This is a genomic window from Paenibacillus sp. GbtcB18 (assembly GCF_019091125.1).
In the GTDB taxonomy this organism is placed as follows: Bacteria; Bacillota; Bacilli; order Paenibacillales; family NBRC-103111; genus Paenibacillus_F; species Paenibacillus_F chitinolyticus.
Genome location: NZ_JAGXJX010000013.1, coordinates 52,933 through 110,603, shown reverse-complemented (window position 1 = coordinate 110,603; position 57,671 = coordinate 52,933). Strand labels below are relative to the sequence as shown.

General features: G+C 53.3%; 52 protein-coding genes, 1 other RNA gene and 1 riboswitch (2 of these 54 only partly in view). Of the genes, 19 read left to right on the top strand and 34 right to left on the bottom strand.

The window, feature by feature from the left end; all coding sequences use genetic code 11:
* The 15 genes from KVT34_RS27035 to rpoE all read right to left on the bottom strand — a co-directional run.
* Nucleotides 1–87: the 5' end (the start) of a DUF2508 family protein gene (locus KVT34_RS27035; protein WP_217562873.1), read on the bottom strand. It extends 189 nt beyond the left edge of the window; only the first 87 of its 276 coding nucleotides appear in the window; it begins with the start codon at nucleotides 85–87; its stop codon lies off the left edge, out of view.
* Between the two features lie 165 nt (nucleotides 88–252).
* Entirely contained in the window at nucleotides 253–849 is a 597-nt protein-coding gene (recR, locus tag KVT34_RS27030) for a recombination mediator RecR (RefSeq protein WP_042235221.1), read from the bottom strand.
* A 62-nt stretch (nucleotides 850–911) separates the two neighbouring features.
* A complete protein-coding gene (locus KVT34_RS27025) occupies nucleotides 912–1,223 on the bottom strand; it encodes a YbaB/EbfC family nucleoid-associated protein (RefSeq protein ID WP_009671602.1) in 312 nt (103 codons plus the stop codon).
* 35 nt (nucleotides 1,224–1,258) lie between these two features.
* Complete coding sequence (gene dnaX, locus KVT34_RS27020; protein ID WP_217562872.1) at nucleotides 1,259–2,998, bottom strand: DNA polymerase III subunit gamma/tau; 1,740 nt, start codon at nucleotides 2,996–2,998, stop codon at nucleotides 1,259–1,261.
* 111 nt (nucleotides 2,999–3,109) lie between these two features.
* Nucleotides 3,110–4,567, bottom strand: a complete 1,458-nt coding sequence (locus KVT34_RS27015) for an ATP-binding protein (RefSeq protein ID WP_217562871.1) — start codon at nucleotides 4,565–4,567, stop codon at nucleotides 3,110–3,112.
* Nucleotides 4,568–4,756: 189 nt separating this feature from the next.
* Nucleotides 4,757–5,021: signal recognition particle sRNA large type (gene ffs, locus KVT34_RS27010), an RNA gene on the bottom strand.
* Between the two features lie 94 nt (nucleotides 5,022–5,115).
* Nucleotides 5,116–5,517, bottom strand: a complete 402-nt coding sequence (locus KVT34_RS27005) for a hypothetical protein (RefSeq protein WP_217562870.1) — start codon at nucleotides 5,515–5,517, stop codon at nucleotides 5,116–5,118.
* A 101-nt stretch (nucleotides 5,518–5,618) separates the two neighbouring features.
* Entirely contained in the window at nucleotides 5,619–5,816 is a 198-nt protein-coding gene (rpmE, locus tag KVT34_RS27000; RefSeq protein WP_016423669.1) for a 50S ribosomal protein L31, read from the bottom strand.
* Between the two features lie 104 nt (nucleotides 5,817–5,920).
* Nucleotides 5,921–7,183 carry a radical SAM family protein gene (locus tag KVT34_RS26995; protein WP_217562869.1) on the bottom strand — a complete coding sequence of 421 codons (1,263 nt, stop codon included), beginning with the start codon at nucleotides 7,181–7,183 and terminating at the stop codon, nucleotides 5,921–5,923.
* 54 nt (nucleotides 7,184–7,237) lie between these two features.
* Nucleotides 7,238–8,530: a transcription termination factor Rho gene (gene rho / locus KVT34_RS26990; protein ID WP_009671576.1), complete on the bottom strand. Its 1,293-nt coding sequence runs from the start codon at nucleotides 8,528–8,530 to the stop codon at nucleotides 7,238–7,240.
* Between the two features lie 93 nt (nucleotides 8,531–8,623).
* Complete coding sequence (locus KVT34_RS26985) at nucleotides 8,624–9,883, bottom strand: UDP-N-acetylglucosamine 1-carboxyvinyltransferase (RefSeq protein WP_042235207.1); 1,260 nt, start codon at nucleotides 9,881–9,883, stop codon at nucleotides 8,624–8,626.
* A gap of 319 nt (nucleotides 9,884–10,202) precedes the next feature.
* On the bottom strand, nucleotides 10,203–11,057 hold the full coding sequence (gene fba, locus KVT34_RS26980) for a class II fructose-1,6-bisphosphate aldolase (protein ID WP_009671622.1): 855 nt from the start codon (nucleotides 11,055–11,057) through the stop codon (nucleotides 10,203–10,205).
* 156 nt (nucleotides 11,058–11,213) lie between these two features.
* Nucleotides 11,214–11,594, bottom strand: a complete 381-nt coding sequence (locus tag KVT34_RS26975; protein WP_009671611.1) for a response regulator — start codon at nucleotides 11,592–11,594, stop codon at nucleotides 11,214–11,216.
* Nucleotides 11,595–11,754: 160 nt separating this feature from the next.
* Nucleotides 11,755–13,371: a CTP synthase gene (locus KVT34_RS26970; RefSeq protein ID WP_009671614.1), complete on the bottom strand. Its 1,617-nt coding sequence runs from the start codon at nucleotides 13,369–13,371 to the stop codon at nucleotides 11,755–11,757.
* A 299-nt stretch (nucleotides 13,372–13,670) separates the two neighbouring features.
* A complete protein-coding gene (rpoE, locus tag KVT34_RS26965) occupies nucleotides 13,671–14,255 on the bottom strand; it encodes a DNA-directed RNA polymerase subunit delta (RefSeq protein WP_217562868.1) in 585 nt (194 codons plus the stop codon).
* Nucleotides 14,256–14,625: 370 nt separating this feature from the next.
* Here rpoE and KVT34_RS26960 point away from each other — a divergent pair, with 370 nt between their 5' ends.
* Nucleotides 14,626–15,804 carry a S8 family peptidase gene (locus KVT34_RS26960; protein ID WP_217562867.1) on the top strand — a complete coding sequence of 393 codons (1,179 nt, stop codon included), beginning with the start codon at nucleotides 14,626–14,628 and terminating at the stop codon, nucleotides 15,802–15,804.
* A gap of 168 nt (nucleotides 15,805–15,972) precedes the next feature.
* Here KVT34_RS26960 and argS read toward each other — a convergent pair whose 3' ends face one another.
* The 4 genes from argS to speE all read right to left on the bottom strand — a co-directional run bounded on the left by argS (nucleotide 15,973) and on the right by speE (nucleotide 20,063).
* Entirely contained in the window at nucleotides 15,973–17,646 is a 1,674-nt protein-coding gene (gene argS, locus KVT34_RS26955) for an arginine--tRNA ligase (RefSeq protein WP_217562866.1), read from the bottom strand.
* Nucleotides 17,643–18,059: a YwiB family protein gene (locus KVT34_RS26950; RefSeq protein ID WP_217562865.1), complete on the bottom strand. Its 417-nt coding sequence runs from the start codon at nucleotides 18,057–18,059 to the stop codon at nucleotides 17,643–17,645. The genes argS and KVT34_RS26950 overlap by 4 nt, the downstream gene beginning before the upstream one ends.
* Before the next feature lie 272 nt (nucleotides 18,060–18,331).
* Nucleotides 18,332–19,201 carry an agmatinase gene (gene speB, locus KVT34_RS26945; protein ID WP_103997960.1) on the bottom strand — a complete coding sequence of 290 codons (870 nt, stop codon included), beginning with the start codon at nucleotides 19,199–19,201 and terminating at the stop codon, nucleotides 18,332–18,334.
* A 34-nt stretch (nucleotides 19,202–19,235) separates the two neighbouring features.
* The gene (gene speE, locus KVT34_RS26940; RefSeq protein WP_217562864.1) at nucleotides 19,236–20,063 is read right to left on the bottom strand and encodes a polyamine aminopropyltransferase; all 828 of its coding nucleotides are present in this window, start codon (nucleotides 20,061–20,063) and stop codon (nucleotides 19,236–19,238) included.
* 375 nt (nucleotides 20,064–20,438) lie between these two features.
* On the opposite strand from speE, the gene KVT34_RS26935 reads away from it, so the two are divergent.
* Nucleotides 20,439–22,517: a transglycosylase domain-containing protein gene (locus tag KVT34_RS26935; protein WP_217562863.1), complete on the top strand. Its 2,079-nt coding sequence runs from the start codon at nucleotides 20,439–20,441 to the stop codon at nucleotides 22,515–22,517.
* A gap of 479 nt (nucleotides 22,518–22,996) precedes the next feature.
* On the opposite strand, the gene KVT34_RS26930 is transcribed toward KVT34_RS26935, so the two are convergent.
* Nucleotides 22,997–23,503, bottom strand: coding sequence for a YwhD family protein (locus KVT34_RS26930; RefSeq protein ID WP_217562862.1), 507 nt, complete (start codon nucleotides 23,501–23,503; stop codon nucleotides 22,997–22,999).
* 118 nt (nucleotides 23,504–23,621) lie between these two features.
* On the opposite strand from KVT34_RS26930, the gene KVT34_RS26925 reads away from it, so the two are divergent.
* The 6 genes from KVT34_RS26925 to KVT34_RS26900 all read left to right on the top strand — a co-directional run bounded on the left by KVT34_RS26925 (nucleotide 23,622) and on the right by KVT34_RS26900 (nucleotide 29,871).
* Nucleotides 23,622–25,649 (top strand): M1 family metallopeptidase, encoded by a 2,028-nt coding sequence (locus KVT34_RS26925; RefSeq protein ID WP_254635177.1) that lies wholly within the window; start codon nucleotides 23,622–23,624, stop codon nucleotides 25,647–25,649.
* A 9-nt stretch (nucleotides 25,650–25,658) separates the two neighbouring features.
* On the top strand, nucleotides 25,659–26,480 hold the full coding sequence (locus KVT34_RS26920) for a hypothetical protein (protein ID WP_217562860.1): 822 nt from the start codon (nucleotides 25,659–25,661) through the stop codon (nucleotides 26,478–26,480).
* A gap of 204 nt (nucleotides 26,481–26,684) precedes the next feature.
* Nucleotides 26,685–27,275, top strand: a complete 591-nt coding sequence (locus tag KVT34_RS26915) for a SurA N-terminal domain-containing protein (protein ID WP_009671606.1) — start codon at nucleotides 26,685–26,687, stop codon at nucleotides 27,273–27,275.
* Nucleotides 27,276–27,453: 178 nt separating this feature from the next.
* Nucleotides 27,454–27,598: riboswitch (cyclic di-AMP (ydaO/yuaA leader) on the top strand.
* 3 nt (nucleotides 27,599–27,601) lie between these two features.
* A complete protein-coding gene (locus KVT34_RS26910) occupies nucleotides 27,602–28,066 on the top strand; it encodes a C40 family peptidase (protein ID WP_009671580.1) in 465 nt (154 codons plus the stop codon).
* Nucleotides 28,067–28,216: 150 nt separating this feature from the next.
* Nucleotides 28,217–29,608 (top strand): cryptochrome/photolyase family protein, encoded by a 1,392-nt coding sequence (locus tag KVT34_RS26905; RefSeq protein ID WP_217562859.1) that lies wholly within the window; start codon nucleotides 28,217–28,219, stop codon nucleotides 29,606–29,608.
* 41 nt (nucleotides 29,609–29,649) lie between these two features.
* Nucleotides 29,650–29,871 carry a DUF1540 domain-containing protein gene (locus KVT34_RS26900; RefSeq protein ID WP_009671636.1) on the top strand — a complete coding sequence of 74 codons (222 nt, stop codon included), beginning with the start codon at nucleotides 29,650–29,652 and terminating at the stop codon, nucleotides 29,869–29,871.
* A gap of 212 nt (nucleotides 29,872–30,083) precedes the next feature.
* Here KVT34_RS26900 and KVT34_RS26895 read toward each other — a convergent pair whose 3' ends face one another.
* Nucleotides 30,084–30,533, bottom strand: a complete 450-nt coding sequence (locus KVT34_RS26895) for an SRPBCC domain-containing protein (RefSeq protein ID WP_217562858.1) — start codon at nucleotides 30,531–30,533, stop codon at nucleotides 30,084–30,086.
* A gap of 145 nt (nucleotides 30,534–30,678) precedes the next feature.
* Between KVT34_RS26895 and KVT34_RS26890 the strand changes: the two genes are divergently transcribed.
* Nucleotides 30,679–31,491, top strand: a complete 813-nt coding sequence (locus KVT34_RS26890; RefSeq protein ID WP_217562857.1) for a helix-turn-helix domain-containing protein — start codon at nucleotides 30,679–30,681, stop codon at nucleotides 31,489–31,491.
* A gap of 94 nt (nucleotides 31,492–31,585) precedes the next feature.
* On the opposite strand, the gene KVT34_RS26885 is transcribed toward KVT34_RS26890, so the two are convergent.
* The 4 genes from KVT34_RS26885 to KVT34_RS26870 form a co-directional block, all read right to left on the bottom strand.
* Nucleotides 31,586–32,851, bottom strand: coding sequence for an MFS transporter (locus KVT34_RS26885; RefSeq protein ID WP_217562856.1), 1,266 nt, complete (start codon nucleotides 32,849–32,851; stop codon nucleotides 31,586–31,588).
* A complete protein-coding gene (locus KVT34_RS26880) occupies nucleotides 32,844–33,461 on the bottom strand; it encodes an ArsR/SmtB family transcription factor (protein ID WP_217562855.1) in 618 nt (205 codons plus the stop codon). Before KVT34_RS26880 ends, KVT34_RS26885 begins: the two co-directional genes overlap by 8 nt.
* A 182-nt stretch (nucleotides 33,462–33,643) precedes the next feature.
* Nucleotides 33,644–34,192: an NADPH-dependent FMN reductase gene (locus KVT34_RS26875; protein ID WP_042235176.1), complete on the bottom strand. Its 549-nt coding sequence runs from the start codon at nucleotides 34,190–34,192 to the stop codon at nucleotides 33,644–33,646.
* 69 nt (nucleotides 34,193–34,261) lie between these two features.
* Nucleotides 34,262–34,693, bottom strand: a complete 432-nt coding sequence (locus tag KVT34_RS26870) for a MarR family winged helix-turn-helix transcriptional regulator (RefSeq protein ID WP_217562854.1) — start codon at nucleotides 34,691–34,693, stop codon at nucleotides 34,262–34,264.
* Nucleotides 34,694–34,930: 237 nt separating this feature from the next.
* On the opposite strand from KVT34_RS26870, the gene KVT34_RS26865 reads away from it, so the two are divergent.
* Nucleotides 34,931–35,452 (top strand): GNAT family N-acetyltransferase, encoded by a 522-nt coding sequence (locus KVT34_RS26865; protein ID WP_217562853.1) that lies wholly within the window; start codon nucleotides 34,931–34,933, stop codon nucleotides 35,450–35,452.
* 206 nt (nucleotides 35,453–35,658) lie between these two features.
* Here the strand turns inward: KVT34_RS26865 and KVT34_RS26860 are convergent, their stop codons facing one another.
* Complete coding sequence (locus tag KVT34_RS26860) at nucleotides 35,659–36,186, bottom strand: GrpB family protein (RefSeq protein WP_217562852.1); 528 nt, start codon at nucleotides 36,184–36,186, stop codon at nucleotides 35,659–35,661.
* 194 nt (nucleotides 36,187–36,380) lie between these two features.
* Between KVT34_RS26860 and KVT34_RS26855 the strand changes: the two genes are divergently transcribed.
* Complete coding sequence (locus KVT34_RS26855) at nucleotides 36,381–37,001, top strand: TetR/AcrR family transcriptional regulator (protein ID WP_217562851.1); 621 nt, start codon at nucleotides 36,381–36,383, stop codon at nucleotides 36,999–37,001.
* Between the two features lie 138 nt (nucleotides 37,002–37,139).
* Nucleotides 37,140–37,574, top strand: coding sequence for a DoxX family protein (locus KVT34_RS26850; RefSeq protein ID WP_217562850.1), 435 nt, complete (start codon nucleotides 37,140–37,142; stop codon nucleotides 37,572–37,574).
* 332 nt (nucleotides 37,575–37,906) lie between these two features.
* Here KVT34_RS26850 and KVT34_RS26845 read toward each other — a convergent pair whose 3' ends face one another.
* Both KVT34_RS26845 and KVT34_RS26840 read right to left on the bottom strand, forming a co-directional pair.
* Entirely contained in the window at nucleotides 37,907–38,743 is an 837-nt protein-coding gene (locus KVT34_RS26845) for a sulfurtransferase (RefSeq protein WP_217562881.1), read from the bottom strand.
* A 126-nt stretch (nucleotides 38,744–38,869) separates the two neighbouring features.
* Complete coding sequence (locus KVT34_RS26840) at nucleotides 38,870–39,340, bottom strand: GNAT family N-acetyltransferase (protein ID WP_217562849.1); 471 nt, start codon at nucleotides 39,338–39,340, stop codon at nucleotides 38,870–38,872.
* A gap of 245 nt (nucleotides 39,341–39,585) precedes the next feature.
* Between KVT34_RS26840 and KVT34_RS26835 the strand changes: the two genes are divergently transcribed.
* Nucleotides 39,586–40,029: a MarR family winged helix-turn-helix transcriptional regulator gene (locus tag KVT34_RS26835; protein ID WP_042235156.1), complete on the top strand. Its 444-nt coding sequence runs from the start codon at nucleotides 39,586–39,588 to the stop codon at nucleotides 40,027–40,029.
* 267 nt (nucleotides 40,030–40,296) lie between these two features.
* Nucleotides 40,297–40,788, top strand: a complete 492-nt coding sequence (locus tag KVT34_RS26830; protein ID WP_217562848.1) for a GNAT family N-acetyltransferase — start codon at nucleotides 40,297–40,299, stop codon at nucleotides 40,786–40,788.
* A gap of 232 nt (nucleotides 40,789–41,020) precedes the next feature.
* On the opposite strand, the gene KVT34_RS26825 is transcribed toward KVT34_RS26830, so the two are convergent.
* The 3 genes from KVT34_RS26825 to KVT34_RS26815 form a co-directional block, all read right to left on the bottom strand.
* Nucleotides 41,021–42,406 carry a molybdopterin-dependent oxidoreductase gene (locus KVT34_RS26825; RefSeq protein WP_217562847.1) on the bottom strand — a complete coding sequence of 462 codons (1,386 nt, stop codon included), beginning with the start codon at nucleotides 42,404–42,406 and terminating at the stop codon, nucleotides 41,021–41,023.
* Nucleotides 42,407–42,556: 150 nt separating this feature from the next.
* Nucleotides 42,557–42,856, bottom strand: coding sequence for a 4a-hydroxytetrahydrobiopterin dehydratase (locus KVT34_RS26820; RefSeq protein ID WP_217562846.1), 300 nt, complete (start codon nucleotides 42,854–42,856; stop codon nucleotides 42,557–42,559).
* A 20-nt stretch (nucleotides 42,857–42,876) separates the two neighbouring features.
* On the bottom strand, nucleotides 42,877–44,025 hold the full coding sequence (locus tag KVT34_RS26815) for a sensor histidine kinase (RefSeq protein WP_217562845.1): 1,149 nt from the start codon (nucleotides 44,023–44,025) through the stop codon (nucleotides 42,877–42,879).
* A 1,260-nt stretch (nucleotides 44,026–45,285) separates the two neighbouring features.
* Here KVT34_RS26815 and KVT34_RS26810 point away from each other — a divergent pair.
* Nucleotides 45,286–45,441 carry a hypothetical protein gene (locus KVT34_RS26810; protein ID WP_217562844.1) on the top strand — a complete coding sequence of 52 codons (156 nt, stop codon included), beginning with the start codon at nucleotides 45,286–45,288 and terminating at the stop codon, nucleotides 45,439–45,441.
* Nucleotides 45,442–45,785: 344 nt separating this feature from the next.
* Here the strand turns inward: KVT34_RS26810 and recQ are convergent, their stop codons facing one another.
* Together recQ and KVT34_RS26800 are read right to left on the bottom strand one after the other, a co-directional pair.
* Entirely contained in the window at nucleotides 45,786–47,585 is a 1,800-nt protein-coding gene (recQ, locus tag KVT34_RS26805) for a DNA helicase RecQ (protein WP_217562843.1), read from the bottom strand.
* A gap of 74 nt (nucleotides 47,586–47,659) precedes the next feature.
* Nucleotides 47,660–47,959, bottom strand: coding sequence for a hypothetical protein (locus tag KVT34_RS26800; protein WP_217562842.1), 300 nt, complete (start codon nucleotides 47,957–47,959; stop codon nucleotides 47,660–47,662).
* Nucleotides 47,960–48,381: 422 nt separating this feature from the next.
* On the opposite strand from KVT34_RS26800, the gene KVT34_RS26795 reads away from it, so the two are divergent.
* From KVT34_RS26795 to KVT34_RS26785, 4 genes are all read left to right on the top strand, one after another.
* Nucleotides 48,382–49,971 carry an SWIM zinc finger family protein gene (locus KVT34_RS26795; protein WP_217562841.1) on the top strand — a complete coding sequence of 530 codons (1,590 nt, stop codon included), beginning with the start codon at nucleotides 48,382–48,384 and terminating at the stop codon, nucleotides 49,969–49,971.
* Nucleotides 49,968–52,850, top strand: coding sequence for a DEAD/DEAH box helicase (locus KVT34_RS26790; protein ID WP_217562840.1), 2,883 nt, complete (start codon nucleotides 49,968–49,970; stop codon nucleotides 52,848–52,850). Before KVT34_RS26795 ends, KVT34_RS26790 begins: the two co-directional genes overlap by 4 nt.
* 112 nt (nucleotides 52,851–52,962) lie before the next feature.
* Nucleotides 52,963–53,043 carry a putative holin-like toxin gene (locus KVT34_RS32785; RefSeq protein ID WP_219819079.1) on the top strand — a complete coding sequence of 27 codons (81 nt, stop codon included), beginning with the start codon at nucleotides 52,963–52,965 and terminating at the stop codon, nucleotides 53,041–53,043.
* A 428-nt stretch (nucleotides 53,044–53,471) separates the two neighbouring features.
* Nucleotides 53,472–56,351 carry an ATP-binding protein gene (locus KVT34_RS26785; protein ID WP_217562839.1) on the top strand — a complete coding sequence of 960 codons (2,880 nt, stop codon included), beginning with the start codon at nucleotides 53,472–53,474 and terminating at the stop codon, nucleotides 56,349–56,351.
* Nucleotides 56,352–56,708: 357 nt separating this feature from the next.
* Here the strand turns inward: KVT34_RS26785 and KVT34_RS26780 are convergent, their stop codons facing one another.
* Nucleotides 56,709–57,671, bottom strand: partial view of a methyl-accepting chemotaxis protein gene (locus KVT34_RS26780; RefSeq protein WP_217562838.1) — the final stretch only. 1,203 nt of this gene lie beyond the right edge of the window; 963 of the gene's 2,166 nt are visible here — the last part of the coding sequence; the start codon falls outside the window, past its right edge; the stop codon is at nucleotides 56,709–56,711.

Sequence of the window (57,671 nt, the reverse complement as noted above, 5' to 3'; positions counted from 1 at the left end):
CTCGGCCAGCAGCTCCTGCTTGTCCTGTTCGGCTGTTTTTCGGATCCCCCGCTGAAACGAGAGTGCACTTTTCCTCAGGTCATTCATGCCTTTCCCCCTTGTACTCATAATCATGAGCCGTCGCCTTTACTATCCTATGGAGAAAAGGGACCTGATTAGAACCTGTCCGAAAACAAAAAAACCGCCTTCAAAAGAAGGGCGGCCAACTATTTTTTAAAACAAGAATGCAGTGCACACTAAGAAGAGAGCCGCCTAAATCTCCCTGCGGCCTTCAAGCGCCTTAGTAAGCGTCACTTCATCCGCATACTCTAAATCTCCCCCGACAGGAAGACCATGCGCGATACGGGTCACCTTGAGGCCGAAGCCTTTAACCAGCCTGGAAAGATACATGGCTGTAGCTTCTCCTTCTATGTTCGGGTTGGTTGCCAGAATCATCTCTTTGACCTGCTCGTCTCCGAGCCGCTTCAACAGTTCGGCAATATGAATCTGATCCGGTCCAATGCCCTCCATGGGAGAAATGGCTCCGTGCAGAACATGATAATAGCCGTCGAATTCTCTCGTCCGCTCCATCGCAACCAGATCCTTCGGCTCCTGAACCACACAGATAACGGATGCATCACGACTCTTATCCTGACAGATGCGGCACGGATCGATATCCGTGATATTGCAGCAGACGGAACAGTAGTGCAGATTGCGTTTGACGTTCACGAGCGCCTTGGCAAAATCAAGCACGTCTTCTTCCTTCATGCGGAGAACGTGAAAAGCCAGACGTCCGGCTGTTTTGGGGCCGACGCCGGGCAAGCGTGTAAATGCGTCGATTAGTTTGGAAATCGGTTCTGGATAATGCAACGCCAGGTTTCTCCTTTTTGTAAATAAAGATGGAAAAAAGGCTTCTTACGAAGCCCTTTACCTTAAAACAGACCGGGAATATTCATACCGCCCGTAAATTTACCCATATCTTTGCCAGCCAGTTCTTCCGCTTTGTTAAGCGCATCGTTTACGGCTGTCAGAACAAGGTCCTGCAGCATTTCGACATCGTCCGGATCGACCGCTTCCGGTTTAATGGCGATTGCCGTCACTTTCTTATGCCCGTTCGCAGTGACCGTAACTACGCCGCCACCGGCCGTTCCTTCGACGGTTTTACTTCCGAGTTCTTCTTGAACTTTCAGCATCTGTTCCTGCATTTTCTTCACTTGTTTCATCATTTGGTTCATGTTATTCATATTCCCAACTCCTTCGTCTTAATGGGGCTGATCCCTTATTCATCCTTGATGCTCACCAGGTCTTCGCCGAACAGCTTGATCGCTTCGTCCACCCACGGTTCCTTATCCGGTTCCGAGTCTTCGGCTTGCAGCGTCATTTCTTCCCTGGCAGGCTCGGAGGCGCCTTCGCGAGCTTCCTTCCATTCTTTCTGCATGACGGTCGCCAGCTTAAGCGTTTCTCCGAGCGCTTCGGAAATCACCTGTTCAATCAGCTGCTTATTGGCCGGTTTCTCTGTCGTGTCACGGTGCATGGCGCTTTTGAAAGCCACCAGAACCGTGTCTCCGTGAATGGCGACGGGCTCTCCGTCCACCAGCCAGGCATGAACGGTGATCTTCCGCTCTTTGACCATAGCCAGAATCTGCGTCCACTTGCCGAGCAGGGCCCGGGTATGGTGGCTTTCGACTGCGGCCGTGAAATCGTCCAGCCGGACCGAAGCCTTGCGCACCGCAGCGTTAGACGAACGCGGCGCTACCGGAGACCGGGCCGGCTGCTGCGCTCCCGCAGCGGGGACTCCCCCTTGCATCAGCTTGGCAAGCTGCTCTTCCAGCTGCTGGATTCTGCGGGTAAGCTGGGACAGCGCTTCCGGCTGAGGCTCAGCCGCCGAGCGCGAAGCCGGCGGAGCCTCAGCCGGGCGGCTCCCCCCTCCCGAAGCGATGGCTCCGCATGCTTTCATAACCGCGACTTCCAAGATCGTCTGCGGCTGCACGGAATATTTCATCTCGCTTTGGTACTGATTCAGCACTTCGATGATCGTGATAAGCTGATCGGTCCCGAAACGGGACGCAACCTGATCCAGCCTGGCGACATCGAAAACGCGTTCCGTCAGCACGGACGAATCCGGAACGAGACGGATCATCAGAAGATCGCGGAAATAATGGATCAGGTTCTCCATACATTTATCCGCGCTCTTGCCTTCCTGCATAAACTGATCAATCAGTTCGAGCGCGGCGCCGATGTCCTGCTCCTTCATGCTTCCGACCAGTTTCTCAAACTGATCCGATGCCAGACCGCCCGTCATGGCGATCACATCGCTTGCGGCAATGGTTCCCACGGCAAAAGAAGATGCTTGGTCCAGCAGGCTTAAGGCATCCCGCATCCCGCCTTCCGACAGGCGCGCAATATAGTGAAGAGCCTCTTCTTCGATAGCGATGTTCTCTTCACGGCACACGTAGGCAAGCCGCCCGACCTGTTCTTCCATCGACACGCGGCGGAAATCAAACCGCTGGCAGCGGGAGATGATAGTAGCGGGAAGCTTGTGAGGTTCCGTCGTAGCCAAAATAAAGATAACGTGAGCCGGCGGCTCCTCCAACGTCTTGAGGAGGGCGTTGAAAGCTTCCGTGGTCAGCATATGGACTTCGTCGATGATATATACTTTGTACCGAACTTCCGTCGGTGCATATTTCACTTTGTCCCGAATGTCGCGAATCTCTTCCACACCGCGATTCGATGCGGCGTCGATTTCGACGACGTCCATGACTGAGCCCTGGGAGATCCGGATGCAGGCTTCACATTCATTGCACGGTTCTTCGGCAGGCCCGTGCACACAGTTAACGGCTTTGGCCAAAATTTTGGCCGCGCTCGTCTTCCCTGTACCGCGGGGACCGCTGAATAAATAAGCATGGGTAAAACGTTGTTCACGCAGAGAATTCTGCAGCGTCTGTACGATCGGCTTCTGGCCGACTAACTCCCGGAACGCTTGGGATCGCCAAGTCCGGTATAAAGCAATATGTGTCATAGGTTTACTCTCCAATAATTCGTTCTGAATTATTGAACCCATTATACTATAACCCGGGCGGGAATAAAACTCGGAAACCCGGGCGGGAATAAAACTCGGAAAGCGCGGGGATCAGGTACAGGGGATGCTGACAGTGAAGGTCGTTCCGTAGCCTTTGGACGATACGCGTATATGACCGCCCATATCGTGGATAATCCGTTGGCAGACCGACAGTCCGAGTCCCGTTCCTTCCTCTTTGGTCGTAAAGAACGGATCGAATATTTTATCGATGACATAAACCGGGATTCCCGGGCCTGTATCGTGCACTTCGATATTCACGAATCTGCCGTCGGGATCGAGTCTTTCCACTATGGTCAGGGTGCCTCCATCCGTCAGCGCCTCAATGCCGTTTTTGCATATATTCAGAAAAACCTGCTTTAAAAGCTCCTGATCGGCGATAACGGGCGGCAGTCCGCTGGATTCTTCGTAGTTCATGTGCACTTTATGCAAAATCGCCTCGTTGTTGATGATCGGCAGTATTCCTTTGATTACCGTGGAAACGTCGATTTTCTGCAGCAGAACGTTCTTGGGCTTGCCGAGGAGAAGAAATTCGTTAACCAGTTCGTTTACCCGGTTGATCTCATCCAACATGACATCGATATAACCCTGCTCTTTGGCCATATCCTTGGATTCAAACGTCTTCTTAAGCACCTGCAAAAATCCCTTAATCGACGTTAACGGATTTCTGATTTCGTGTGCCGTCCCCGCAGCAATCTGTCCGATCATGGCCAGGCGGTCGCTGCGCTGAACCTGGGCCTCGAGAGACCGCAGGTTGGTCACATCTTTAAAAATAATGTAAGCGCCAACGATTTGATCTTCATTGTCCCTCAGTAAGTTGGAATCCAGCAGCAGTTCGTACCGTTCTTGATTGTTCATCCAAGATACCGCATGATTCCTTACGATTCTGCCGTCCAGAAGAGTTCTCTCAACAAGCCGGTGTTCCGGAGGGATCGAAGCAAAGATGTCTTCTATTCTTTTAAACAGGATGGATTCTTTATGAAAACCCAGCACCCGGCAGGCCATATCGCTGATATCCACGAGCCGGAATTCGGTATCTATGAGCAGAACGCCCAAATTGACATCCCTCAAAAAGGTACCCGAGAAACGCTGGAGCAAATTTTGTTCCGAGATTTCCTCCAGGTCGTCGAGCAGAAAAAGGTAATGAGGCTCACTGTTCACTTCCGCAAACAGCATGCTGCATTTCTGCAGCTGAATAAACCCCTGGCTGTCTTTTACGATCGCGATAGGATATTTGGCGTCCGTCTTGTCGCTCTTATCGCTGTCCGTATCAAAATGCCGGCTATAAAAACAGTCAACCGGTTCAGGAAGTTGGATGACCTCCGAAAAAGGCGCCATTTTCATATCCTCCGCGGTATATCCGGTACGTTTCAAAAATGGCTCGTTTGCGTACACCATCTCATTGTGGGCATTGGCTACAATCAAACAGCCCTTGAACATTTCTTCCAATCTTACTCCCAGCTCAGCTGCGGAAATGAACACCCCTATATGATGAAGGCTGGCATCCAACATTTGTCCTTCCCCCTCTTTATAACAGCTTTAAGCCGAAAGACTGCGAATGTTTACCTATTCTCTCATTTTTAGCATTTTCCTTCTATTGGAAAACAAAAATCGACGAACTGTCATTTTTATGTAGAAAAAGAGAACGCAAAAAAAGCCTTCCGTTGCCGGAAGGCTCGTTTTTTGTAATCTTATATAAGGCCGTGCACCTGTTATTGATAAAGCGATACGAACGTACCTTTATCGTTAGCTCAAGTTAGGCAACCCCTCGGCACATGGGCGGTCCTGCTTACGGCTGCTTCCTTCCGGACCTGACCGGGTTCACTGGTGCTCATTGCGAAGGACCCGACTCTCAACACCACGTGTAAAGGCCAGACCTCACATCGACAGTACCTCTAACAGGGATTCAACCCCGCTACAGCGGATTGCGGGCAACAGGGCACCGCTACCTCCCCGTCTAGCACGGCAAAAATAAGTATAGCCCATTGTGAAGCAAAGTGCAACTCCGGGGAGAAACTTACCAAAAGACAGCGATATGATCCTGGAATAAAAGCGTTTTTCTACCGTTTAACGGTAACAACAAAGCGGTATCTCGGCAAATGCGTGTGCAGATCCTGCTCGGCCTGTGCTCGGATCGCGGCCGCTTTCTCCGGCGATGTCCCCGGCGGGACGGAAAGCTTCACGTAACCGATCGGACCGTTAAACTGAAGTTGAGTGTCCACAACGCCTTTCAGCCGTCCCAACACCGACAGCGCGATGTCAGAGTCGACCTGATAAGTGTGGTAGCCCGGGTTTAACGCCAGATTCGGATTTGCGCTGGTCGTGCCCAAATATCCGTCACTGGAGTAATTGTACGCTTTCGGACCGGCGGGCTGACCCGGACTGCATCCGGTTATGGCTGCGGCCGTCACAAGAGCGGCCAATAAACCTCCTGCGGACCGCTTGACAATAACGTTTCCCAAAGCAAAAACCCCCCTTGGTATCCTGCTTCGTGCAAGGCACGCTATTAGGATGACCCGGGGGGGGTTGTGTTATGCAATCCGAATTGAGGAAAAACCTCGAATTAGATACCGTATTTCTTCTTGAACTTGTCCACACGACCGCCGGCATCGATAAACTTCTGTTTGCCGGTGAAGAACGGATGGCAGTTGGAGCAAATCTCTACGCGAAGGTTCTCTCTAACAGAACCGCTCTCGAAAGTATTGCCGCATGCGCAAGTTACCGTTGTTTCGTGATAGTTGGGATGGATCCCTTGTTTCATTCCCATTCACCTCTTTCCGCCCTGGATCTATTCGTCGAACCAGAGTTATGATGACACATAAATTCATTATAGCATGAGTGTATCTTTTATTGCAATGGGGTTGTTCAAGCCCGCTGGGCACGGTCGAAGAAAGCCGGTATATGCGTGTACGAACCGATTACCACATCGGGCAGCTCCTCACGGTAAATTTCCAGCATCTGCTTCATACCCAGAATGTCCCCTTGTGCTTTCGGAATCAGATTCAGATAGCTCTCGGGATCGATATTGAGATTCCTCATCTGGATCAGACGCAGTCCGGTCCGGCGCACAAATTCGATCATCGCTTCCACTTCTTCTTCGCGGTCGGTTACACCCGGGAAAATCAGATAGTTGATCGAGGTGATTACACCTTTGCTTGAAGCGTATTTCAGCGATTTCTCGACGTTGGCGAGCGTGTATCCCCGCGGCTTGTAATACGCGTTATAGTGATCATCAAGAGCGGAGATGGTGCTGACCCGCATGAGGTCAAGTCCCGCGTCTACAATTCCGCGGATATGGTCGTTTAAACCGGCGTTGGTATTGATATTGATATAGCCCATATCGGTACGGCTGCGCACTTCACGCATCGCCTCGATAATTAGTTTGGCCTGAGTGGACGGCTCACCTTCGCAGCCTTGACCGAAGGAAATAATGCTGTCCGGCGTTTTAAGATGCTCCAGCATGACTTCGGCGAGCTCTTTAGCCTGCGGCTTGAAGTTCATCCGTGTCTGCGGAGCGGGAAAACCGCTGTCGTCGGGTTGCTCCGAGATGCAGCCGAAGCAGCCCGCGTTGCAGGAGAAAGAAACCGGCACCGCGCCTTCCCAGCGGTTCAGGAAGGTATTGGACGCGGTCAGGCATTCGTATTCCAGCGCGCATTTGGACAGATGCTCGTACAGACGGTTCTCCGGATACCGTGCGCGCAGCTTTTCAACGCTGACCTCCAGCTCGTCCGGATCGCAGTTGCGCGGGTTCCACGGTTCCGGATCGTCGCACTGCTCCGCGGCGACGTAGAAGGCCCCGTCTTTCCACACGACAGCCGTATAACCGAATAGAGGAAACTTCTCCTCTTTATCGGTTTTCACGTAACCAGGCAGCATAAGACGTGTAAAACCCTGGGGCAGAAGCGCGCCAACGGCCGCATAATCACCGGGCAGCACTTCCATTTCGCCCGTTTCCGTGTTGATCCCGACCGCTCTCGTATGAGGCAGACTTACCAAAGTCGCCCCCTCCGGCAGCGGGATCAGCTCTTCTTCCAATAGTTCCACAATCTGATCGGCACTCCGTCCGAGCGCTTCGTAATCGGGATGATCGAATACATTGCCGGACGGGTCCGCATAAACCACATTCATTGTCAGGTACTCCTTTGAATGGGAGATGGAAGCGAATTTTTCGGCAACCTATACTTAGGAAGCGGAATTTTTCATTTTCCCTTTACCCAGCGTAACGTTCCCGTTGTTGGTCTCCAGGGAATCCAGAAATTCCTGATTCGTCTTCGTCTCTCCCAGTTTCTTGATGAAAGCTTCCGTATATTCGTAAGTATCGTTCATGCTCTTGCGCAATCCCCATACCTTCTCGAGTTCTTCCTTGGTAAGCAGGCTTTCTTCGCGGCGCGTGCCCGAACGGCGGATATCGATAGCCGGGAATGTACGGCGTTCCGCAAGTTTACGGTCCAAATGAAGCTCCATGTTCCCCGTGCCTTTAAATTCTTCATAAATGACGTCATCCATACGTGATCCCGTTTCGACGAGCGCGGTGGCCAGAATGGTCAGACTGCCGCCTTCTTCGATATTCCGGGCGGCACCGAAGAAACGCTTCGGACGATGGAACGCGCCTGGATCGATCCCCCCCGACAATGTGCGGCCGGACGGCGGAACAACGAGGTTGTAAGCCCGAGCCAAGCGGGTAATGCTGTCCAAAAGAATGACGACATCCTTCTTATGTTCCACAAGACGCTGCGCCCGTTCCAGAACAAGCTCCGCTACCTTGATGTGATTTTCCGGCAGCTCATCGAAAGTGGAAGCGACAACTTCCCCTTTAACGGAACGCTGCATATCGGTCACTTCTTCCGGACGTTCGTCGATCAGAAGAACGAATAGCTCAATCTCCGGATAATTCGTGGAAATGCTGTTCGCGATTTCTTTGAGAAGCAGGGTTTTTCCCGCTTTCGGAGGCGCAACGATCAAACCGCGCTGTCCGAGACCGACGGGTGCCATAAGGTCCATGATTCTCGTCGAGAGCTTCTCCGGAGACGTTTCGAGAACAACCTTCGTCTGCGGGTACAGCGGCGTGAGAGCCGGGAAGTGCAGACGTTCGGACGCCGTGTCGGGGCTTTCGCCATTGACGGCTTCCACATGCAGAAGCCCGAAATAACGCTCGTTCTCTTTCGGCGGACGGCATTTGCCGGAAACAAGATCTCCTGAGCGGAGGTCGAATTTACGGATCTGGGAGGCAGAAATGTAGATGTCCTCCGTACTCGGAAGGTAGTTAATCGGACGCAGGAAACCAAAGCCCTCCTGCAGAACCTCCAGAACTCCTTCCATAAACATGAGGCCGCTTTCCGCCGCCTGGGCCCGCAGAATGGAAAAGATGAGCTCTTTTTTCTTAAGCTGCCCATAGTATGGGATCTGATATTTTTTGGCGAGCTTATAAAGCTCCGTAAGCTTGAGTGCCTCCAACTGCGCGAGGTGCATATCCATTCTATTCAACCACCAAACTAGTAAGTTATTAATTCCACAAAACTAAAAAGCTAGTACCCAGTGTTGCCCTAAGGCCGCTTTCTTATTCCGGGCCTATTCTTCGCCGTTCTCGCGCCATACTTCCGCGCCAAGTAGAGTCAGGTTGGCAACAAGATTGTCATAACCGCGGTCAATATATTCCACGCCGGTTACCTCCGTAACATCGGACGGCACGGTAAGACCCGCAATAACCAAAGCTGCGCCTGCCCGCAGGTCGCTTGCTTTCACTTTCGCCGCACTTAGCGTGCCACCCTCTATGATGGCTGTCCGGCCCTCCACTTTGATCTTGGCTCCCATGCGGACCAGTTCAGGCACATGCTTGAACCGGTTGCTGTACACAAGGTCCGTCAGCATGCTCACACCGGTGGTCTGCGTAAGCAGACTCGTCATCGGAGATTGAAGGTCCGTCGCAAAGCCGGGATAAACCAGCGCTTTTACATCTATACTGTCGTAAAGAGCACGACCCACCACGCGGATCGACTCATCCATCTCGTGAATTTCAACGCCCATTTCCTGCAGTTTGGCCGTCATGGCTTCCATGTGCTTCGGAATTATGTTATCTACCGTTACGTCTCCCCGCGTTGCGGCTGCGGCAATCATGTAAGTCCCCGCCTGGATACGGTCAGGGATAATGGAGTGACGGCAGCCGTGCATCTCGTCTACCCCTTCGATGCGGATCGTTTCCGTACCGGCTCCTTTGATTTTCGCTCCCATGGAGTTGAGGAGTGTTGCTACATCTATAATTTCAGGCTCTTTGGCCGCATTTTCAATCAAAGTGAAGCCTTTGGCACGGGAGGCGGCAAGCATGATGTTGATGGTTGCGCCTACACTGACCATATCCAAATAAATTTTGGCTCCGCGGAGCTGTTTGGCCCGAATATGCAGCGAGCCGTTCTCATTCGAAATTTCAGCGCCCAGCGCCTCGAACCCTTTGATATGCAAATCAATCGGACGCGGCTCGAAATTGCAGCCGCCCGGCAGACCGATTATGGCCTCGCCGAATCTTCCCAGCATGGCTCCCATAAGATAGTAGGAGGCTCTAAGCTTCTTTACGTTGCCGTTGGGCATCGGCTTGCTCTTCATGGCGCTCGGATCGATAATCATCTGCTCGTTGTTCCATTCGATGGAAGCTCCGAGTTCGCTAAGAATTTCTGTATAGATAGCCACATCGCTGAGGTGCGGCAAATTGTCCAAGGTAACCGTCGATTCGGCGAGTATCGCGGCGGGTATTAAAGCAACGGCACTGTTCTTGGCCCCGCTGATTGTTACTGTCCCTTTGAGCGGACGTCCGCCTGCGATCATTAATTTTTCCATAATGCGTTATCTTCCCCCTGCTTCCGGTAGATAGCTTAGCTGCTTAACTACAATTTGTAAAAATATCAAAAGTGACCTGCTGCAACAACTAGAAGCAGCTCGTGTTTGGCTGCATACAAAATAGAAGGCCGCCCGCTAAATCGGGGGCTGGCTCCTGGATAGAAAACAAGTGTACATATCTAAATAAAACGCAGTTTACGCGCGTTGTCAACTTTTAAGGGAGTATGGGTCATCTGGGATGGATACGGAACCTAAAATAGAAGAGAGAAATGCATCCGTTAAGATGCATTTCCCGTCTCTGTCTCTATCTGAATCGGTATTAAGCTTGGTTCGCGCTGCCGAACAGTTGAATTTTGGATTTCACGACTTCAACCATCGCTTTGCGTGCTGGGGTGAGGTATTTGCGAGGATCGTATACTTTAGCGTCGGCTCCGAGAACTTCACGGATAGCGGCTGTAGCGGCCACTTGGTTCTCCGTGTTCACGTTAACTTTGCCTGCGCCTGCTGCGATCGCTTTCTTGATCATTTCGTCCGGAACACCGGATCCGCCGTGAAGAACGACAGGAATCGGGATCGCCTGCGAAACTTTCTCGATGATGTCAAAGTGAATGTTCGGCTCGCCTGCATACATGCCGTGTGCAGTTCCGACCGCGATTGCCACACAATCGACTCCGGTTTCTTCGTAGTAGCGGATCGCTTCTTCCGGCTTAGCCAGGTTAGCATCAGCTTCGTCTACGGAGATATCATCTTCAACGCCGCCGATCGTTCCAAGCTCGCCTTCAACGGAAACGCCCATTGCGTGCGCGGCTTTTACGACTTCTTTGGTCAGGCGTACGTTCTCTTCATAAGAGTAGTGGGAACCGTCGAACATAACGGAGCTGAAGCCGGCACGGATACATTTCATAGCCACTTCAAAAGAGCTGCCGTGGTCGAGGTGAAGGGCAATCGGAAGGCCGGACTGCTTCGCAGCCGCTTCCGCGATCGCTACCGTATACTCGATCCCCATATACTTGAGCGCGCCTTCGCTGACACCGAAAATGAACGGAGAGTTCAGCTCCATAGCCGCTTCCGTGATCGCTTGGGCAAACTCCAGGTTGTTCATGTTGAACTGGCCTACCGCAAACTTGTTTGCTTTAGCCTTAGGTAAAAATTCATTCATTGAAACCAATGGCATGATTTCTTCCTCCTACTGTGTGTGTTGGCTTGATCGTTTTTAAGATGCGCTGCCGCTCTTTTTGTCATACGGTGTTATTATAGCACACTCCCTGACAAAACGTAACCGAGCCTGCCGGGTGACGTGAAAGTTTTCACAAAAAAAGGACCCTTGCAATCAGGATCCCAGCGGGGTAGTTTCTATCAACTGCGTATGAACAGCCAGTCGCAATTCGTCGATATCGAACGGTTTTGTAAAGTGCATGATGGCCCCGAGTTCCGTGGCTTCTTTGATCATATCCAGCTCTCCGTAGGCGGTCATCATGATGACCTTGATGGAGGGATCGATACTTTTGACGTGCTTCAGAATATCTAAACCGTCCATGCCTGGAATTTTCATATCCAGAAGGACCAGATCGGGAGAATGCGTTTTAACAATCTCCAAGGCGGTTTTGCCGTTAGGCGCTTGATAGGTCTCGTAACCCTCGTTACTGAACACTTCCATAAGAAGCATCCGGATTCCATTCTGATCGTCCACGATTAGGATTTTTTTACTCACGGGAAAGCCTCCTTCCACAAGCTTAAGGCTGAGTTCCGAATATGAACTTTGCAGCCGTGCGAGCTCGAACTCCCCCCTACTTCGCTATTGACTTGCCGATTTCCTCCCTGCCATCCGTAAGAATGAACAAATAAGTAAAAAAAAAGAAAAATCCCGGCTATTACGCCCGGGATTCTTGCTTATAGGTAAAGGCTGCTTTCACGAACTCACGGAAGAGCGGCTGCGGACGGTTCGGACGGGACGTGAATTCCGGATGGAATTGAACGGCCAGGAACCAAGGGTGGTCCGGAAGCTCGACGATTTCGACCAGACGGCCGTCCGGGGAAGTACCGGAGATGCGCAGTCCTGCGGATTCGATCATTTCGCGGTATTCGTTGTTAAACTCGTACCGGTGACGGTGACGCTCGTACACCAGCTCATCGTTGTAGCACTGCATGGCCAGGGAACCTTCCGCCAGTTTGCAAGGATAGAGTCCCAGACGCATCGTTCCGCCCAGATTCTCGATATCCTTCTGCTCAGGCAGCAGGTCGATCACCGGGTAAGGCGTGACCGGGTTGATCTCGGAGCTGTTGGCTCCTTCCAGGTTGGCAAGCGCGCGTGCATACTCGATCACCGCAACTTGCATGCCGAGGCAGATGCCGAAGAACGGAATCTTCTTCTCGCGCGCATGACGGATGGCGATAACCTTGCCCTCGATACCGCGGTCTCCGAAACCGCCCGGAACGAGGATGCCGTCCACGCCGCCGAGAAGCTCGTCCACGTTGTGGTCGTACACTTCTTCCGCGTTGACCCAGCGGATCTTCACTTCGGCTCCGTTGTCGATGCCGGCATGACCCAAAGATTCCACGATGCTGAGGTAAGCGTCATGCAGGGCGACATACTTGCCCACGATGGCGATCTCGGTCGTTTCTTTCAAACCTTTGACGCGCTGGACGAGCTGTTCCCACTCGGTCATGTCCGGCTGCGCCGAGCCGCCGAGCTTCAGGTGGTTGACGACGATATCGTCAAGCCCCTGCTCTCTGAGCATCATCGGTACTTCGTACAAGGTCTCGGCGTCCAGGCATTCCACGACCGCCTCCGGGTCCGTGTCGCAGAATTGGGCGATCTTGCGCTTCATGTCTTCCGTAAGTGCATGCTCCGTACGGCAGACGATCACGTGCGGCTGGATACCGAGGCTGCGCAGTTCTTTTACGCTGTGCTGGGTCGGTTTCGTTTTGACTTCGCCCGCGGCTTTGATGTAAGGAATCAGGGTAACGTGAATGTACATCACGTTCTCGCGGCCGATGTCGCTCTTGATCTGCCGGATCGCTTCGAGGAACGGAAGGCTCTCGATATCGCCCACGGTTCCGCCGATTTCGGTGATCACGACATCCGAACCCGCTTCGCGGCCGGCACGGAACACGCGATCCTTGATTTCATTTGTAATGTGAGGAATAACTTGTACCGTTCCGCCCAGGTATTCGCCTCTGCGCTCTTTGGTAATAACGGAAGAATACACTTTACCCGTCGTTACGTTGGAGTTCTTAGAGAGATTGATGTCAATAAACCGTTCGTAGTGACCCAGGTCGAGGTCAGTCTCGGCGCCGTCGTCCGTTACGAAAACTTCCCCGTGCTGGTAAGGGCTCATCGTCCCCGGATCGATGTTAATGTAGGGGTCAAACTTCTGGATGGTCACTTTCAGACCCCGGTTTTTGAGCAAGCGGCCCAGAGAAGCCGCCGTGATGCCTTTACCGAGCGAGGAAACGACACCCCCGGTTACAAAAATATACTTAGTCATCTGAGAACTCCTTTCGAGCATATCTAAATTCTTGGGTGCAAAAGGTTCGCCGTACAAAAGTGGGGGACCGAACGCCTGAGTGCCTGCCGCATATGCGGCAGTCCAAGAAAACGGCCGGTCCCTTCTAGGCTTCCACCAAAACCTCCGGGACATCAAATAATGTCCCTGAAAAAACAAAAAAAGTGACACCCGTGGTATACGGGGCACTTTTTATATGGCGTAAATTTGGTCGTTCTTTTTAAAGCCCATGCAATAGTTTACTAAGAACGACATCCTCTGTCAAGAACCGCCGCGATGAATTATTTATCCTTCTCGTCGTCGGCCTCGAAATCTTCATCATCGTCGGAATCATCGTCGGATTCTTCATCCACTTCTTCGTCGAGTTCGGCGTCTTCCAGTTCTTCGTCCAGCTCTTCTTCCTCGAAGAATTCGGAATCTTCCTCTTCCTCTTCTTCCTCTTCTTCTTCGGCGTCATTCTTGTCAAAACCGTCCGCCGTGAAGGTATCGTACTCTTCTTCTTTGTATTCTTCTTCCTCGGAGTACGGATCCTCGTCGAGATCGTCGTCCTCGTCGTTGATGATGCGCGGACGCTTGGCGTTGCCTACGGCGTCGTCCGATTTCTCGACCGGATACCAGCGCTTCAGACCCCACAGGTTTGTTCCGACGCAAGCAAAACGGCCATCGATATTAATCTCTGTATATAGTTGGGCAATGACATTCATCGTTTCGTCTTCAGCCAAGCCTTTGATTTTCGCGATTTCCTGCATCAGGTCGCGATAATAGAACGGCGTGTTGGCCGCTTTAAGCACCTCAAACGCCAGATCCACCATCGGCATTTCCGCGGCTTTTTCCGGCTTGATTTTCAGTGTGTACGGGCTACTCATTTGTGGCACTTCCCTTCACCGTATTAACAATACTTTAACTACCTTATCCCATTTCATCCTTAAGTAAAACCTATTTTATGTAAAAATGCAACTCCCGCCCGCCTGTCCTCCGAAACAAGAGTAAAAGCGAAGGTTTCCCTCCGCTTCCCGACTGTATCCTGCGATTACGAACGAATCGGCGATCCGCTCGTCTCCGCCCCTTGAAACCGAGAGATCTTTCGCCTCTCCCTTTATGTTATGTAGGCAAGAGCACGTTGACACGGCACTGAACCTATTTATTTGGAAAGAGGCCTTATTCTCAGTCGGGCCCCCCGACCTGTACATATAATAAGCCAGAATCGCACCTTCGGTTTATGGGAGGAATGTGGCTTTGGACTCGAAACGATTGCTCATGATGCTGCATGAAGAAATCCAGGCATCGCAGGGGGAGCGCCGGCATATCATTCTTTTCCAGAGCGATCGGGATTACCGGCAGGTCACCGAGCTTATCCGCCTGCACAAAGATACGCATTCCAGCCTATCCTCCGTCTATGATCTGAAACTGATCCGGGGGATCTCTTGCCCAATCCGTAACCGCGCGGAATTGATTAAGCATCCCGCCGTTCTCTCTATTGAAGAGGACACGTCCATAAATATCCAGCTGCGGCCAAGAAAAACAGTAAAGACATCGGAAATCGTCGAAAAGATGCCTGAAATCTCCCAGTTTATCCCCTGGGGCATCCAACAGATCAAAGCGCCGGACGTATGGAAAAACGCCAAAGGAAATCGCATCACGATCGGTGTTATCGACACCGGCATCGACTACTACCACCCGGATTTGCAGGCCTCGGTCGCCCGGGGCATCAACCTGCTCAACCGCAGCCAGCCCCCCTATGACGATAACGGACACGGCACACATATAGCCGGAACCATCGCTGCGGCGGGACGGATAGGTATTACCGGGGTAGCGCCAAAGGCCGTCATCCACCCGGTTAAAGCATTCGACATGAACGGAAGCGCGTTCGTTTCGGACATTGTGGCGGGTATCGACTGGTGTGTGCGCAACGGCCTGGACATCATCAATATGAGCTTCGGGATGAAAACGTACAGCCGGGCGCTGGAGGAAGCGGTGATAAACGCTTATCAATCCGGCACCATCGTCGTCGCTTCATCCGGCAACGACGGCAAAGGGGCCGCGATTGACTATCCGGCACGTTTTCCGAGTGTCTTCTCCGTAGGAGCGACGACCAAGGTCAACAAAGTCGCCCCCTTCAGCAACCGCGGCAAACGCATAGACATTTATGCGCCGGGAGAAAGCATTTATTCATGCTGGCTGCACGGCAAGTACAACGAGCTTAGCGGCACCTCGATGGCGACTGCGCATGTGAGCGGTGTCATCGCGCTTATGCTGTCGGTTAGGCCCTCCCTGCGGCCGCAGCAGATCAAGCAGATTCTCCGGCGAAGCGCTACGCCGCTCACGAAAGCGAAGCAGCCGGAAGGCACGGATGCTCCCGGCCTCATTCATGCGAGGCGGGCCATAACCGCCCTGCTCAAAACAAACAAAACCTGACGCCGCTAAAAAGCGTCAGGCTTTGTTTGTTTTGGCGCGCCGCTTGCACGCCGCCGGCCCGCCCGCGGAAGTGCCGCGCGCAAGCGGCTGCAAGCCACGTGCGGGGAAACCCCGCGGAGCAGGATGAGCGCATGCTTGCGGCCGCAGAGCGGACAGTGCCGCCGAAGCCTACATCCGGTCCGGAGCGGATACGCCTACGACCGCCAGCACGTTGGCGATAACGGTGCGCAGCGCGCCCAGAAGCGCCAGGCGGGCCTGTGTCTGCTCCGCATCCTCGGTGATCACGCGCTCCGCTCTGTAGTAGCTGTGGAACAGCCCGGCCAGATCGTACACGTAGCGGATCAGGCGGTGGGGCGCATACAGCTCGGCCGCGACCGCGACTTCCTGCGGAAGCTCGCCGATTTTGCGCAGCAGCTCGTACTCGGCTTCCGTCGAAAGCCGGGACAAGTCCACCTGCGCCAGCCCGCGCAGCTCCACTCCCTGCTCTTCCGCCTGCCGGAAGATGCTGCAAATCCGTGCGTGTGCATACTGCACGTAGAACACGGGATTCTCATTGGACTTGGAGATCGCCAAATCCATGTCGAAATCAAGATGCGAGTCCATGCTGCGCATCGTGAAGAAGTAACGAATGGCGTCGACGCCGACTTCGTCCATCAGGTCTTCCATCGTGACGGCTTTGCCGGTACGCTTGGACATTTTCACTTTCTCGCCGTTCTGGAACAGGCTCACCATCTGGGCGATAAGCACCGTCAGACGGTTCGCATCGTAGCCAAGCGCCGTCATGGCCGCTTTCATACGCGGAATATAGCCGTGGTGGTCCGCTCCCCAAATATTGATAAGCTCGTCGTAGCCGCGCTGGAATTTGTTGCGGTGATAAGCCACGTCCGGCGTCAAATACGTGAAGGAACCGTCGTTTTTGATCAGAACACGGTCCTTATCGTCACCAAGCTCTGTCGTACGCAGCCAGGTTGCTCCGTCCTGCTCGTATACATAACCGGATTCGCGGAGTTTGCCGAGCACGTCTTCGATCAGGTTGTTTTCATAAATCGAGGTCTCGGAGAACCACTCGTCAAACTTAACGCCGAACCGTTCGAGATCCCGTTTGATTTTATCGAGTTCTTTTTTCAGCCCGTACTCGCGGAAATAAGCCAAACGCTCGTCCTGTCCGAGTTTGGTGAGACGATCGCCTTCTTCGGCCGCCAGCTCGCCGGCAAATCCTTTAATATCTTCGCCGTGGTAGCCGTCTTCCGGCATTTCGGCATCCTGCCCGAGAGCCTGCAGATAGCGCGCTTCGATGGATTTGGCCAGGTTGTTGACCTGGTTGCCCGCATCGTTGATGTAATATTCACGCGTAACGTTGTAACCCGCAAGAGCCAGCACGTTGCACAGGGCGTCGCCTACCGCCGCGCCGCGGGCGTGTCCGAGATGCAGGGAACCGGTCGGGTTCGCGCTGACGAACTCCATCTGAACCCTGCGCCCTTGCCCCACGTTCACTGCGCCGTAGCGGTCCCCCTGTTCCGCCACTTGCGCAAGAATCGGATAGAGGTAGCTTTTGTCCATACGGAAATTGATAAACCCGGGGCCCGCGATTTGAACTTCCGCGATCTGGGCTTTCTCTTTGTCGAGTTTCTGGATCAATTGTTCCGCAATCGCGCGCGGGTTCTGCTTGGCGATCCGGGAAAGCTGCATGGCCAGGTTCGTTGCAAAATCACCGTGAGCCTTATCTTTCGGCACTTCCAGCACAATCTCGGGAAGCTCCGTAGCCTGTACGAGCCCCGCTGCGACCGCGGCCTCGCCTATCGTTACTTTAAGCGTTTCTTTTACCTGCTCCAGCACATTCATCTTACATCCTCCTGAATCGTTAACGATAATGTATATAAACCGGCATGTTCCTCGCCTACATACAGGTCGTAGCTCCAATCAATGACGCCGATGCCGTCCTGTAGATTCCGGACGTACGTCCGCGTACGGGTTTCCATGGGGATAGAGCCCTCGGGCATCCGGTACCAGCCTGTCCGGGAATGACCCGCGACAAACGTCTGCTCGGTTCCGATCTGCCCTTTTCGCGTGATCTTAAGCTCCTCGGGACCCGCTTTTACCATCGTCGAGGTGCTGCCCATTTCTTCGGATGTCTCCTGGTAGAGGACATATACTTTCCCCTCCCGGATGTACAGCTCTCCGCGGGCTTCCTGTACGATCGATTCTTGTCCGGCAACGCTTGTTATGCGGAGACGGACGTTTTTCTTGTTGGACATGACCCGAACGCTCCGTTCTTTCTTGACTGCGCCCTGCCGCTTCCGGGAATTTCCGGCCAAAACCGTCTTCCCGCCCGTGCGGCCCGGCAAAAAGCAAAGTTAGCTCTAAGTGTATAGTATCATACGGGTATTTTCAATGGATCATTGCAGCCGCAGCCCAAAGCCTTTATTCGCCGGCACCGTCGCATGCGAAATCCCCGATGAGTAAAAATCCCCCAGACACAAGGCCTGGAGGACGGGATTACGCATCGTATGTTGTTGACGATTGAAAGTTATTTCACCAGACCCAGCAAAATCTCGCGGATCAGCTTGGCCGCTACGATCTGCGTCTGTTCGGACGGATCGTATACCGGAGCCACTTCAACCACGTCGGCGCCCACGATGTTCAGCTCGGAACCTGCGATAGCGTGAACAGCCGCAAGCAATTCCTTGCTTGTGATACCGCCCGCTTCGGCCGTGCCTGTGCCCGGCGCTGCGGACGGATCGAGCACGTCGATGTCGATCGTCAGGTAAACCGGACGGCCCGCAAGCTCCGGCAGCACCTTCTTGAGCGGCTCCAGAACTTCGAACGGGTACAGGTTCAAGTTCTTGCGCGCGTACTCGAACTCCTCGCGCATACCGGAACGGATACCGAACTGGTACACGTTCTTGCCGCCGATAAGCTCGGCCGCTTTGCGGATCGGCGTCGAGTGAGACAGCGGCTCGCCTTCGTACTGCTCGCGAAGGTCGGCGTGCGCGTCGATGTGAATGAGCGCCAGATCCGGGTACTTCGCGTACACTTCGCGGATGACCGGCCAGGACACGAGATGCTCGCCGCCCATACCGAGCGGGAACTTGCCGTCGCTCAGAAGGCCGCGGACGTATTCGCCGATGATGTCGAGACTGCGTCCCGCGTTGCCGAAAGGCAGCATCAGGTCGCCGGCATCGAAGTATTTCACTTCGTCGAGGCTCTTATCAAGATACGGGCTGTATTCTTCCAGCCCGATGGAAACCTCACGGATGCGGGCAGGGCCGAAACGGGAGCCCGGACGGAAGCTGACCGTGTAGTCCATGGGCATTCCGTAAAGTACGGCGCGGGAGGACGCGTAGTCCTCGGAGGCGGCGATAAAAATGTTGCCGGAGTAAGCTTGGTCTAAACGCATGCGGTCATCGCACCTTTCTGTTCGGAAACGGTCCTTATTTTACGAGATCTTCAACGAATTTAGGCAGGGCAAACGCGGCCTTGTGAAGGCGCGGCGTGTAGTATTTCGTTTCGAATTCGGGAATCGAAGCTTCTTCGACTTGAAGCGGGTCGTGCTTTTTGCTGCCCATGGTGAACGTCCAGAGACCGCTCGGGTAAGTCGGAATATTCGCGCAGTATACGCGGACGATCGGGAAGATCTCACGGACGTCGCGGTTGACCGTTTTGATCAGGTCCGCTTTGAACCAAGGGTTGTCCGTCTGCGCCACGAAAATGCCGTCTTCTTTAAGCGCATCGTAGATGCCTTGGTAGAAGCCTTTCGTGAACAGTTCCACGGCCGGTCCGACAGGCTCGGTGGAGTCCACCATGATCACGTCGTATGTATTTTTGTGATCGTGGATATGCATGTAACCGTCGTTGACGATGACTTCGACGCGAGGGTTGTCCAGCTCGCCGGCAATCTCGGGAAGGTATTTCTTCGAATACTCGATTACTTTGCCGTCTATTTCAACCAGAACGGCTTTTTCCACTTTCGGATGCTTGAGCACTTCACGAATAACGCCGCCGTCACCGCCGCCTACCACGAGAACGTTCTTAGGGTTCGGGTGGGTAACCAGGGCAGGATGCGCAACCATTTCATGATAGACGAATTCGTCTCTTACGGTCGTCATAACCATGCCGTCCAGAACGAGCATGCGGCCCCATTCAGCTGTGTCGATCATGGCCAGATCTTGAAAATCGGTTTTCTCGGTCACCAGCGTTTCTTTAATCTTGGCGGTGATGCCGAAGTCTTCCGTCTGTTTCTCGGTATACCAAAGTTCCATATTCCCAGCCTCTTTTCTTAAGTATAGTGATGTAAGGAGTGCATGCGGACAAGCCCGGAAATGAGACCGACCGCTCCATTATTTCGTACTGAATAGTATCTTCATCATTGTACCACAAGCGGGTAAATCCATGCGCGGAATGAGCCTTGCGCCTTGAGGGTTTGCACGCACAAATTGTATTATAGAGGATTGAACCCGAAATGCAAGAAATTTGCAGGACGGACGGGCCGTTTTACGAAATTTTAGGAAGCGGAAGGGATAATGCCTGAATAGGGGCCGGAAAGCTTTTCCATACTGTGTAATAAGCCGCTGTTATTTATCCTAAACTTACGCTTAAACCCGCTAGGCCCGACAAGAAAGGAGAGTGAGGGACTCTTGGCCGACGACCAACAGAACGAACCCGAAAACAATGCCGCTCCCGACAAAAAGCCGCCAGGTCCAGCGGATAAGAACTGGCCTCGCCGTTTAAAACGGGGATTCACTTTCTCCTTTACGACGTTCCTGGTCCTGTGCGTACTGGGAGGGGTGTTCCTTCTCTATCTGCGCTCACAGGCGCTTCCGGTCACGAAGGTGCTCCAGACGTCCCAAATTTTTGACGTTAACGGAGCTTTAATCGATACGCTGGATTCCGGCCAGAACCGCAAGATCGTGCCGATCAGCGACATTTCCGTGTATGTGGTTAAAGCGACGCTCGCGATAGAAGATCAGAACTTCTACAGTCATCCGGGCTTTGATGTCAAAAGCATTGCGCGCGCAGCCATCGTCAATCTGAAAAGCATGTCCAAGGTGCAGGGGGCCGGGACGATTACCCAGCAGTTGGCACGGAACTTGTATCTGAATCATGACCGCACCTGGACGCGCAAGATCAAAGAAACGGTATATGCCGTGCAGATGGAAATGCAGCTGACCAAGGATCAGATTCTGGAAAGCTATCTGAATCAGATTTACTACGGCCATTCCACGTATGGAATCGAGGCGGCTTCCCAACTGTTCTTCGGCAAACATGCCAAGGACTTGTCCCTGGCCCAGAGCGCGATGCTCGTAGGCGTTCCGAAAGGGCCGAAATTTTATTCGCCCTACTATAACATGGAGAATGCGATGGACCGGAAAAACGTCGTGCTCCAGACGATGGCGAAGGAAGGCTTCATTACCCAGCAGGAAGCGGACGCGGCCAAACAGGAGAAGCTGACCGTTCAGCCACTGGTGGAGAAGAAACCTTCCCAGGCCCCTTACTTCCGCGACTATATCAAAACGCTGGCCGTGCAGAAGCTCGGCATCACGGAAGATCAGTTCGAGCAGGGCGGCCTGAACATTTACACGACGCTGGATCTGAAAGCGCAGAAAATCGCGGAAGAGCAGATGGCCAAGCAGCTGCCCAAAGAAAGCGAGATTCAGGGCGCTCTGATCTCGCTCGATCCGCGGACCGGCTACGTTAAAGCGATGGTAGGCGGCAAGGATTACGGAGCGAATCAGTTTAACCGCGTGTTTGCGACGACCCGCCAGCCGGGCTCCTCCTTCAAGCCGTTCGTCTATCTGACGGCTCTGCAGAACGGCTTTACGCCGCTCAGCACGGTCCGGAGCGAACCGACCGTCTTTAAATACGACGAGGGCCGGCAGTCGTACACGCCCCGCAACTACAATGACCAGTACGAAAATGCGGACATCGACATGCGCCGGGCGATCGCGAAGTCGGACAATATTTTCGCGGTCGATACGATTCTGAAGGTCGGTCCCCAGAAGGTTATCGACAACGCCCGGAAATTCGGCATTACGAGCAATCTAAAGCCGCTTCCCTCCCTCGCGCTGGGCACCTATCCGGTCAGTCCGTACGAGATGGTGGCCGCTTTCTCGGCCCTGGCCAACCAGGGAGTCCGAGTCGAGCCGACGGCCATTATCAAGATCGAAGATATGGCCGGCAGCGTCCTCTATCAGGCTGCGCCGAAAAGCGAACGCGTCGCCGACGCCGCGCCCGCTTACGTGCTCACCCATATGATGGAGAGCGTATTCGAGGATGGCGGTACCGGCAGCCGGGTGGCCGCCACGATCAAGCGGCCCGTCGCGGGCAAGACGGGCACGACCGACACCGACGCGTGGATGGTCGGCTACACGCCCGAGCTGGCCACCGCCGTCTGGGTCGGCTACGACAAAGGGCGTGCCATCAACACGGCGGAATCGCATCTCGCTTCGCCGATCTTCGCCGGCTACACCGAAGCCGTCCTGGAGGCGATTCCGCCTAAGCTCTTCCCGGTGCCGGAGGGAGTCACGACCGTCTACATTGATCCGAAGAGCGGCAAGCTCGCCAATGAAGACTGTACGACCGGCGCGCGCAACGAGGCGTTCCTTTCCGGCACGGAGCCGAAGGAATACTGCACGAACCGGGCCGCCAAAGGCAAAGGGTTCGGCAGCGGAGCGCGCTCCTGGTGGGAAGATATGAAGCGCTGGTGGAACGAATAGCAGGAGCGGAAGCTCAGCGGCCGTGAGCCGGGCTGGAACACGCGCCCGGGAACTCGCTCGCGGACGCTCAGACAGCTCCCTGCGAGGGCCAGGCTGACCTGCGTATTTTCCGGTGATGCCGGCCCTTTCCCGGTAAAAATGACAAAAAGGCAGATGCGAGCCTTCGCTCGCATCTGCCTTTTTTGTTTTCCGGCCGGATTGGATTAAACCCGGCCGGTCAGGATTTGATTTGTGTTCAGCTTCTTTCGAGGCTTGAAGCACCTTCTTTTATTGAAGCTTTTCCAAGCAACGAAAGCCCTTTTACAGGAAATAAACGGCCGGCCAGTCATTTATATCCAACGCAAAAAGGCAGAACTAAGCGTCCTTAGTCTGCCTTTTTGCTGTCCTAGTATATGAGTGTAACATACACTAGTGTTAGTATACCCGCTTCCCCTGGGTCTCACAATCCATGACACAATTTGTACACATTTAACGAGAGGCTAAGCAAGCGCCTGTTTAAGCTCCTCGGAAGAGTGGTTCCACCATTCCTCGTTATGTTCGATCAAAGCCTTGCGCAGCGCGGATTTCTCCGTTTCATCCAGGCCTTCCACCATGATCTTGCGCTTCATTGCGGCGTCCATCCGGTTCACGTGATCGGCCAGGATTTTCCAACCTTTGCGCGCTTCCGTATCGATCAGCATCTCGCAAGCCGTCACTCCGCCGTAGGAAGTTCCTTCCGGTGAGCGGTCCACGGCCACCCATACGATCCAGCAGCGGCGTCCGTTCGGGACGTCTTCTTTGTTCATCGAGAATTTAATCCGCTTCTCCACCTGGCTCTTCGCGTGCAGCGCGCCCATGTCGAGATAAGCTTCGTCTCCGTCGAGAATAAGGCTGGATACGTTGCTCAGATCAATCGAACCCGCTCCGAATCCTTTGTGATTCACCTTCGTGCTGACGATATTCAGCGCCGCCGGTTTTTTCTTCGGTTCTTCTTTATGGGAATCCATGAAAGGCACCTACGCTTTCCTAGAAAAATAATTCTGCTCTTCTTCATTTATTTTAGCTAATAATCCCCGGAATGCAAACATATACATGCTGTAGATGCTTGTCAACGGGGTGAAAATCATGAAAGTAAAGATGGCCAACCGAAAAAAAGCCTGGCTCGTATCCGCAGCCGCCGCGTTCCTGGGCGCAGCCTTCCTCGCCAACTCGCTCCTTTCTTCCCCTGAAGAAAGGACGGGCCAGACAAGCCGGGCCGTTCTGTCCGGAACCGTTCAGAATCCAGTCCCCCCGGTGAATGCGGAACCTTCTTCTTCAATCGGTCAGCCGCCGGCGACAGGAGAAGGTGTACACCAGCCTCTCAGCAAGCGCATCGTCGAATATCACATCAATGTGGAATACAACCCGGAAAACCAGAAGCTCCTCGGCCAACAGACCGTCACCTGGAAAAACCCGGGCAGTCAGCCTGTACAGGAACTGTACATGCATCTTTATCCGAATGCCTTCGCATCGGAAAAGACGACTTTTATGAAGGAATCCGGCGGCAAGCTGCGGAGAGACGAAGCCAAAAAGGGCAGCTTCGGAGATATGGAACTGCGCAGCATCAAAACCGAGGACGAAACCGACCTCAGCTCCGCGATGCAGTTCGTCCAGCCCGATGACGGAAACCCCGATGACCGGACGCTGATCAAGATTACGCTTCCGAAGCCTGTCGCCGCAGGGGCTGCCATTACGCTGCATACGGATTTTACGGTCAAGCTTCCGCAAGTGTTCGCCCGCATGGGCATAACGAAAGATTTCGTTATGGCGGGCCAATGGTTTCCCAAGCTTGCCGTGTACGAGCCTGCCGGCACCCGGGGACGGACCGCGGAAGGATGGAACCTGCACCAGTACCACGGCAATTCGGAGTTTTACGCGGACTTTGGCATTTTCGATGTCCGTGTGAAAGTCCCAGCGGATTACATCGTGGCCGCCACCGGTTTTCCGACCAAAAATCCGGTCGTCGAAGCCGGCAAGAAAACCTATCAGTTTTATGCGGATGACGTGCACGATTTCGCTTGGTCCGCTTCGCCTAACTTTAAGGTGTTTGAAGAGCCCTATGCCGCTCCCAATTTGCCGGGGGTCAAGATCAAGCTGTACCTCGATCCCAAGCATGAACCGTACAAGTCCCGCTATATGATCGCCGCCAAAAAAGCGCTGAGCCGGTACTCCCAATGGTATGGTACATATCCGTACTCGACCTTATCCATTGTCGTGCCGCCGGAAGAGGCTAACGGGGCGGGGGGCATGGAATATCCCACGCTCGTTACCGCTTGGGGAGCCTCCAAGGGGACGCCCGATCTGGACCTCGAACGGGTGGTCGTCCATGAGATTGGCCACCAGTTCTGGTACGGACTCGTTGCCACCAACGAGTTCGAGGAAGCCTGGCTGGACGAAGGATTCACTTCCTACACCGAAGATAAGCTGATGGAGCTGGAATACGGGTCGAAACCCAACTTTCCGGTCGAAGCGAGCTATATCACCTCACCGGCCGCACTGCAGAAAAATGCGTGGAGTTACCGCAGCCACGGCGAGTACGCCGACAACGTGTATACCCGCGCCAAGCTGGTTCTCAAGGAAATCGAGCACCGGGTCGGGCTGAACACGATGGACCGCATTATGAAAACATACTTCCAGCGATGGAAATTCAAGCACCCGGGAACCCGCGATTTCCAAGCGGTCGTGGAGGAAATCACCAAAACGAAATGGACGGAGTTTTTCGACCAATATATATACGGCAGCATGATGACCGACTATGCGGTCGATAACATCCGTATCCGCCAGACGAACGAGTCGGGACAGACGTTGTACGAAAGCAGCGTGCTGGTCCGCAAGTTCGGCGGCACTGTACCTGCCGTCCCGCTCCGGTTCCATTTTGCCGACGGTTCGACGACCGAGAAGGTCTGGGACGGACAGGGCGAGCAGATCGAGTACAAGCTGACCCATAAATCGCCGGTGGATTGGGTTTCCCTGGATCCCAACTACACCATGAAGCTCGAAAACCGGCATATCAACAACTATATGAAAACCGAAGTCGACACCACGTGGAGAATCCGCTGGACCCTCGGCGTCGTCAAACTGCTGGAAACGCTGTTCGATACTGTAGCCTGGTGAGGTGATGAGATGCTCCGCTATCTACGACAAGGCTTGACGGCCGCCCTCAAGCAGCCGTTCGCCGTTTGCGTGCTGTATGTGTATCAGTTTGCCTGGGGGATTCTGCTTTATAAATGGGTCCAATCCATTATCGTCCCTCTGCTCCACCGTTATCCCGGCAGCGATCAACCCCAGAGCGCCGTTCATTTGTTCTTGGCGGAAAGCCAGTTCCGGCTTGTAAAAACGGATCTCATCCAGCCGTATCTCGAATGGCTTCTCATCCTGCTGGCCGTCCGGATGCTGATCAGTCCCATGCTGAACGCCGGCGTGCTGTACTCGCTGGAACACCGGCAGATGAATGCGGGCTACCGGTTTATGAAAGGAATCCGCGAGCTGCTGCTGCCCTTCTTCCTCTATTATCTCCTGCAAACGGTCCTGATGCTTGCGCCGCTCTACTGGCTGGCCCCCAAAGCGCTTGCTTTGTTCAACAAAGCCTACGGATTCGAGCCGCTTCTTCTGTCCGTGCTTCCCTGGGCGGCACTCTATTCCGTGTACGCCCTGCTTATTCAGCTCCTCTTCCTGTTCCTGCAGTTCGGCCGGGCCTCCGAGGATCGGCGGGGATTTCTCGCGGTGCTTCCGGTCGTGTTCCGCCAAGGCTTGCGGATCACGGGCAATGCCCTCCTGCTCGTCCTGCTCGGCTTCCTTCTTGCCGTCGCGGCGACTTATGCCTCCTATATATGGGCAGGCCTGACGGCGCTCATCATCCACCAGATCTACCCTTTGGTCCGCACCTTTGTCAAAATGTGGTCCATCGCCGCCCAGCGTGAAATCTGGGAAAGCTATCGCATCTAGAAAGGCCTCTTTCTCTGCCCGTAAGCCGGGTGGAAAGACAGACGGGTCCCATCCATCGTCTCCCTTCTTAACCGTCCTCTTCCCGGATTGTTCCGGCGCGATATCCGTCTCCCCCTGCCGTTCAACGGCCAGGGGGTTTTTAGTTTCCATTTGCGTTTTTTTCAGCTATCATGGAAAGATAGAAGATAAAAGGAGGCATTACCGATGATATCCCCACGGACAAGCACCGTCGTGGCGGCAGTAATTGGCCTTTGCGTCGCCGCCGGGTCGTTCTTTTACGGACAGTCCGACGTTAAAGCCAAAGAGGTTGTGGCGATCGGTCACGACGTCCGCATCTCCAACCAAGCATTCGACAAAATGAAAGCCGAAGTCGATTTGGCCTTTCAGATGCAGGGCGCTCAAAACAATTTGACCAACGATCAGCTTCTCGATCTGATGCTTAAGGACGAGCTCTTCGTCCGTTACGGCCAGAAGCGCGGAGTCAAAGTCAAGGAAGCCGAAGTGAAGCAGGCTATCGACCAGCAGCGCAAAGCGCTGGAAGCGGCCGGTCCCGAAGCGGCTCAGTTGAAGGAGATGCTTTACAAAAGCGCCGGCTTGACCGAGGCAACCTACTGGACCGATCCCAAAACCGTCAACCAGTACGCCAAATATCTCCTCCAGCAAAAGACGATCGAATACCTCGTCAAAAAAGGCGAACTGAAAACGCAGGAAGATCTCAACGCCCTGCAGGAAAAATTGCTCGCCGAAACGAAGCCCGGGCTGCGCGTGAAGTTTCCGGACCAGCCGAAGACTTAGATCGGCTCTAAGCTGAAAGACATGGAAAACCCGCCCTTTTTATACAAGAAGGCGGGTTTTTTGATCTACTTTTTCCCCTGAAATCCGACTAAATAACTGCTTTTGAAACTTTTTTGTAACTATTTTTAGTTTTTTGGAAGGAATTTCTGGACCTATGGCGAATACTTAGTGTCGGAACAGAAAAAGATTGCCGAATTTCTTCTTAGACAAAAGGAAGAGAACGGGGGATCCACTCTGGGTGAATTGATCTTGCAACACAGGGATCATAGGGGACCTTCTACCGAACCCTCCAGCTAACCTCGTAGGCACAGGAAGGAGCAACACAGTTGAAGAAAGTCTTGTTGTTTGTTTTGAGCTTGACCCTGTTTTTGAGTGTGGAAATCGGCAGCGCTTCCGCGAAGTCGACGCTCAGCTCCACGATTGACGGATTGGTAGGGACGCCTTACAAGTATTCGGGCACATCGACCAGCGGTTTTGATTGCTCGGGCTTCACGTCCTACGTATTCGACCGGTTCGGCATTGATCTGGCACGCACTTCAAAAGCACAGAACGGCCAAGGATCCTCGGTTGCGAAAAGCGATCTGAGACCGGGTGACCTTGTATTTTTTAACACCGACGGAAAAGGCATCTCCCATGTAGGTATTTACATCGGGAACAACAAGTTCGCCCACTCCGCCACGAACAAAGGTGTTACAAAGAGTGACTTGAGCGAATCTTACTATGCGAAACGATACGTTTCTGCACGCCGCGTTATCGGCGATGACCTTTTTAACAAGATCACTGCAGACTAGTAAGACGCACTCGTAATGGAACGCAGCATATACCCGAAAGGGAGCCCCGTAATCCAGGTTGCCGCCTGGCTTGCCGGGCTTCTTTTCATTTGCGCCGGATTTCCTGTTATTATTGAAGTTAGACGAAAAGGCAAGGAGCGTCCCTTCATTATGATCCTTTTTATCCATCGCAAAGATCTGCGGATTGACGACCTGATTGCGTTTGATTACATTCACAGCTTGGGGCGTCCAAGCCTGCATGTCCTGATTCTGGACCCTTTCCTGCTGCGCGAAGGCCGGGACAGGGAACACAGCGGAATCAACTTCCTCCGTCACGTTTCCAGGCTCATTCGCGAATACCGGAAAGCGGGCGCTCATCTGGAAGTGCTTGCCGGCGAGCCTCATGTCGTGGTCGACGGGCTACTCGCGGAGCTTCCCATCGAAGAAATCGTGGTGCATGGCGACATTACGCCCTATGCATTAGTACGCGACCGCAAACTGAAGGTTTCAGCTTCCGCGCGCGGCGTCCCGGTTACTACGCTGATCGACCACACTCTCGCCGATTTCGGGGATTTCCAGCATTTCGCGGAGCGCCGTACCCCTTACCAGGTATTTACCCCTTTTTATAAAAAATGGAACGCTTACATGCACCTTTTTTTCCGGCCGTCGTCGGCCGTCACCGTGCGCGATTTGCAGACACGGCCGCTACCGGACCGCGAAGCCTGGTCCGCCCGGTTCCCGCTTCCGTTGGACCCGGAAGCGGCAGGTACGGCGCCTGATCCCGCTCAGACTCTGAGCGATTTTCTCGAAGGAGGTCTCCGCGCTTATGAAGCGCAAAGAGACCGGTACGCCTTCGAGACGACCAGCGGGATCAGCCGCCATCTGAACACCGGCGCGCTCTCCGTGCGCCGGGCGTATGAAGCCGCTCTCGGCAGCGAGCGGCACGAAGCCTGGACGCGCCAGCTGGCGTGGCGCGACTTCTACCTGTACCAGGCCGTCTATAACCCGGACTTCTTCGTCTACGAGAAGAAATTCGATTTCTCCGGCCTGGAGGACACGCTCTTCGAGCGGTGGTGCCGGGGGCAGACCGGCATTCCGGTCGTGGATGCGGCCATGGCGGAGCTGAACGCCACGGGGCACATGCCGAACCGGCTGCGGATGGTGACGGCCATGTTCTTGACCAAGAACCTGCGGTGCCCCTTCACGCTGGGCGAACGGTATTTCCGGCGCAAGCTCGCCGATTACGACAACGTGCTCAACCGGGGCGGCTGGCTGTGGAGCGCTTCGCTCGGCTTCGACGCGTCCCCGTACTTCCGAGTCATGAACCCCGTCACCCAGTCGGAGACGCATGATCCGACGGGTATGTACATCCGGCGGTGGCTTCCCCATCTCGCTCATCTGAGCGATAAGGAGATTCATAAACCGCAGGCTGACGCGATTGTCGATCTGAAAAGCTCACGCGCCGCAGCGATCGAGATTTACAAGCACATGCTGGCGGAGGCTAAACCTGACGCCGGTGCAGGTTCGGTCGGACTTTTCCCGGACGGCTCTCCCCCTGTTTAAAGCTTCGTTCTTCGGGTAAATAGAAGTACGAGGTGATAAACATGGAAAATCCAATGGTGAAATGCAGCATTGCCAACTGCGAATACTGGGAGCAGGGCAACAACTGCAGCGCGGAAGTTATTATGATCGAAGTAAACGCTCATTCGAACAAGCCGCAACCGCAGGAGCGGGACGGTCTGCCTTACGATTCCGGACATCAGGATTCCGCCGAGGGCATCACCGACACCTGCTGTCAAACTTTCGAGGAACGTCATCATCACTAAACAATCAAACTTTTCATTAGAAAATGAAAATGCCGACAGCAGAGGAGCCGTAGAGCTCCCCTGTTGTCGGCTTACAAAATAATCCGCCGCTGGGATCAGCGGCGGATTAAAGACCGGACAGGCTTCATACTGTCCGGCTTTTTCGTGTCGAAACCGAAACGTTCCGCTTACCGCCGCAGCCATATTTCGTAGGGACTCCGCCCTTTTACCCCTTACCAGCCGAGATCCAGCTTCTTTCCGGTTTCCACGAACGTTTTGATGGCGCTCAGCAGCATCCACCAGGCGGGGTCCGCCTTTTCGTAGGAAGGATGATTTTCGACCCACTGATCGTTGATCAGAGTCAGCTTGGTGCAGCCAGCGAACGGCTCCAGCTTAATGGTTACCCGCGTTGTAATCTCCGCATGATTCGGATAGTAGGAAGGACCCGGGTGTTCAATGTAACTAAGGATACGGTTCGGCTCGTATTCCAGCACTTCTCCGTAGATATGAACGGTCTGCTCGCCGTCATTGCCGGGTCCGATGAACCGGATAGATTCACCGGGGACATAAGAAGAATCGATCACACAGTCGAAAAAGATTTTACGGGTTTTCTCCGGCGTCACGAAAACCTCCCAGACCTGCTCCGGGCTGCCGTCGATATAAAAATGATAACTGAGATCCATTGAATATTCCTCCCTTACCTAGTGTCGGCGTCTTGAGATAGCTTGGCCGTTTTGCTACCATCAACATTACAGGACCACGGCGCAAACCGATTGTAAAAAAGCGTCATTTCCCCTGAGACTTCATCTGGAACGGAGGCGGCTCCGCATGAAACCCGAAGAGAACCCGGCCGTCGTCAACAAAGGCATTTTAAAATACGAGGAAGGCCGTCAAAGGTTCACCATTTCCCGACGATTGCCCGCACCGGAGCTGGCTTTTTTTATCCGGCATTACTGGCTGATTCATTGGGACTTGAGGGGACTTCCTTCTCATACCCAGGAGGTTCTCCAGCCTCCCTGCTTTAATCTGGTTTTCGAAAAAGACAACACGCGGGTCTACGGAACGAATACAGGGAAAATGTCGCAGCTTCTTGAGGGCAAAGGAGAAGTATTCGGCGTTTTGTTCCGGCCGGGCGGGTTTTATCCGTTTTACCGGCAGCCGGCTTCAGAGCTGGTCAACCGCAGCTTGGCTTTCCGGGAGGTTTTCGGCATAAGCAGCCTTCCGCTGGAAGATGCTCTGTTCGCTCATTCCGATGAAGACACGAAAGTTCGTTATGTGGATGATTTTTTCAAAAAGGAACGGCCGTCAGAAGACAAGCAAATCGAAACCGTCAACTCCGTTATCGACTACATTGCGGAACACAGGGAAATCAACCGGGTCGAGGACGTCGGGGTCAAGTTCGGCATCTCCGTAAGAACGATGCAGCGGATGTTCAGCCAATATGTCGGCGTCAGTCCGAAATGGGTTATCAAGAGATACCGGCTCCAGGATGCGGCCGTATCGGCGGATGCGGGAGAATCGCCGGACTGGTCGAAGCTCGCGGTAGATCTGGGCTATTACGACCAGGCTCATCTGATTAAAGATTTCAAAACGGTTATCGGCAAATCACCGGAGGAGTACGTGCGCAGTAAACAAGGTTAGACCGGCAGAGCCCCATAAGAAAATGGAACGGCCCGCCGATGTAGCACTTGGAAGCACGCTGCAATTCAGTGAGGCCGCTTTCTGAAATTAGCCTTTAGGCCGCCTTCCGCAAAGACGGGATTTTAACGATCAGCCAGAAGGTAAAGGCGAGCAGAAGAAGAGCACCGCCCATTACAATGTGTTGTATTTCCACACCAACGCTGAGAAGCAGTGAAGTCAAGCCGTATGAAATAGGCGTAAGTCCCATGGAAGACATGGTCTGAATACTCATCACGCGACCGATATATGCTTTGTCGGCATGATTCTGGATCACGGAAATGGCGCAGATGTTCGAGATTCCCATCGAGATTCCCATACAGGCGGCAAACACGGCTCCGGTCCACAGTGTGGCGGCCATGCTCAACGCGAGAAAGCTGAACGACAGACCTAACTGGGCCAGTACGCTGATCAAGCCTCTCCGGCGTTTCAAGTTGAGAATGCCCAGCACAATCGAGCTGACCAGCATTCCTCCCGCCAGGAAGGATTGCAGCATGCTGAAATCGAGTGTCTCCCCGTGCAGAACGTGTTTGACGAAAACCGGGATGCCGATGGCAAAGGGACCGGTAAAAAACAGATTCAAAAACAGCGTCTTCAGCACAAACGCTTTCAAGACGGGCGCCCGACGGACGTAGCCGATCCCTTCTTTGACGCTGGTCAGCATCGGAATCCGGTCCGCTTTGGTATCGGGCGATGGGGACTTCCCCACGCGGACAAGCAGTGCGAATAGGGCGCCCAGCGCCAGCAGCACGGTAATCAGGCCGAAGATCCCTTCATACCGGAGAGCGACGATGACAAAACCGCTGATCATCGGCCCGAATATCGAGGTAGACTGGTTCGTCGTCTGGATAATGGAGTTGGCCCTCGTCAGCCCCTCTTTGGAAACGATGGACGGGACGATCGAACCCGAAGCGGGCCAAAAGAACGCATCCAGTATGCCGAACAGCAGCGCGAAAGCGGTCAAGGCACCCAGTCCGATTGCCCCGCCCTGAACCAGAACCAGAACCAAGACGGCGAGCAGCGCCGATTTGGCTATCGTCGACACGAACATGATCTTCGACGGGCTGATCCGGTCCGCCAGCACGCCTCCGATCACCATGAACAAGACGCGGGGCAGCGTCCCGATCATATAAATAACGCCGAGGGAAGCCTCCATGTTCAAGACGTTCACCACGTACCAGGCTTCCGCGAAATAGAACATGTTCAGGGCGAGGCCGGAGAAAATCGTAGACAGCCACAGCATGGCGAACGCCCTTTCCCGGAAGAGCGACGATGCCGGACGGGACATCCGCTCCGCCTGGATTCGGGCTTCCAAGCTACTCATCTTCCTTCTCCTCTTTGAAATAAGGCTCGTCGATCTGGAACGCTACCGTCATCAGATAGAAAGTTTCCATCTCCTCTTCCGAAACCTCCTCTTCCGCCATCCGGTTAAGCTCCTGGACCAGCCCGTGATACTTCGCGACCCATTTCTTAAACTTTTCCTTCGGAATGTTCACTTCAGTCTGACTCGCTATGCGGTGCCATTTCCTGTGATCTTCGGAATCCGTCAGGAAGGCGCTCTCCGGGGCCGCCAGAGCACGGCTCTTGGCCCGGTCCAGAGTGGATATCGTCATCAGCCGGCGGCTCTCCCCGTATTCATGGTGGAAGGATAGCAGTTCCGTAGACGGAATAAAGCTTTTCGCCACGGCCTTATACAGCTTCTGGGTCATGTTCCCCTTGCGATTTTCCTCCACCAGCCGAATTAAGCCGTTCTTCTCCAGATCCTGCAGGTGGTAGTGGACCTTCGACCGCGACTCTCCCATCTGCTGAGAAAGCTGCTGCCCCGACCGAGCCTCCTCTACCAGCAGGCATAAGATCTCAATCCGCAGCGGATCACTCAAAGATTTCAATTGTTCGAGATTCGTTAGCACCATAATGTCATTTTGTTTTTCCATACTTGTCAGCTCCATTTGACTTGTCAGTTTTTATTGACAACAAAAACTTACCAAATAATCTTCACTCCTGTCAAGATAGATTTGGCAAAAGGAAAAGGCCGCACGAGGTACTTTGCGTACCTCATGCAGCCTTTTAGAGGAAGTCCCCTCAAGACTCGAATCGGGACAATCCCGGCTGTCGATTAATTTTTGTGCAGCTTGCCGTGCCAGTTAATAAAATTGTTCACGACCACATTCAGGAACTCAATAGTAGGCTCGTGGTGCAGGTTGCCGTCTTTATCGATTTTTTCATGGACAAGGCCTACGTACACTTCGTTGCCGGGAAGAAGCACGGAAGAGACTCCCGGCGAGAACAAAATATCGCGCAAATGCTCTTGCGCCCGTACCGTGCCAAGAAGCCCCATCGAAGCGCCCATGATCCAGGATGGCTTGCCGATCATTACGCGGTCCCCGCGCGACAGCCAGTCCAGGGCATTTTTCAGCACGCCGGGGATCGAGTAGTTGTACTCGGGCGTAACCCAAAGCACGGCGTCGGCGCCTGCAATTTTGCCGCGGAAATCCAGCACCGACTGGTCCGGAGTCAGCTCGATATCCTCGTTGTAAAACGGCAGATCGTTCACGCGGACGATTTCCACATCAAGCCGATCTTTAAACGTCTTCTGCACATACTCCGCAAGCTTCAGGTTATATGAGTTTTTGCGGTTGCTTCCGATAACTGCTGCGATTTTCATAAGCAAACCCTCCGATATATAGTTTTAGTTGATATATCAACTAAAAGATAAACAGGAGCGAGCGGCGGGCTACCGCTTTCGCACATTCTCACGGACCTTTGTAAGAAGCCTCTTCAGCTCGGCCGTCTCTTCATCCGTAAAGCCTGCTCTGAGATGCTGTCTCATATGGCTGCTGATCTCTTCCACGTTTGCTTTTAGCGCCCGTCCCTCATCGGTCAAATACACTTCAATCGAGCGGCGGTCGCCGGCGCTGGGGGTACGGCGTATAAAGCCCTTGTTCTCCAGACTCGCAAGCATTCGCGTAATGCCGGATTTGTCTTTGCTAAGGCGTTCCGCGATCTCGTTCTGCGACAAGCCTTCCTGCCTCAGTAAGAGCGCAATCACCAGATGCTGTTCCGGAGCAAGCTGTATGGGAGCCAGCCATTTCTTCAAGTAACTGGTAATCTCCAAATCCGCCATATGGATCATCAAACCGATATGCTCTTCCATGTCCCGTTCCATTCGTTCACCCTGTTCATATTAGTTGATATAACAACAATATCATTTTTATTATCTTAAAAGCTCGGGGGAATGTCAAGGGAAGCGGGATTGTTGCAGACTGGTTTCGGATAAATTGAATAAGTCTAAACTCAACCTTGAACCTGGCGAAAAATTGTTCGACGATGGTTTCTGGGGGAGCAGATCGTCCGCACACTAAAAAGCTTCAAATCCCCACTCGACTTGAAGGAGAGATGTTGTTTGAATAGGGACAAAAACACAAAGAGCCCAAACAGCGACGAGGATATGGAGCGCTTTGGCTCACCGGAACGGGATCAGCCAACCGTCGAACTCAAGCCCATTGATGAGAACAACTGGTATGAATGCACCGAGCTTGAAGTTTCGGACGAGCAAAAGAACGTATTTCCTGTTTCGGTTGTGTATTGGCTTGCAGAGTCGGCTTATTGCGGATTTACTCCTTTGGCCGTGTATACCGGTGAAGAATTAATCGGATTTGCGGTCTACGCCGTCGACCCTGACGATGGGAGCTACTGGATCATGGCCTATATGATCGATCACAAGTTCCAGCATAAAGGTTTGGGCCGATCCGGCATGGAGGAGCTGGTACGTTATATCCACGACAAGCACGGCTGCGACAAAATCGTACTCGGGCATCGGGCCGAAAACGAACGGGCGTCCCGTTTGTATGCTTCGTTAGGTTTTGAAGAAGTAGGCCGGGACGGCATCGAAATTATACGGGAACTGACCCTTTCGAAATCATGATGATGAACGTTCGGGACTTAAGAGCCGCAAGATTTGCGGCTCCTTTTTATTTTTCCCGAGACCCGGCGGACTGCGTTTTATCGGATTGCTTAATTTCTTCGCTCAACTTGGCCCCGGGTTCCCAGCTGCTGTTTATTCGTTATTGGCAAGCTGTTCAGCGATGAGGGTTATGGGACAAAGTGGTCCCGACAAACTTATATGCATCCTTAATTGTTTGGCCTTTTTGAAGCCCACTCAGTCGCACTTGCCATTAATTCGCTGACAAATGACTCCTTACCTTCTTGGTATTTATATGTTTCGTCCGGAAACTTTTTAGCCAGACTTACTTTCAATTCACCGTATTTTTTAGCTTCTTCAGGATGGGTGAGTAAGTATTCTTTAAAATCCAAATGCATTTTGATGTTTACATTGCCGGCGGCATAAGTGTGTACGTGATGGGTTCTATTATAGCCGCCCTTTGTAAAATATCTTCTGCCCTTGATCCCGCTCTCCCCTCGGAAAGCATATCCCAGTTGAGTCATTTCATCAGCATGTGAATCAACTAGATTAATATCCCTTACAACCACCAATAGGTCTATAATCGGTTTGGCATAACCAATATGGGGAACAGATGTGCTTCCGATATGATAAGTATGAAGAACATTATTACCAAAAATCCGCCTTATTTCTTTTGCTTCCGCAGAATACATAGCGGCCCATCTCTCAGTCCAAGCAGCTATTATCGTTTTTCGCATCATGTTCTCCTTTGGATTTGAGTTTTCTTCTCCGCTTATATGCCATCATTATCGCACATGCCGGTGCTAACTGGGCGGATGACTGAACGCATACGTCAAACGAATTTTTTATCAAACCCATTTACAAACCAATGGTCGGTTTTTATAATAAGCATAACACGATAAGAGTCAGCTATCACTATGGAGGGATCCGTTTGAAACAAGAACAACGCCGGGAACAAACGATAAAACTTCTGCTGGATACGGTCAAAGAGCTCGTTCATGAAAAAGGCTGCCATTCGATCACAATGAAAGACATCATGGACAAATCGGGCCTGTCAAAGGGCGCGATTTTCCACTATGTAAAAACCAAAGACGAAATCTTCGTTTGGATTCTTCAGGGGCGGCTCGAAGAAACGAATCGAAGCTTTATGAATGAAGTGGAACAAAACAGACAGTCGTTCGACGAGCCCATGCGGACAATTTCAGAAAGCATTGCGTTATACGAAGACGCACAGGATGTGACGAACAAGGTACTGTTGTACTTGCTCGGCAAGGAGGATCAGCCGATGATTGCGGAAGCGCTCAAGGAGTACTATGAGAGATCCGTGAATTTATCCAAGGAGTGGATAGAGACCGGCAAAAAGCATGGAGTGATTCCGGAATCGGTTGACTCGGAGCAAACGGCCGACATGTTTGTGCTTTTGACACTCGGTTTACGTGTACGCGCCTCCATTCCGGATGCGCCGGCCGCTTTTAACGCGCACAATTTCTCGTCGTGGATTTCAAGGGTTTTGCAACCCGGAGAAGCAACGAAAGAGGTGGACCCTTTATGAATGCCTACTGCTGCCGCTGGCTATTTTGTACCTGATGGTCATGAAAGGCTTTTAACCTTTAGGGTGACGGTCAAGATCGAAAAAGAAACCTTTCAGCCTTACGCAGGGCTTTAATTTGAATCCTAAGGAGAGATTCGCATGATGCCTTTTTACGTGCTTGTTGCATCGTTCCTGTTGTTTAAGGGGCTTGGCCTGATCGGCTTGACCCATTTCGAAGGCTGGCATACTTCACTTCAGGGGGCTGTTGCCGTTATGCTGCTTTTAACTGCTTCCGCCCATTGGGGCTCCAGGCGCCCCGACCTGATCCGCATGGTACCGCCAGCATTTCCTCGGCCGGAGTGGATCGTGACCGTTACCGGGCTGCTTGAAATTGCCGGAGCTGCCGGTATCCTGTTCCCTGCCACTTCCAAGGCCGCTTCCTTCGGTTTAGCCATACTGCTCGCGGCCATGTTTCCCGCCAATGTTCTGGCCGCAAAAAAACAATTAACTATCGCAGGACAGCCCGTGCCTAAGCTGTTTCTACGAACCATGCTGCAGCTCGTTTTCCTTACGGCGGTCCTCTTGGCAGGTTAGCTTTCGCTTCTACCAGCCCAAAACGCCAACAAAAGGCCAAGTGAAACAAGGCAGCACCCTGTAAGAATGGGTGGAGATGCAGCTTTGTTGAATGGATGTCTGCAAATCAGTCACAATTGAAAACGACGGTATCCGTTAGCTTAGTCGTACTTATAAATACGACCGGAACTGCGGTTGATTCCGCGAGTTCCTGCAATTGCTTTTCTCCGAGCTTCCTCCGAACTCTTGTTTGCAAACCGTTGACTGAAAAGCCCAAAAAAGGGCTGCAACAGCCTGCCTCTCAGCAACCTGTCACAGCCCCTAAAACCGCGTCCGACGCGGCCTCTCGGCTCTTACTCTTCCCCCGTCGCCACCGGATTGTCTGCGTACGAGATCCAGTCGCTCCAGCTTCCCGCATACAGCTTCACGCCCGGGATGCCGGCTTCCTCCAGCGCGAGCACGTTCGGGCAGGCGCTGACGCCGGAGCCGCAGTACACGATCAGCTCTTCCGCGTTCTCCAGCCCGCGGAACCTCTCCTTCTGCTCCTCGGCGCTGCGCCAGGAGCCTTCCGCGTCGAGCGCGTCCTTCCAGAAGCGGTTCCGCGCGCCCGGGATGTGTCCCGCCACCGGATCGATCGCTTCCTGCTCGCCGCGGTAGCGGGCTCCCTCGCGCGAATCGATCAGGACGGTGCCCTTCTCGCCCAGCTTCGCCTTCACCTCGTCCATGCTCGCCAGCATGTGTCGCTGAACTTTCGGCGAGAAGGTCGCCGGGCTTGCTTGCGGAGCCTCGGCCGTTACCGGGTAACCAGCCGCCTTCCACTGCGAATAGCCGCGGTCAAGCACGTAGACGCGCTCGTGACCGAGAAAGCGCAGCATCCACCACAGCCTCGCTGCCATCGCTCCGCCCTGGTCGTCATAAGCGACGACCGTCTTGGAGGCGTCGACCCCGATCGCGCTCGCGCGCATGGAGAAAGCGCCCAGGTCCGGCAAAGGATGGCGGCCGCCGTGCTCCCGCTTCTCCCCGGACATGTCTTCCTCCAGATCCACGTAGAAAGCACCGGGGATATGGTCGATGCTGTAGTCCTGGCGGCCGCTCCACGGCTCACCCAGCGCAAACCGGCAGTCCGCGATCAGAAGATCGGGGTCCTGCAGGTGTTCGTAAAGCCATTCCAAACTGACAATATTCCGCATCCGAGTCAAAGTCCTCCCCGCCCTTACAGGCTGCATAATGAGTTTTAAACCGCATGGCGGAGCAGGAAGAACCGGCCCTTCTCCGATGGAAGCGCAAGCGTCCCGGCTATAGAACCGTCCGGCCGCCTAGTCTCCTACACCGATGAGAGGCTTGATGGAGTAAGGGTACCATTCTTCGCGTTCTCCGCCCATTTTCTCATAAAACTTTTGGGCATTCTCATTGGCCTTGGACGTTTCCCAAAGCATGGCCACATAGCCATTATAAGCGGCATACTGGTTGCATGCACGGAACAATTTGGTACCGACGCCTTGAATCCGGCATTTCTCCGTTACGAACAGGTCGTTCATAATGACGACTTTGCCCGTGCGGAGCGTGCTATATGTAAAATATAAGGTGGCGAAACCGACTAACTCCCCGTCGTACACGGCGACGAATTGCGTGCCTGCTTTCTTTTCCATCAAGACATCCAGCAGGTTCTCCAGCTTTTCCTCTTCCGGACGCGGATAGTGATAAAAATCGTAAATATAAGTGTTCATTAACCCACGGAGAGCATCACGGTCGTTCAGCTCCGCCTCGCGTACTTCAACACGGCTCATACACAACCTCCTCTTCTAATCCTTAGTATTCCTTAATTTCCCATTCCTGTCACTTGATTTTTATCGACAAAAAATGTGGGATTTCTTTTTGCCCTTATAGACAAGGTATTTTATAATAGAGATAATAAACGGGGGTAAGTATAAGTTTACCATATGGAACCCTATAAGAAAAATATCTATAGCGGTATATGATTTAGATCTAAATATTTTCTTTAGAATCTTATGCCCGGTAAAGGAGATGGATCATGCCCGATCAGGGTTATCTTGAGATGGAAAAGTCCTTCAGACAGCTCTTGAGGAAATTGTCCAATGAATGGACGAAGTACGTCGACCGCTCTTTTTCCAAATCGCAGTTTCTTATTCTGGAAACGCTGGTCAAAGAAGGACCCCAGAAAGTATCGAGCCTGGCGGAAGCGTTGTTTATTACGGCGGGAGCTATCACAGGAATGTCGGACAAACTGATTGCCGGGGGCTATGCGGAACGGATACGGACGGAAGAAGATCGCCGTGTCGTGTTCCTGGCTGTTACTGAGAAAGGCCGCGAGATGGTAAAAGTGATGAGTGAGTATCGGCTCGGCATTATCAAGCGCATGATGCAGGGCTTAACCGACGAGGACATGACCAATATGTCGCGTATTTTCGCTCATATGATCGACAACCTCGATAAAGGAGAGGAAGCGGCAGATTAGCTTGCCGATAGCTGTCCCTCCTGCGCAAGCCGTACTACATCCGAATATTGTACACACAATAACGGCCTATTCCTTCATGAAAATTATCGGGGATAAGGGGCCGTTTTTACTTTTCCCGCGGATTATACCGGAATCTTCCGGCTTCACCATAGTATTCGTTCCATCCGGCTGTTCTTAGTCTGTATAAGGTTAACTTCATGCCTGTTCTAATACAGAATTCTGTTCTATAATAGACCCAATCCTATATTAACCAAAGGCGGACAAAACATGACTTTTGCAACCTCATGGCGCGTGCGCCCTTTTACCGAAGCCGATGGCAAAGCCATCTGCACCTGGTCCTATCCCGCCCCCTATAGCGTGTACAACTGGCCCTCCTGGGACGAACTCTCATCTAGAGCGGAAGAATTCGCCGATCCCGATATCCGTGAAAAACAGTATGCGGCCATTGTCGACGAGCGGGACGAGTTGTGCGGGTTTGTGCAGTTTTTCCCTCTGACGGGCGTGACCCGCCTCGGACTCGGAATCCGGCCGGATCTGTGCGGACGGGGGCTCGGGCCTTCCTACGTGGAATGCCTGGTTGCCGAAGCGCGCAGACGGAATCCCGGCAACGAAATTGACTTGGAAGTGCTCGTGCGCAACGAGCGTGCCATAAAAGCTTACATCCGGGCGGGCTTTGCCGTCACGGATACGTACGAGCGGATGACCCCCACAGGTATGGCCATGATGCACTGCATGGTTCACGGAGCGGAGCCTGCGTAAAGCTTTCCGGCTGCGCCTTCGGCCATCCTCTACGGCCTTTCTTTCGGCACGGGCCTGCGCCGTCCTGTTGTGATAACGCTTACAATTAAAGCGTTTTGCCTCCTACCGGACGTAGACACCGTACATACGGAAACGATCTGCAATCGGAGGTCCGGCAAGACAAGGGAGGGGCTGAGCCTCTCCCCCTTCCCCTTGTTCGGAACGGCGCCGGCTCGCAAAGTCCAAAGCCTCATTAAACGCCCTTTTTCAGCCGGGAAGCGGGAACCCAGGCGTCTTTGTCGTACCCCCGCACTTCCCAGTACCCGATATGCTCGTCGCGGATCAGCTCGATGCTCTGAAGCCACTTGACCGATTTGTAGGCGTACATACTCGGGACGATAAGGCGGACAGGCCCTCCGAGCTGTTGCGGGATAGGTCGGCCGTCCATGAGCAGCGCGACGAGCACTTCATCCATGCGCGCCTGCTCCAGACTGAGGCAGTCCGTATAGACTCCGTCACCGGAGATGAACTTCACGAAGCCGGCTCCGGGCCGTACCCCTGCCTGGCGGAGCAGCTCGGACAGCCGGATGCCCTCCCAGGTCACGCTGTTCACCGACCAGCCCGTCACACAGTGAAAGTCGCTGACCTGGACGAGGCGTTCCACCTGCTGCAGCTCCTCCCAGGTGAACCGGAGCGGCTTGTCGACCATCCCCGACACGCTGAGCGCCCAGTTGTCGGAAGAGAACGCGGGGATTTCCGTGACCGTATAGATCCGGAAATCTCCCTTCGCCCCGCCGCCGACGGGAGGCGACGACTCCGCCATCGGCACGGGAGCCGGAAGCATGCGGTTCGCATCCGCGCGCACCGCCTCTTCCAGCCCTCCCCCGCCGAAGAGATTGCCGCGGGCCCACCTGACGAACGAGGGGCCGATGACGACCGCGAGCGCCGCCGCCGCGCCCAGCTTCAGGAAGGCGCCCCTTGTCATGCGCCTTCCCAGCGAATCGCTCCAGGCGCTCGGCTGTGCCCCCGCTCCGCCGGCATCCCGCGTCTCGTCGCGGAAGACGGCGCCCGTATCCGCGCGCAGGATAGGCTGCGGCGCATCCGCCTGCGGACGTGCGGCTTCGGCTGCCCCTGCAGGCGGACTCGGCGCGGAGGCGGAGGCGGGCCGCTCCGCGCTGCTCTGCTTCACCCAGCGGCTGCGGGTGACGGAGTGGTAGAGCAAATACGGCACGCCCACCCACGTAAAAGCATCGTGGACGAACAGGGCCGTATTGCTCCACACCGGCGGCAGGCTGCGGAACTGCCACAGGATGACGCCGCTGACGATCCAGCCGGCCGTAAATGCAAGCACGCCGGCGAGATTGCCCTGCTGCCCGGCTTTCCTCCGCTTGCGCAGCTGCCCCAGATGCTTGGGCAGGAGCGGCACGTACAGCGCCAGCAAGAGGATAGAGAAGACGCCGAGCCAGATGTGACCCTGCTTCAGCGCCACACGCAAAGCCCCCAGGTCGCCCCGGATCCAGCCGATGCTGAGCACGATGCCGGTCAGGGCGAGTGCAAGCGTGACCCAGGCATTCCAGGCGTGCAGACGGTTCAGCTTCTTGCCGAACCCGGCCGACAGCCAGTTATTTTTACGTTCCATACCGGCCTGCTCCTCCCGCTTCGTCGTTAACTTGATTAACCTTTTTGCATGCGAATGGTTTTCTTCTATTTTAACAAACGGCCGTACCTTCTCACAAAAAGAGACCGCAAGACAGCGGTCCACTATCTATCATCCGGTCACAGCCGGAGGCTAGGCTACAGGAAGCACACCATCGTATTGTACCGCCGAAGTAAAATCAAGGTCTGTGAGACCGCCCGCATCATGCGTGCTGAGCTGCATCGTTACCCGTCTGTCGTCCACTTTGATAAAGGGATGATGCTGTAGAGACTCTGCCACATCGGCCACGCGGCGGACAAAATCAATGGCCGTTTTGAAATCACGGCATTCGTATGTTTTCTCGATAGTGCGTTCGTCCCGCAAATTCCAGCCGTTCAAACCCGCCAGCTTCACAGCGACCTGATCGTAAGAAAGCTTGTTTGCAGCAGCCATTGTGTTCCCTCCTTTCCCCTCTAAGCAGAAATACCCTCCAGGAATGGGATTCGAATCTCGATATGCACACCTTTTCCACGTTCGGTATCCATATAAAACTCCCCGTTCATCAGCAGCACCCTTCCCTGCATCTGATCGAGCCCGATGCCCGCTCCCGAAATAATCCGGTTCTTGCGGTTCATCTCTTTTAACTGGCGATCGAACCCGATCCCGTCATCCTCATAAAACAGATTGATGCTGCTGTTCTCCTCCACCAGACGGATCGTGACATGCTCGGCCTGTGAGTGCTTCTTCGCATTATTGAGCAGCTCTTGAATGACCCGGAACAGGTGCTTCTTCCTTTCGACTTCAAGCAGCTCGATCTGCGCCGTACAGTCGGCGATAAAATGAACCTGAAATTCGCTATAGGAACTCTCCACATCGACCAGTTTGCGGATACTGCCGACCAGTCCCGTCTTTTGCAGAACATAAGGATTCAGTTCGAAACAGCTCTGCCGTAAGTTTTCATTAATCAAATCGATATGCGTAAGAATGCCCGTCAGTTGCCCGTACTCGTCCGTCATCTTGGGGAAACGCTGAAGAATCGGATACAGCCTTCTTTTGAGCAGAAAAAGATCCTGCATCGTCGTATCGTGCAAGTCCATCGCAATGCGGATTCGTTCCTTCTCTTGAATGTCGTACATCGTTTTGCGGAGCCACACAAATTCCGGCGTTGCCTCTTCGTTCGGGATATTCGCCATCAGCTCATACATTTTCAGCGTCAGCTTGCGGATGAGATATACATTCTCCAGACTTGCGGACAGATAAGTCACGATTAAATTGATCCAGTGCCGGTCTTCCTGGCCGAGATGCGTGTTGGACTTTTTGCCGGATACAACCAGGAAACTTCGATACTCTTCGTGCCGGTTGATTTCAAAAGCCGTATACTTGTCCCCTTTGTAGACTCCATTTTCCATAGAGGTTTTAACATCTTCTTCATCAATGTCACCCGCCGTGATAACTTGGATGCCGTCTTTTTCTACAAATACGATGGCTCCGCCGTGGATTTCGAGGGTAGTGACAATATCGTTGAGGATGATTTCCTTAAGTGCGTTAAAATTGGTGATCGTTCCAAGAGCTTTGGAAATTTTCTTAAGGGACTGCTGTAAAAAATACTTACGGGGAAACATGAATTTTTCAAGTTTGGTAGTGAAATATTCCATGGAGTAAGCGAAGCTGGAGAAAATAAACAGGATGACAGTAAATATATAAGTGATTTCTATCCATGAAATATGCATATGAAAAATAAAGGTAATACAAGATACCGTAATAACACTAGGCACAATTGAAATAGTTGCTGAAAACAAAATCCGGCGCATGTATAAATCCAAATCGTAAAGTTTCTTAGATAAGATCAAATAAGCAAAGGAAACCGGAAAAATAAATACAAACCAGCTTGTGTAAAAAGAATGTACGAGTTCCCTTTGAATAATCAAAGCAGGAAGAAAAGAAAGCAGAGCAAACGGCGCAAAACTAATGAATAACGAATACCAAATCGTCTTCAGCAAAGAGTTTAGTTCCCTGTTCCTTTTAACTTTTTTATTGACTTGGTGTAAAAGCCAGAAATTATTAAACAAACAGCACAAAAAACATGGAATAACTATCAGGTTAAACCATATATAAATATCATAAGCAAGAGGATCGATAAAATATAACATCCGGATAAGCGTACAGAAAATAATGATGCTATACCAGAACCGCAAAGCACCCTCGGAAGGAATATTTATCTTCTTTTGTTTGAAGAAAAAGACTAAAAAATGCAAGAAAAAACAAGGGATCAGAACAATGAACGTTGATATTAAGATCTTCGCCGAAATATCTCCCCTGTTGGAGGCTCCCAAAGCCATAAAGGTTGCCCCAATAGCGAAAAAAACAAGGGCAAGGTATTTTGCAGACATCTCTTGATTGTTGCTGTTTCCTTTACGATAAATGAAGCCGGCCAAAGAAAAGCAAACCATTTCAAAAAATAGCGCAATCAAATCATGTATCTGAATATTTACTTTTTGGTCAAAATGAATTTCCATTACTTCAGAACCCCTGGCAACAGTCAGCGCATCTGCCTTCTCTACATTTCGCCATAGTCTGAACTCCGTATGATCCATCGAATCCTTACCGTTGATTTGTTGTATAACATCTCCTTTTTTTAAATCATAATATTTACCGACACCTAGAGGATCGAACGAATCGACACTCCATTTTTTCTCGGAATTCTCCTTCAAATAGATCCCTAAGTAAGGATTCGTATAAATCAGATTAAGAAAGCGCCCCTGTAAGCTTACAAATATTAAAAAACATAAAAAAATGATAAGATTTCGCTTAGTCAATGTACTTCACCTCTACAAAAATGTTATAATTACTTATATTTTCCAACAATTAAAGGAGGTTTTATCATGGATCAAACTCTTATTTTATGGTCGCCGGAATTGAAGAAAGAAATCAGGTCGGAAAAGTTAAAGAATGCAAATTCTACTGTGCGCTTAAGTGTCGAAGAAGTTTTAAAGCAACAACTGGAGAAAAATAATGTCTATAAATTAGCATGGTGCTAACCATCTATTTTAATTAGATTAAAATTGGATACGTTTTCTTGAAAATAGCCTCTAGGTTTAGAGGCTATTTTCATTCGACATATTTACCATTTATATTATACAAAAGGTTATATATACCTGCTAATGATTCTGCTAAGAATCCTCAAATTTGAGTAAATGAATACAACCGGCATGAATCAATTCAGGTATGAACTTATGAGAACCGAGCGCAAGAAGCGACAACCATTTTTATAAGCAAAAAAAGGCACCCTTTAAGGAATAGTGGAGTCGGTCCGAGCCGCTTCCCACAAATCCTCAAAGAATGCCTTATAAAATGTTTATATCAATAAGTCCCTTGCCTCAAATCAAAACTCCCCCGCGTAAGCCTCCTGCTCCCGCACGTATTCCTGCAACAGCTCCAGGAAAGGAAGACCGTAATTGCGGAACTTCACCTCGCCGACGCCTTTGATCTTCAGCATCTGAGCCTCGGTCGTCGGGCAGCGCTCGCTCATCTCACGAAGCGTACTGTCGTTGAAAATAATGTACGGCGGCACTTTTTCCTTCGCGGCCATGTCCCGGCGCAGCAGACGAAGCTGCTCGAACAGCATGTTGTCCACGGCCGACTCCAGCGGCTGGCTCGGGGTTACCTTCTGGAACACCTGCACACGCCCCTGCAATACCTCTACGGCAGGCGCTTGGAGCCGGACGACAGGATATTGCCCCTCCGACAAACCCATGTACCCTTCCGCGATAAGCACGTTAATCAGATCGGCGATTTCTTTCTCGGTCCGGTCCTTCATAATGCCGTAAGTCGGCAGATTGTCGAACTTGTACTGAAGCACCTTCTTGTTCCGTGATCCTTTCAGGACGCCGGCAACCATCGAGATCCCGAACCGTTCCTGCATACGGCGCACACAGGAGAAGATTTTCTGCGCTTCCACCGTAATATCTACGGTTTCGCGGTCATCCTTGCACGAGCTGCAGTTCCCGCAGGGCACAAGCTCGCCTTCATCCCCGAAGTATTGCAAAATATAATTTTGTAGGCAGCGCGGTGTGTGGCAGTAGTCGATCATCGTCTGCAGCTTCTTGTACTCGTTGCTCTTGCGGTCCTGGGAAAGCTGATTCTGCTCGATAAGGAATTTCTGCGTCAGGATGTCCTGAGCGCTGAACAGCAGCATGCATTCGCTGGGATCCCCGTCACGGCCCGCACGGCCCGCTTCCTGGTAATACGCCTCCATGTTTTTCGGCATATTGTAATGGATCACGTACCGGACATTGGACTTGTCGATCCCCATCCCGAATGCGTTCGTGGCGACCATCACCCGTACGTCGTCGTAGAGAAAAGCCTCCTGGTTACGGGCCCGCTCCTCGTCCGAAAGTCCGGCATGATAGTGCCCGGCGGCCAGGCCTTTGCGGCGCAGCTGCTCGTACAGCTCGTCCACGTCTTTACGCGTGGCCGCATAGACGATGCCGGGCTGGTGTGTGTGCGCCTTGGCGTAGTCGAAAACAAAGTCGCGTTTGTTGACGCCTCGCAGCACCGACAGCTCCAAATTGCTCCGGCCGAAGCCCGTTACCACGACCTCCGGATCGTCGAGTTCCAGCAGCCGGGCGATATCCTGCGTAACCTCCGTAGTCGCCGTGGCGGTAAAAGCCGCAACGAGCGGACGGCTCGGAAGGTCCTGCACGAACGGAGCTATATTGACATAGCTGGGGCGGAAGTCATGCCCCCACTGAGAGACGCAGTGCGCCTCATCTATCGCAACGAACGAGATATTCATGGAATGCATCCACTGGCGGAACCAGTCGGATTCAAGCCGCTCGGGGGCGATATACAGCAGCTTGTACTTGCCCTGCATCGCCTCCCTAATCCGGCGTCCGGCTTCTCCCGCTTCCAGCGTGCTGTTCAGGAAGGTCGCCGGAATGCCGACCGTATGCAGCGCATCGACCTGGTCCTTCATCAGCGAGATGAGAGGCGAGACGACTAGCGTTACACCCTCCATCATCAGCGCCGGGATCTGATAGCAGATTGATTTCCCGCCGCCGGTCGGCATAATGCCGAGTGTATCCCTTCCCTCCAGCAGGGCGGAAATGATGCGTTTCTGCCCTTCCCGGAATTCCGGGTATCCGTAATACTGCTGCAGAAGCTCTTGCGCTTTGGCTAGCATGTTAGATTGCACCTCTTGTTTCTTTTCCTGGGCGGACCGGCCTTCAAAGGCCGGAACCTCTTTCGTATCCGTGCTTACGCGGATGTCAGCCGCACAATCGTGACAACCTGATCGTCATGGTCGATCTGAATCAGGTGTCTATCCTTCAAATAGCGTACCTTCGCGTCCGCAATCTGGAGCAGCGGCTCGGAACCGAGTCCGTAGAACACATCGTCGGCCAGCGTACGAAGGCATTCTTGACGGTCTTCCTCGGGAAGCTCATGCCAATCCGACTCGCTCATTTCAAAAAATCCGTAAAACCCGTCCACATGCCCAAGCCCATTCATCAAATCGCGGATGATGTCTTCGTACTCTCTTCCGAACTTGATCCCCATACGTTTCGAGTGCCTCCCTTAAGTGGAAAAAGCTCCTGCTCCGGAGCCTTGCTCTTGTGTTCCCAGTATAACACCGGGGTGTTTGAATTTCCAAACCTGCGTTCGTTTTTTATTATTTTAACCGAATTCCTGAATCAGCAGACGTATAGTGGTAAAATGGAAGGAAGGCTCCGGCAGCCTCAACCTTTTTTTCTCTGCCGGTTTATTCTTTTTATTACATGCCGGACCGTGCGCAGACGTGCTCCCGAGCGAGGACTGCCGCCTCCCGGCAGATGCGGTTTTTTTATGAGGCCGAGGCCCCTTTCACCTATCTGGACGGCACGTCTAAAAAAACCTCCATTAGCCAATCCTAAACCAATGGGCAAAACAGGAAAAAATCTGGTACTATGGAGAGATCAGGATACCCCGGAGGTTCAGACGGAATGCTCGAACTGCAAATACCCAAGAACAGAATGAACTACTTGATCAAGCAGATGCAGACCCACATGGACCCCGAGGATATGGAACGGGGTTGGTTGTTTCACCACAAAGGCCGCGTGAGCGGCGTGGAACTTGTGGGAGGAACGGTCGTGCATGCATCGGTACGGGGCAACGACCGTTACCATACCACGATCGATCTGGAAAACTTCAGTGCGGGTGACTGCACCTGCTCGTTCGATAAACCGTGCAGACACATGGCAGCGGTTATCTTTGCCTTGTACGTTCCTCACGGCAGGCCTGAACTGCTTGTTCAGGAATTGAAGCGCGCGATGACGACGAAGCGGAAACCGGCCAAGAACGCCGACCGAGAGTCCAAGCGCCGCACTTCCGAACCGGTGCCGGGAGGCTCTCCCGAAGATTGGCACCGCTTTTTTGAAGCGCAGTATCACGGTTTTTCGATTTCTCATCAGTATTCGTTCGATTTGTTTGTCACTTCCGCTTTCGAGCGGTTTCAAGCTTTTGCCTCCGGCTGGCCGGATGGCATCCGCCTTCTGTACGACCTGCACGTGAACTTTTTTGTGATGCACCGCATGGAACAGTTTTTTGGAGATACGAAAAATTCCTACCTATCCGGCTACCATGAATCCAACGCCAAAACGGCCGCGGCCGACTGCCTGTCCCGTCTGGACCGGCTTCTGGCTTCGCCGGCACTTCCGGTCTCGGTCAAAGAGCACCCCAAGCGCTGGACGGAAGCGCTGAACCGCTTGGCCTCTCTGGCCCTCCAGGGCAAAGAGGGACCGAACGACTGGCTGTATGCCTACCGGGCGGTATGGTGGGCTCTGCCGAAGAAAGCGGAATGGATCAAGCGCGAGAAAGAACGGCTGGATAACCAGCTCCAGGAACGGGAGGAGAGCCGCCGGAACCGCAAGCAGGACGTTCTGCTTGTGGCGCGGGCTCATTTCGACCTCATGGAGAACAACGCGGACGCGGCGTTTCTTAGACTGGAGGCTCTGCATCAGCGCAGAGCAAGAGATTTTATCCTCTATATGAGACGCTGCCATGAACGCGCCGAATGGGACATCCTGCTGAGCTGGCTCCGCTGGCTCGCTCCGACTATGCAGTCGGCGGCACAGGACGATTTCCGCCTGCTCTGCCAGTATTGGACGGACGCCGCCAAGCATTCCGATGCGGACGACGAATGGGTTCGCATTATGGAGACGCTTCTTCCGCGTTCGTACTATGTCTACACCGGCTATTTGCTTCAAACGAAGCGCTACCGACAGTGGGTGGATTTGCAAATCGCCAACCGGATCGGCCCCCAGAACCTGTATGCCCTGGAGCTGAGATCGGTAGAGGAATCCGATCCGTCCCTTCTTCTCCCCCTGTACCATCAGGCCGTGGAACGTTCTGTGCTGGAGAAGAACCGGACGTCTTATAAAACCGCTGTCCGCCTTCTGAAAAAGCTTCACGGCTATTACACGACCCTCGGGCGGAAGCGTGAATGGGAGACTTACATTAACCGGTTGTCGGATCACTTCGTCCGCCTCCGCGCGTTTCAGGAAGAACTGGAGAAAGGAAGCTGGCTGCCATGATAGAAACGAGTCCGCTGACGGTTCATGCCGTCTGGATGCCGTCCGGCGCCTTCTTCGTGTGGGGAACTCGGGAGAACGGCGGCATCTGGGACGCACAAGATCTGAAGGGCCTGCTTTTCGCCTGGCATGCCCCTTCCTTTTACGGAACCTTTATTGAAACGACCGAATGGGGACACCGTGAAGGCTTGTCCCTGCCTGCACTTATGGCGCTGGATTTTTTCGCCGATCCGCATACGGTGAAGCATCTTTCCATCCGATGGGATACGGACACCACGAACCTCCGGAGACTCGCTCCCGAGGTTAAGGAAGCGCTTGCCGGAGGACGCTTCGTTCCCGATTACGAGCAGTGGAAAGCGGGCAACCTGAGCTGGAAGCTCCAGCTCGAAGGGGAAGCCGCCGCGTCCGTCACCTCGCAGGCGGAGCTGTGGCTCGACCGGCTCATCCCCGCCTGGATCGAAGCCGACGGCTCCCGCAAAGCGGCGCTCCGCCGCCTCGAAGAGGCGCATCCGCTGCTGCGCCTGGGTACACGTCCGGCCGATACCTGGCTGGACGAAGAGGACTGGCTCGTGTCGATCGGCTGGAAGCACGATCCGACGCCGTTCCGCTCCAGCCTCCAGCTCATGGAACCCGAGGGGGACCCGGACTGGAGACTGCAAATCCTGCTGCAGGACCGATCCGATGACACGGTCCTGCGCGCCGTAACTCCGGCGGGCGAGCCGCTGGAAGGCGAGCTGGCCCTGCCGGAGTCCTGGACCGCGGACCTCGGACGCGTCCCGCGGGATGTCGGCAGATGGCTGCGCCTTCTGCCGTGGCTGAACGCGGCGGACGAAGGAGAGCCGCCGCAGCTCCGCACGCGCCTGAGCGACGAGGAAGCGTGGCGCTTCCTCGCGGAAGGCAGCGTGCGGCTCGTGGAGGCGGGCTTCGCCGTCATGCTGCCCGCCTGGTGGGAACGGGCGCGCAAGCTGCGCCCTAAACTTCAGGCCAAGCTCAAAAATTCGCTTGGCGGCGGAGGCGGCGAGTCGATGTTCGGGCTTACCCAGCTCATGCAGTTTGACTGGCGCGTCGCCATCGACGATTTCGAGCTGAGCGAGGAAGAATTCCTCCAACTGCTCGAAGAGAAGCGCAAGCTCATCCGCATCCGCGGCCGCTGGGTCCAGCTCGACCCGCAGTTCCTGCGCCAAGCGGAGGAGCTGCTGGCCAGAGCGGACCGGCAGCAGGGACTTACGCTGCGCGAGGTGCTGGAGCTCCAGCTGCTGGGCGGCGGCACGGGCGGAGAGCCGGAGGGACCGGCGGACGAAGCCGCCGATCCCGACAACCGGCCGCCTGCGGTCGAGATCGAGCTGACCGGCCAGCTCCGTCGGCTGTTCCAGCAGCTCACGCGCACGGCCGAGCTGCCCCGCATCGATCCCCCGGATTCTTTCCTGGGGACGCTGCGTCCCTATCAGCTGGAGGGCAGCACGTGGCTGCTCTTCCTCCGCCGCTTCGGCCTGGGGGCTTGTCTTGCCGACGATATGGGTCTCGGCAAGACCATCCAATACATCACCTATCTTCTTCAGGTGAAGGAAACCGAAGCCGCGGAAGCGCCTTCCCTGCTCATCTGCCCGACCTCCGTTATCGGGAACTGGCAGATGGAGCTGCGCCGTTTCGCGCCGAACCTCCGCGTTCACGTTCATTACGGGCCGCAGCGTGCCAAAGGAAGCTTCTTCGCGGAATCCGTAGAAGGCGCGGACCTGGTCATCACCTCATATACGCTTTCCCACCTCGATGAGGAGGAACTGCGTGAGGTGTCCTGGAGCTCCATCTGTCTGGATGAAGCCCAGAATGTCAAAAATCCGTACACGAAGCAAGCGGCCGCTATCCGCAGTTTCTCGGGCCTCCACCGGATCGCCTTGACGGGTACACCGATGGAAAACAGGCTGACGGAGCTGTGGTCCATCTTCGATTTCCTCAATCCCGGCTATCTCGGCACGCTTACGCAGTTTACGCGGCGGTTCGTCACGCCGATCGAGAAATCCCGCGACAGCGGCCTGATCTCCGGCGTACAGCGTCTCGTGCGGCCTTTCCTGATGCGCCGCATCAAGAAAGACCCCGCCATTCAGCTCGATCTTCCGGAGAAGAACGAGTCCAAAACATTCGTGACGCTTACGGCCGAGCAGGGCACGCTCTACGAGCATTACATCCGCGATCTCTTCGAGAAAGTCGACGCGATGTCTCCGATGGAGCGCAGAGGGCATATTCTTGCCGCTTTGACGAAGCTCAAGCAGATCTGCAACCATCCCGCGCTCATTATGCGCGAGGGACCTCGCACCGATTGGCGCAACCGCTCCGGCAAAGTGGAGCGTCTGCTAGACATGGTGCAGGAGCTGCGCCAGCAGGGCGACAAGTGCCTGATCTTCACCCAATTCGTGGAGACCGGCCATCTTCTCCAGGAAATTTTGCAAAGCGAGCTCGGCGAATCCGTCTCCTTCCTGCACGGGGGCACCCCTCGGCAGACAAGAGATGCGATGATCGCCCGTTTTCAGAACGCGGAGCTCCCTCTGGAGGAGCAGTTCTCCGTCTTTCTCCTGTCGCTTAAAGCAGGCGGTACCGGTCTGAATCTGACGGCCGCCAATCACGTCTTTCATTTTGACCGCTGGTGGAATCCCGCCGTGGAGAACCAGGCGACGGACCGCGCTTTCCGGATCGGACAGACGCGGGACGTGCAGGTGCACAAATTCGTTACGCTCGGTACGCTGGAAGAAAAAATCGATGAAATGATCGAGAGAAAGCTCGGTTTGAGCGAGCAAATTGTGGGCAGCGGGGAGAATTGGATTACGGAGCTGTCTACGGACGAGCTGCGTGATCTGCTTGCTTTGCGGATGGAATGGATGAATGGGTGAAATGGTAAAAAATGCTATAACTTTTCCCACATTGGTGGTATACTAAAGTTACAATAGACTAGGCATTTTCAAGGGTGGTCGGCTAACCTTCTCGAGTAGGAGGTGATGCCCTGTGGAAGTTAAAGACGCTTTGACGCTGATGATCTCATTTGCGAGCTTAGTGGTTCTCATTCTTTCACAGAAGAAGAAATAGACCTCCCTTGGGCAACCGGCCTTGGAGGTCTATCTTCGTCACACCATATGCAGCTGATCACCCTTGAAGGGCGAGCTATTGAAAAAGACCGCAGATGCCCCCGCATCCGCGGTCTTTTTGGCATGGAGAACGGTATAGCTTATGCATAAAAATACAAAAGTGCCACGGCTGCACGCGCACACATAATCCATCTATACGTTAGCTACCCGTATTTTAACACAGTGCATCAACAAAACAAAATCAATTCTTCCTTAATTCCCTGAAAGTGGGTCGGCATTACGGCTTGTCCCACTTCCATTTTACCCCATTTCGCTCTGGAGAACAATGACGAAAACTACGCTCGTTTTATGCAGGATTTCGTCTTTTCATGTCGAATGTGGACAGTTGCTGGATTTTTCCAGAATTATTTTCAGAAACCAGGTGAACGCATGAAATTCAATCGCTCGCGCTTATCTCTTTCGTACGTGATTGCCATCGTTTTGCTCCTTGCTCTCGTCGGAACGTCCAGTTACATCTCTTCATTGAATATGGAGCGGCAGAGCGATGCGGTTATTGAAAACGCTATTCCCGTCATATCGGCAGCCAACAATCTCCTTCAAGACCTGCTCAACCAGGAAACGGGCATACGCGGCTACCTGATCTCCAGCGATCCGAAATATCTGGAACCTTACGAGAACGGCAAAGCGGCATTTCAGAGAGACCTGGAAGTCATTCGCACGCTTGAATCGGGTCATGACGATCTCCGCATACTCATACAGACCCAAGTGAATCCGCATATCCAGAAAATGCTTACATTCTACACCTCCCAAATCGAACTCGTGCAGACAGGTAAAGTACAGGAAGCCCAAGGGCGTATCAATATCGGCAAACAGTATATGGACCAGTACAGAACTCTGCACCTGAGCATCCTGGAAGTACTGAACAAAATCAGCGACTCTTCCCATGACTCCATTAAGAGAGCCGGGTCCATGTCGCGGATGATCATTTTGAGCGGCGGCATTCTCGGTATCCTGATCGGAATCTGGTCGGGTCTGATCCAACTGCGCGCCAGCCGTGCCGAATCTCAGCTCCGTAAGAGCGAGGAAACTTACCGGTTCATGGCCGAAAGTCTCGAAGCCCAGAACGAGGAAATTATCGCCCAGCAGGAAGAGCAGCAGATTACGCTGGCTAAGCTGTCCGACCGCGAACGGGAGCTGGAGCTGATCTCGAATTACCAGGAGAAGCTGACGGGCTTTACGGAGCTGAAGCAATTCCTGCAGCATTCGATCCCCGCCCTTCTCGATTCCGTCAGCTATGACGCGGCTCTTGTCGTTCTGAAGAGCAAGGAGGCCGAACACTATGAGGTTCTCTTCTCCAGCGGCTATCCGCGCAGCTTCGCCTCCAGGGCCCAGAGCGAGCTTTACGGCGCGTCTCAACGGGTGTTCGACGAAGGCTGCGCTTTCGTTCAGAAGCGGGAAGCGACCGAGGCGGAGCGGGGGTTTCATGACGGCATTTCCGTTGCCGTCGATCATTACTTCCCTTTGCAGGATGACCGGCAGCAGGTGATCGGCTTCCTGCTCCTGACCAACTTCCACGGCTTCGACCGGCATGAAGAGAAGGAGCGGCTGACGCTGGGGCTGATCCGTCAGTTCGATCTGGCGTTTTACGCCCAGATTATGAACGACGAGCGTCTCAAGCAGGCCGCGCACCTCGAAGAGCTTAACGATCAGCTCGTCCTGGAGAAGCAGTATATCGAGTCCCAGCGCGATCTGATCGAAGGGATTCTGGAAGCGGCGCATGAAGGCATGATGATGTGCGACCGCAACGGCAAAATCCTGATCGCGAACAATCAGATGCATAAGTTCTTCCATCTGGATGAGCAGATCGGACACGACTTCGTGGATTCCTGCCAGGAAATCGCCGCGTCGTCAAGCGGATTCACCGGCGTTTCGCAGTCTATTAAAGCGCTGTTTGACGGCGATATCAGCCAGCTTAACGAGCGCTTCACCTTTATGAACGGAGAAGAGCCGCAGTTCACGGAGATTTACGCCACCTCGGTCGGCGAGAACGATAGCGATGAATCCGGTTATCTGTTCGTATTCCGCGACCGGACGGAGGAAGAGCGCATCGATGCCATGAAAAACGAGTTCGTCAGTATCGTGTCTCACGAGCTTCGTACGCCGCTGGCCAGCGTACTCGGTTTCATCGAGATTCTCATCCACCGCGAGCTTCCACGCGAGAAGCAGCAAAAATACCTGGATACCATTTTTAAAGAAGCTACGCGTCTGGCCAATCTCATTAACGATTTTCTCGATCTCCAGCGGATGGAATCCGGCCGACAGGTGTATCATTTTGCCCCGGTGGATATGAAAGAGCTGGTTTACGATATCGTCGAGAAATGGCAGGACAATCAAAACCATGACATTGGGGTATCCGTTCTTTCGTCGGCAGAAGTTTGGGTCCGCGGGGATAGCGACCGGCTCCGCCAGGTCGTTCAGAACCTGCTCAGCAATGCGATCAAATATTCGCCGGGTGCGGAACGGGTAGATCTCCAGATCCGCGAAAGCGGCGGTTCCGTTTTCATTGATGTGACCGACTACGGGCTCGGAATTCCGGAAGAGGCGAAAGAGCACCTTTTCTCCAAATTCTACCGGGTAGACAACTCCGACCGCAGGCAAATCGGCGGCACCGGACTTGGACTTGCCATCGTCAAAGAGATTGTGGAAGGCCATCAGGGTAAGCTCAGCTTCCGTTCCCAGATGGGGAAAGGATCTACCTTTACAGTCGAGCTGGTTCCGTTTGAAATGGTCTCGCTCAATAACAAAATCGTTATTTTCGAGGACGACGACAATCTCGCTAAACTGATCCAGGTCGCGCTTGCGAAGCTTCAGCTTCCTTCCGTTCAGCTCCGTTCCGCGGAGGAAGGCATTCTCTCCTTAAAGCGTAAAACGACGGAAGCGCCGCTGCTCTTCATCGTGGACATTCATCTGGAAGGCAGCCTGACGGGATGGGATTTCATTTCGGAACTCTACCACCATCCCGTTTATAACCGGACGCCTGTCATTGTCTCCACCGCTTTGGAGCCGCCTCTCGATTACCACGAGAAAGATATCGAGAAATTCATGCGGAAGCCTTTTACCATGGAAAGACTCATTCAAGTCGCGCAGGATCTTCTCAGCAACAGAGACAAGCCTTCCTATGTCTTTCCGTCGCAAGACCGCAATCTGATCACGTCCTCCTTGGAGCGTAACGGGATTAAAGTACATGATGTCAGAGTAAACGCCGACACCATTGAATTTGACATCGAAACGGAAGATGAAGAAAAGTAATCACGACCTGGTATTTTAAAAAGAAAACAACAAAGAAGCTATCTCCGGATTACCGGGATAGCTTCTTTGTTGTTTGATCTGTCAGTCGTTGATTGAACTCAGGCTGCGTTCGGATCTATTTCCGTTGGCCAACCAAAACAATTCTTAAAGACTCATTTGTTTCGGATTTGTTCCCTTGATGCCTCACATTCACTGCGATTGATTCTTCATTCCGCATGAAGAGTTCATACGCTTAGCTGCCTTCTACCGACTTGTGCTCTGTAGCTTTGTAGCTCAGCAGTTCCATAAGGGCACATTTAGGTCACTGTACGCCCTTGCCGGTATTACCGCTTCAATCCTAATCCTGCCAGTAGCACTCTATTTATCTGTATCGCTCTTATCCGCTTTGCCTTTCTTGGCCCGTTTGATCGGCTTGTCCGGCTTCTGCCGTTTCTGTTTCGGCTGTTTAATCTTTTTGTTGCCAGCCTCTTTGTCGTCAGTTTCGTTGTCTGCGGCTGCATTCTTCTCTACGGTAAACTTGCCGGACAGTTCCTGGAGCTCGGAAGCTAACCGGGTAAGCTCGGATGCGGAAATGACGATCTCTTTCATACCGGCGTGCTGCTCTTCCGTGGAACGCGACATGTCGTTCATTTTGCCAAGCGAATCTCTGGAAATTTGAACCGTTTCCTGCATGGAAGCCGCGACCTCTTCCGTACCGGCTGAAATTTGCTGTGTCGCCGCGGAAACTTCCTGGATTTGTGCGTTTATCGACGATACGGTCTCGAGAATATCTTCAAACACCCGATCCGTGTTGCGTACCTGCTCTACGCCCCGGTCTACTTCGGCTTTGCCGTGCGACATCGACGCGGCAGCCTGTTTGGTGGCCGACAGTACTTGTTTGATCGTATCGTTGATTTGGACTGTCGCCCCGGAGGTTTGTTCCGCAAGATTTTTCACTTCCTGCGCAACCACGGCGAACCCTCTTCCGTGCTCGCCCGCGCGTGCCGCCTCGATAGAAGCGTTTAAAGCAAGCAAATTCGTCTGTTTAGCGATTTCGGATATAAACCCAACTACTTGATGAATACGGGCTGAGCTTTCCTCCAGCGCCTTTATAGTCAGGGAAGTCGCTTCCACTGCTTCGCTTGCCTGTTGAATTTGGTGAATCGCATCCTGCATGTCTCTTGAGCCCTGGTTTACTCTTTGCACGGCTCCCTGTGCAACTTCCGACACCGTGGAGGCGGAATCCGCAATTTTGGTCACACCCGCTGCCATTTCATTCATGGCCTCCGTTGTTTGTTCAGCCGTTTCAAATTGGGTCTCCGCCCCTTTTACCATAACCAG

Excerpts from the sequence above, each read along its gene's own strand:
- KVT34_RS26915 (WP_009671606.1), top strand. The coding sequence starts at position 26,685 with ATGATATCCCCACGGACAAGCACCGTCGTGGCGGCAGTAATTGGCCTT.
- KVT34_RS26845 (WP_217562881.1), bottom strand. The coding sequence starts at position 38,743 with ATGCGGAATATTGTCAGTTTGGAATGGCTTTACGAACACCTGCAGGAC.
- KVT34_RS26810 (WP_217562844.1), top strand. The coding sequence starts at position 45,286 with ATGGATCAAACTCTTATTTTATGGTCGCCGGAATTGAAGAAAGAAATC.
- fba (WP_009671622.1), bottom strand. The coding sequence starts at position 11,057 with ATGCCATTGGTTTCAATGAATGAATTTTTACCTAAGGCTAAAGCAAAC.
- KVT34_RS26905 (WP_217562859.1), top strand. The coding sequence starts at position 28,217 with ATGATCCTTTTTATCCATCGCAAAGATCTGCGGATTGACGACCTGATT.
- KVT34_RS26885 (WP_217562856.1), bottom strand. The coding sequence starts at position 32,851 with ATGAGTAGCTTGGAAGCCCGAATCCAGGCGGAGCGGATGTCCCGTCCG.
- KVT34_RS26985 (WP_042235207.1), bottom strand. The coding sequence starts at position 9,883 with ATGGAAAAATTAATGATCGCAGGCGGACGTCCGCTCAAAGGGACAGTA.
- KVT34_RS26880 (WP_217562855.1), bottom strand. The coding sequence starts at position 33,461 with ATGGAAAAACAAAATGACATTATGGTGCTAACGAATCTCGAACAATTG.
- KVT34_RS26840 (WP_217562849.1), bottom strand. The coding sequence starts at position 39,340 with ATGAGCCGTGTTGAAGTACGCGAGGCGGAGCTGAACGACCGTGATGCT.
- rpmE (WP_016423669.1), bottom strand. The coding sequence starts at position 5,816 with ATGAAACAAGGGATCCATCCCAACTATCACGAAACAACGGTAACTTGC.
- KVT34_RS26850 (WP_217562850.1), top strand. The coding sequence starts at position 37,140 with ATGATGCCTTTTTACGTGCTTGTTGCATCGTTCCTGTTGTTTAAGGGG.
- KVT34_RS26790 (WP_217562840.1), top strand. The coding sequence starts at position 49,968 with ATGATAGAAACGAGTCCGCTGACGGTTCATGCCGTCTGGATGCCGTCC.
- KVT34_RS26950 (WP_217562865.1), bottom strand. The coding sequence starts at position 18,059 with ATGTCCAACAAGAAAAACGTCCGTCTCCGCATAACAAGCGTTGCCGGA.
- KVT34_RS26785 (WP_217562839.1), top strand. The coding sequence starts at position 53,472 with ATGAAATTCAATCGCTCGCGCTTATCTCTTTCGTACGTGATTGCCATC.
- KVT34_RS26970 (WP_009671614.1), bottom strand. The coding sequence starts at position 13,371 with ATGACTAAGTATATTTTTGTAACCGGGGGTGTCGTTTCCTCGCTCGGT.
- rpoE (WP_217562868.1), bottom strand. The coding sequence starts at position 14,255 with ATGAGTAGCCCGTACACACTGAAAATCAAGCCGGAAAAAGCCGCGGAA.
- KVT34_RS27025 (WP_009671602.1), bottom strand. The coding sequence starts at position 1,223 with ATGAATAACATGAACCAAATGATGAAACAAGTGAAGAAAATGCAGGAA.
- rho (WP_009671576.1), bottom strand. The coding sequence starts at position 8,530 with ATGGATATGCACCTCGCGCAGTTGGAGGCACTCAAGCTTACGGAGCTT.
- speE (WP_217562864.1), bottom strand. The coding sequence starts at position 20,063 with ATGGAACTTTGGTATACCGAGAAACAGACGGAAGACTTCGGCATCACC.
- KVT34_RS26900 (WP_009671636.1), top strand. The coding sequence starts at position 29,650 with ATGGAAAATCCAATGGTGAAATGCAGCATTGCCAACTGCGAATACTGG.
- KVT34_RS26795 (WP_217562841.1), top strand. The coding sequence starts at position 48,382 with ATGCTCGAACTGCAAATACCCAAGAACAGAATGAACTACTTGATCAAG.
- argS (WP_217562866.1), bottom strand. The coding sequence starts at position 17,646 with ATGAATGTGCTGGAGCAGGTAAAAGAAACGCTTAAAGTAACGATAGGC.
- recQ (WP_217562843.1), bottom strand. The coding sequence starts at position 47,585 with ATGCTAGCCAAAGCGCAAGAGCTTCTGCAGCAGTATTACGGATACCCG.
- KVT34_RS26825 (WP_217562847.1), bottom strand. The coding sequence starts at position 42,406 with ATGGAACGTAAAAATAACTGGCTGTCGGCCGGGTTCGGCAAGAAGCTG.
- KVT34_RS26800 (WP_217562842.1), bottom strand. The coding sequence starts at position 47,959 with ATGGGGATCAAGTTCGGAAGAGAGTACGAAGACATCATCCGCGATTTG.
- KVT34_RS26920 (WP_217562860.1), top strand. The coding sequence starts at position 25,659 with ATGCTCCGCTATCTACGACAAGGCTTGACGGCCGCCCTCAAGCAGCCG.
- speB (WP_103997960.1), bottom strand. The coding sequence starts at position 19,201 with ATGCGTTTAGACCAAGCTTACTCCGGCAACATTTTTATCGCCGCCTCC.
- KVT34_RS26925 (WP_254635177.1), top strand. The coding sequence starts at position 23,622 with ATGAAAGTAAAGATGGCCAACCGAAAAAAAGCCTGGCTCGTATCCGCA.
- KVT34_RS26895 (WP_217562858.1), bottom strand. The coding sequence starts at position 30,533 with ATGGATCTCAGTTATCATTTTTATATCGACGGCAGCCCGGAGCAGGTC.
- KVT34_RS27015 (WP_217562871.1), bottom strand. The coding sequence starts at position 4,567 with ATGTTGGATGCCAGCCTTCATCATATAGGGGTGTTCATTTCCGCAGCT.
- dnaX (WP_217562872.1), bottom strand. The coding sequence starts at position 2,998 with ATGACACATATTGCTTTATACCGGACTTGGCGATCCCAAGCGTTCCGG.
- KVT34_RS26890 (WP_217562857.1), top strand. The coding sequence starts at position 30,679 with ATGAAACCCGAAGAGAACCCGGCCGTCGTCAACAAAGGCATTTTAAAA.
- KVT34_RS26835 (WP_042235156.1), top strand. The coding sequence starts at position 39,586 with ATGCCCGATCAGGGTTATCTTGAGATGGAAAAGTCCTTCAGACAGCTC.
- KVT34_RS26930 (WP_217562862.1), bottom strand. The coding sequence starts at position 23,503 with ATGGATTCCCATAAAGAAGAACCGAAGAAAAAACCGGCGGCGCTGAAT.
- KVT34_RS26870 (WP_217562854.1), bottom strand. The coding sequence starts at position 34,693 with ATGGAACGGGACATGGAAGAGCATATCGGTTTGATGATCCATATGGCG.
- KVT34_RS26815 (WP_217562845.1), bottom strand. The coding sequence starts at position 44,025 with ATGTTTCCCCGTAAGTATTTTTTACAGCAGTCCCTTAAGAAAATTTCC.
- KVT34_RS26820 (WP_217562846.1), bottom strand. The coding sequence starts at position 42,856 with ATGGCTGCTGCAAACAAGCTTTCTTACGATCAGGTCGCTGTGAAGCTG.
- KVT34_RS26860 (WP_217562852.1), bottom strand. The coding sequence starts at position 36,186 with ATGCGAAAAACGATAATAGCTGCTTGGACTGAGAGATGGGCCGCTATG.
- KVT34_RS26830 (WP_217562848.1), top strand. The coding sequence starts at position 40,297 with ATGACTTTTGCAACCTCATGGCGCGTGCGCCCTTTTACCGAAGCCGAT.
- KVT34_RS26875 (WP_042235176.1), bottom strand. The coding sequence starts at position 34,192 with ATGAAAATCGCAGCAGTTATCGGAAGCAACCGCAAAAACTCATATAAC.
- KVT34_RS26995 (WP_217562869.1), bottom strand. The coding sequence starts at position 7,183 with ATGAATGTGGTTTATGCGGACCCGTCCGGCAATGTATTCGATCATCCC.